Origin of the sequence: Moorena producens 3L (assembly GCF_000211815.1) — a bacterium.
Lineage (GTDB): Bacteria > Cyanobacteriota > Cyanobacteriia > Cyanobacteriales > Coleofasciculaceae > Moorena > Moorena producens.
On sequence record NZ_GL890944.1, the window covers coordinates 1 to 57,671 of the forward strand.

Below are 57,671 nucleotides of genomic sequence, written 5' to 3' on the forward strand. Positions count from 1 at the left end.
TTTGGGAAATTTTTGGACATCNCTAAAAACTGAACTCATTGTGATTATAGTGATTATTGGAATGATTATAATTAGTTTTTCAAGGGTTTTATAAAAGTTTTTTTGGGGATTTTAGGGGTAATTAATAATTAATAATTAAGAATGTAGAATTAAGAATGTAGAATTGAGAATGTAGAATTAAGAATTGAGAATTAAGAATTGAGAATTAAGAATTGAGAATTAAGAATTGAGAATTGAGAATTGAGAATTGAGAATTGAGAATTGAGAATTGAGAATTAAGAATTGAGAATTAAGAATTAAGAATTAAGAATTGAGAATTGAGAATGTAGAATTAAGAATTAAGAATTAAGAATTAAGAATTAACCATTCTGGCTTCTGGCTTCTGGCTTCTGGCTTCTGGCTTCTGGCTTCTGGCTTCTGCCTTCACCATTCTACATTCTTAATTCTACATTCTTAATTCTACATTCTTAATTATACATTCTACATTATACATTCTACATTCTACATTCTTAATTATACATTCTTAATTATACATTCTGCATTCTAAATTCTTAATTCTGCCTTATTTGACTAAAGCCCGGAAGCGAATAAATCCATAGGAATTGGGTGGGTTTCCGGGTGAATCAGCGTTTGGCACATCCCCAACTTCCACTACTACTACTCCATTTTGATTGAAGGTGACATTACATCCCGATGGCACTGAGGTTCCTGGCCCGTAATACCGACCGCGATCGCTATCGGGAATATTAGTAAGATAGATGTTCGGTTCAGCTGGACCACCTGAGGCTAGGGCAGTAGTGCTCTGGAACATGGCAATCCCGACATCACTACTTGGGAAGCCAGCTGTGGCATTAAAGGAATCGGTAATAAAGGTAGTTTCCCCAGGCACTCGGTCACAGATGCGCAGGTTTTTAGCATCGTTGCTGCCATTGGAGAGGAAATATACAGTATACTCTAACTCATCCCCTGGCATCACTTGCCCAGAGTTAATTAATCCCCGCAGATACACATCAGGATTCGGCCAGTTGGGGTCATTGTCATCAGCAGCACGGTCGGAACCAACGTTATTCTCAGAACTGCCACCATCAATGCCATCGATAAAGGGTGAGCCGGATTGCGGTAGCTCTATCCACTGGTTGGTATCTTTGGGTTTAATAGCAGTAATCCGCTTGACCAGGATGACATTGGGCAAGATATTGTTATAAACTCCAACACTAGTTTGGCGTACACTCACCGTATCTGTATCCCTGGTTTCCAGGAATTCAGGACAACGGCCATTGGCATCATTACTAAGGGTATGCTCCCAGCAAGCACTAGTATTTCCGTCTTCTCCATTGGGGGTGAGACTAATCGATTGACCAGTGCTTGCCCCATCTAAGTCTCGTTGGTAGGTGTCATCCCACAGATTCAATTCAGCTGAGGGTGGAGTATTGATGGCGTTATTGGAGCCATAAGCAATGTAGTCTACAATCTTGAATTCCTCGTCATACAGCCAGATATCTTCTCCAGCATTGTTAAGTTTGGCTGCCTTTCCTAACCAATCCTGGAATGCAGCATCGGGAGCTTGATGGTCTGATGTATTGTTGCCAATCCAAATAACAGCGTATTCCCCTGGTTGGAGAGTGGTGTTGTTGGGGAAGATATAGGCCGGATTAGCAGCATCACCAGTAATGTTGCCAGTATTATCAGTACTGTTAAAAATCAGGTTGCTATCGGCTAGCTTCCAGTTACTGATATCTACAGCATTATCGGAAGAGTTATAGAGTTCGATGAATTCATCATTAGCTTCAGCACTGCTGCCAGTTTGGGCGTAGAGGACTTCGTTGATAACGATATTTCCGGCTTCCGGTGAAGCTTCTTCCGGGACTATGCTGGCTGAAGGTTCTTTCGGGACTAAACTGTAGGTATAGGTGACACACAATCCGGCGGTTGCCTCGCTACTAGAGCCAGTGGAAGCGTTCTGAGAGTTAATGAAAGTAGCTGCAGAGGTAGTATTCACCGGGATACTGACGGTTTCCACTGGTGATGAGGAGCTAATGAAATCAGCTAGGTTAGTGTACTCCTCGGTATGGGTTTCATAGGCAAGAATCGTGGGAGTCCTGCCACCGGAAGTGCCGCTAAAGTCAGGAGGATCACTACCATCGAAGGCTGGTAGATTGAAGTCGGTGGATTGGTTGTAATTTCTGGTAATATTGGCGTTAGTATCAGGCAAGGAAACACTGACTTCTCCCTCCTGGTTCACGGTTATTGTTTTTGGCTGGTCTGCCGTATTCTCGTAGATTAACTCTTGTGCAATCAGGGTACTCAGGGTTAGGTCTACCCTGGCCAGGCTCCCTAGAGCAGAATCAAATTTCTCTACGTTCAGGGTTTCAGTCCAATTGGTAGCCTGGAGTGGTATGATATCGCAAGCGACAATAGTGTTGGCTTTAAGGGTAAGTCCAGCATCAATACTGGTATTGTTGTCTCCCGCAGCCAAGGTGAAGGTATCGGTGCGACCTGTGACTGGATCGGCATCACTGTCTAGGGTGTCATCCCCAGCATCTTGGCGAGTGAAGCTATAGCCCACAGCAGGGGAGGTGAATTCAATGATGTAATCCCCTGGGTCAAGGTCGCTGAAACTGTAGTTACCACTACTGTCGGTAAAAGTGGCATCAACTAAGGTGTTGTCAGATTTGTAGATATTGACTAGGGCGTTGGGAATTCCAGGCTCTCCAGGATCTTGGATGCCATCACCATCTAGGTCTTCCCAGACTTGATCCCCTACAGAGGCAGTCGTTGGTGTAGAGTTAGCGATCGCAATTTGATAATCCTCTACCTCACCATCACTAGCGGCACCAGTAGGAGTAAGGCCAGTATCAGAACTATACCGGAAACGTGCATAAGTATTACCAACGGTAGCTCCAGCTGGTACAGTTAGGTTTAATGCGATCGCATTTCCACTAGGACTAGCATTGGTAGCAATTTGCTCACCACTATCATCAAAGTCTCCATCTGCGTTCCAGTCAATCCAAGCATTCAGCACTCCAGACCCGGCTGTAGTGATATCTAATCTAACATTATCCGATATCGGTAGAGTTTGTCCTTGTAGGCTAGCGCTATTAATTTGAACCCCATCATCGGTATCATCGGTAGCGTTATTGTTATTATCGGTGCCATCTCCAAAGCCATCCGTATCAGCTGTTACTCCTGCCCCTAAATAGGTGCTATTGTCAATGGTATGGGTAGGACCACTATTAGCGGATAAGGTTTGGTAATCCCCATTACCGGTGCTGGCGGTAGTATCAGGAGCATCACCATAGTCAACAGTTGTTGTAGGAGGCGTTACTGTAATTTCAGTACAGTCACCAAATGTCGCTGTATTTGGGTCATCCGACGTCCCTGATGCCTGATTTCCACTGGCTTCCCCTTCATAGTCAATTGAAGCCTGGTTACAAACCTTTTCCCCAGGCGCAGCTGTAACAGTGACCTCAAAGGACATGGTCACCGTCTCGTTAACGTTTAACTGCCCCCCCTGGGTGGTGTTTGCCCCCGTACCTACACGAAAGATAACGTTGGTGCCATCAAACTCAGCTTCATCAGTAGCACCATCGGTTTTAGTCACTCCATTAATTTTCAACGATCCCGGTACAAAGGTTGTTCCTGTCGGAATGATATCCGTAATCACCGTGTTAACGGCGTTATCATTCCCTGTATTTGTAACACTAATGGTATAACCAATCGTATCCCCATTCTGATAAGTTGTTTGGGGGGTGGTCTTCTCAAACTCAGTGACCAGATTCGGTTCAAACACCTCCACCCCAAAGAAGTAAACCATAGGCCAGATGCCATCACCTGACGTGGATAGGTTCAAATCAATACTGGTTGCATTGGTCGGAATGACGTTGTTGGCTTCGTTCCAAGCCGTCAGATCTAGAAGATCAATATCCACAACCATATTGTAGGGATCATTAGGAGTACGACTTGTGACATGAGACCCATACTGAGAAATTGTGCTGTTATAAAAGTTATTTAATGGGTTCACGGGGTCGGACACCGGAGTATTATTAATCGACAGTGTATCGCCGCTTACATCCGGCTCGCCATCCCCCGCGAATGCACCCATAAAGACACTAAAGCCTGGTGTTGGTGGCGTCCTTAGCCCAGTTAAGGTTTGGGTATTGCCGGTATTGAACCCTGAGAAGTCGTACCCGTCGAAAACAGTCATATTCCGTCGGGGCTCACTTGGATCTTCGTACACCACGATTAATGACCAACCAGCATTGGGATAGGTAAATCCTGTGCCTGTACTTGCCTGTACATTCGCTAGAGTATAGGTACCACTCCCAGCCGCTTGCACCAAACTTGTCACATCCGCGAAGGAGCTGTATACATCCCAGCCGCTTGTTGCAGAGTTATCAATACTTGTGAACGTATCTGCCGTAACGGTCTGATAGCCTCCCTCTGGCGTAGCTAACAAGGCTTCATTTCGCTTACTGGCATCCGGTGCAGGCGTGGTGGCACCGTCAGAGGTGCCCCCCCAGTAAAGACCTGCAAACAACACATTGGCACCGACAGGCAGGGTTAAATCGGCAGAGCTAGAGTTAAAGGTACTTGGATCGCTATCGGAATCTAGCATCTGCATGGCCAGACCACCGCTGTTGTTGCCGACATTGCCAGTGGCTAGTCCGTTTAAGCAGGATGCATTGGTGCGATCGCAAATCAATGAGGCATTACCAATCGCCACCATATTACCGGGCACGTGGGCGCTGTAACGCAAACTAAATGGCCTTGGCCCTGTGGCGAGTGACGCATCAATACCAACCTGCCCTGCTACTTCAGTAGGAGTAGACACCAGCAAAGCAGAACCTGTCACCAGGATCGGGAAAGTAGCTTTAGCTAGGTTAGTTATGCCCATCAGGTTAAAGCCTAAAGGCTGCCAATCAGAATTTACCTCAGATGCCCGAGGAGAGTCTGAGGAATGGTTTGGGATTTTTTTGAGATAATTGAATAAAGATTTCATAACTGGCCGGAATGAATTAAAGAGAAAAGCTAATTGGTAACTGACCCAACTAGTCTTGATGTCAATCAATTATTTAGTTGAGCAACACCGAATAAATAACTAATCGTGGCTCTAGGAAAGTTGCTATGTAAAACGTTTATAAAATAATTATGATAATCATGATCTGGCAGGAGTTTTAGTTTTTGAAAGAATAATTTTTAATAAATTACCCGCCCGATCAGAATTAGTGGGCAATAAGCGCGGTTTTATGCATACAATCAGTTCGGTAGAGCCCTAATCATTAATAACAAATAACTCAGCTTTCAGTACTGAGCACTCAGATAAGCGATTGACCCTAGGTCACGCTACTTGAGGTGCATCCGATTTTCCTCCTAGTTAAACTACTCTTGTGATCTAGGATTGCTTGATTGATGTGGTTATTGCCTAGAGAGAATTACGGAATTTTGATCAGGTTACGGAGGAAATGATATCCGTGAATTCCACATCTCCCTGAGTTAGGTGTTAGGTTAATCCTTCTAGTGCCTAATAGCTATTTTAGTAATTGTTAATTGTTAATTGTTAATTGGTAAGCATTCAGATAATGCGCTACTTGAGGTGCTACTTGAGGTGCTATCAGCTATCATCTGATTCCCTATGGGCACTCTACTTGAGGTTAATTCAGCCATTGGCCTTTGGAAAACGGCTGAATGCTTATGTTAATTGGTAATTTTAAATTATAATTAATGTGCATGATTAAAGCAATCGACAAATAGCGTTACTAGTAGAGTTACTAGGGAAATCAATAACAGACCTGACGTTACCGGTAGAGTAAATTTACCCATGAGCAGTAGAGTGTATTATTAAACTAACCGACAGCTATACTTATTCCTAGAGTTACTGAGTAAATCAGCAATATACCTAAGGTTACCGGTAGAGTAAATTTACCCATGATCAGTAGATAAGATTATTAAACCAACCAGCAACTAGCGTTACCGGTAGAGTTACTGGGGAAATCAATAACAGAGCTGATCTGATCGGTAGAGTAAATTTACCCATGATCAGTAGATAAGATTATTAAACCAAGCAGCAACTAGCGTTACCGGTAGAGTTACTAGGAAAATCAATAAAGTAAATTCCACCTATAATAAAATCAATTAATTTTTGAGTTAACACTGCTTGTTAACTATACTAATCCCTACTCCCTACTCCCTACTCCCTACTCCCTACTAATCATGGCCAAGACACACATCCGCTTTGACTGGGCGATCAAAAAACTGCTGAGGGATAAAGCTAATTATGTTGTCCTAGAAGGCTTGATCACCGAATTACTAGGAGAAGAGATTACTATTGAATCTATTTTAGAAGGCGAAAGTAATCGGCTCACCGAAGACAATAAACTGAATCGGGTTGATATTCTAGCGCTCAATAGTGCTGGAGAGTTACTGCTAGTGGAAGTCCAAAATAGTTCCGAAAATGATTACTTTCACCGGATGCTATTTGGCGTCTCCACACTGCTCACGCAATATCTAGATAAAGGAGAGCCCTATAGTAAACTCAAAAAAGTCTACTCCATTAATATTGTTTACTTTACCCTGGGGCAAGGACAAGATTACATCTATGAAGGGAAACTAGATTTACGAGGTCGTCATCATCAAGACTCCTTAGGGTTATCCAGTCTCCAGAAAGAGTTGTTCAAACTAGAGAAAGTATACCAGATATTTCCCGAATATTATATCTTGAGAGTCAACCAGTTTGATAATGTAACTAGAAACAATTTAGATGAATGGATCTATTTCCTAAAGAATAGTGAAATCAAGGAAGAGTTCCAAGCCAGAGGATTAGCCGAGGCCAAGGATAAGCTCAGGATTGATAATTTACCATTACCAGAAAGGGTTGCTTATCAGAAATATCTGGAAAATAAACGGTATGAAATTAGCCTGTTGGCAGGAGCAGAAGCAGCTGGAAAATTACAGGGGAGAGCAGAGAAAGCTATAGAAATAGCCCAAGCTATGAAAGCAAGAGGGATTGATTTGGATTTAATCGTGGCAACAACTGGTTTAACTAAAGAAGACGTTGAAAATTTTTGAATGGTCGCTAAGGGATTAAACCTTGAGGTATAATAAATTAATTCTGAAAATTTTTCTGCCCTTTTTACTACTCCCTACTCCCTATTACCTATTCCCTGATTAAACCATTTTAATTATGTCACCAAATCAAAAAAAAGCATCTGAAACTAAACCTGAAAATAACCCTGAAAATAAACAGTATAGCCCTTCTGTATTTCGCATCTCTCCTATAATTCGGATTACCCTAATCACATTTTATTGGGCGCTGTTGATACCATTACCGTTTTTAGCTAAAGTATCATCGACTCCGGTATCGCCAATAATCCTGTGGATAGGAATTAGCTTAGGATTTATCGCCCTCTATGGTGCCTTAAGCGAACAGGTGATTGTAGATGACGAAAAAATTCAGGTAGCTTATCCCAATTGGGTGCCCCGATTCTTCCGCAAAGGTTGGCAATTACACTGGAAAGAGGTGAAAGACTTAAAAATGCGCACCACAGGTCAAGGAGGGCTTGTTTACTATTTCGTTAGCCAGTCTTATGACCAAGCTTACTTGCTGCCAATGCGAGTAGTGGGATTTAATCGCTTAGTTAAGTTAGTACAAAACTATACCGGGATAGATACTACCGATATTCGTCCCCTAGCCCAGCCTTGGATGTATCTAATTTTGTTCGGATTCACCCTCTTGCTATTACTTGTAGATGCCTGGACCATAACCACAGCTATCAATCAGGGTTTGATGTAAGCATTCAGCTATCAGCTCTCAGCTCTCAGCTAATGGGCTACGCGCACGGTACTTGAGGTACTATAGCACTACCCATTAAGATGTTTGACATTCCTAAACTCCGAAACGTAAGTAATCCCTTACTTTTGACTTCTGACGCAATAACCTTGCTGACTTGGGCGTAGCGCTATAAAAGCACTATCTGTAGCACCATCTGTAGCCCATTAGCTGAGAGCTCTCAGCTAAAACATTGATAATTTTTAATTGGAGCAAAGCGATTGACTAATCCCCTGTTGCAGCTAAAGCAGGTAAGCCTGACCCTCTCAACCAGGGCTAAAGCAGCTGGAATACCTATATTAACTGATATTTCTTTCGAGGTCAGCCCATGCGATCGCATCAGCGTGATTGGACCATCTGGTGCTGGTAAAACCTCTCTGTTGCGGCTGTTGAACCGATTAAGTGAGTCCACCCAGGGAACAATTTACCTAGATAATCAGAACATCCGGAATATCCCTGTCCTAGAATTGCGGCGACAGATCATGCTGGTTCCTCAAGAACCAAAATTGTTAGGAATGACCGTTCAGGAGGCTCTAGCTTATCCGTTGGTATTGCAACAGCTGCCAAAAAAAGCGATTGGCCGTAGGCCACGCTACGCGAACGCACAACGGACACAAGAGATTCGAGAGAGACTGCGCATCCCAGCGGAGTGGTTAGAGCGTACAGAGTTACAACTGTCTTTGGGACAACGGCAATTGGTTGCGATCGCACGAGCACTAGTTGTCCAACCAAGGATAGTGTTACTTGATGAGCCCACCTCAGCCTTAGATGCTGGTATAGCCTCTCAGGTGATCAGGGTATTTACCGATTTAGCCCGAAAGGAGCAGATCACAATTTTGATGGTCAATCACCAGCTAGATATGGCTGAGTTATTTTGTAATCGACTATTGTATTTGCAAGATACTCAGTTACTCCAAGACAGTCCAGCTGAGCAGATTAATTGGCAACAATTACGAGAGAGATTAGTACAAGCAGAAGCTAAAGCATCTCAAGAGTGGGCTTAATCATTTGTTGACAGTTGACGGTTATTTTAATTTTGCCTATTGCCTCTTGTCTATTGCCTATTGCCTCTTGTCTATTGCCTATTGCCTCTTGTCTATTGCCTATTGCCTCTTGCCTATCATGCGTCTAACCTCTCTTGATGTCTTTCGAGGTATTGCCATGGCTAGCATGATTCTAGTCAACAATCCCGGAAGTTGGTCTTATGTCTATCCCCCCTTACTTCACGCTAAGTGGCATGGTTTTACACCCACAGACTTAGTATTTCCTGCCTTTTTATTTATTGCTGGTGTAGCAATGGCTTTTTCCTTAGTCAAGTACACCAATAACAACCAATCCGTATCCCAGGGGTATTGGCGTATTGGCAGGCGATGTGCCATTCTATTTGCCCTAGGCTTACTGCTCAATGGTTTTCCGACTTACAACTGGGATACTATTCGGATTATGGGTGTCTTGCAGCGCATTAGTCTTGCCTATTTCCTTAGTGCTGTAGCAGTGCTAAATCTAAGACGACGGGGTTTGTGGGTACTGACCGGAATAGTTTTGCTAGGGTACTGGGCAGCGATGTCTTTAGTACCAGTTCCTGATTATGGTGCTGGTAATCTGACACCGGAAGGGAATTTTGCTGCCTATATCGACCGTATGGTATTGGGAACAAACCATTTGTATAAACAAGCTCAATTTGATCCAGAAGGACTGTTTAGCACCTTCCCAGCGGTAGTAACTGTCTTGGCTGGCTATTTCGTTGGGGACTGGCTACGCCATCAACCGATACCGTCCCGCACTAGTTTGGGATTAGTACTATTTGGTGTAGGTTGTCTTGGTTTAGGCTGGGTTTGGGATTTCTGGTTCCCAATTAACAAGCAGTTATGGACAAGTTCCTATGTAGTCTTTTCTGCTGGTTGGTCGATGCTGTTACTAGCTGCTTGTTATGAGTTAATTGAAGTGCGGGGATTTCGCAGATGGGGATGGCCGTTAGAAGTAATGGGGTTAAATGCGATTTTTCTGTTTGTCGCATCTGGTTTAGTAGTTCGCATCCTATATCGAACTAAGGTAGGGACAGGTGATAATGCTGTGAGTACCTATACTTGGATTTATGAAAATCTGTTTCGGTCGTGGGCTGGAGCCATGAATGGTTCTTTGATCTTTGCCATAGTCAATGTACTGTTGTGGTGGTTGATTCTCTATGGGATGTATCGGCGACGCTGGTTGATCAGGATTTAATGGTTAAGGGTTAAGGGTTAATGGTTAATGGTTAATTAACCATTAATAAATCTTTTGGGCTGCCAGTTCTGTCCCAAGTTTTGGATTATTCTCGTTTATGCCTTGATTAAACCGATAGCCAACATTGCGAACCGTTTGAATAATGTTGGGTTGTCGAGGATCAGTTTCTATTTTTTTGCGTAGGGCAAGGACGTGGGTATCGATGGTGCGCGGATTGTCAATAGCATTGGGCCAAGCGCGGCGCAATAATTCAGAGCGACTCAAAGGCATTCCCTCTGCTTGGGCGAGTACATAGAGCAAACTAAATTCTTGTGGAGTCAGGTCAATAAACTCTTCTTTGAAGCGGACACGACGCTGGACTAAATCAATTTTGAGATCACCGTAGTCCAGAGACAGGGGAGCTACCGTAATGCGGAGGCGACGAATTAGGGCTTCCACCCGTGCCATAAATTCCTGTATACCAAAGGGCTTGGTGAGGTAATCGTCTGCCCCAGCTTTAAGACCAGTGACGATATCTCTTTCACTATTACGAGCAGACAACATTAAAATTAGAGATTTTCGCTGCTGCTGAAGCCAGCAGCAAAATTCAACCCCATCGCTGTCTGGTAAATCAGAGTCTAGGATAACCAGAGTGGGTTGGCGATGGTGAAAGTCTTCCTTGGCTTGCTCAAGATTTTGTGATTGGTACACCCCATAACCGGATTTCTTCAGGTGCGACCCTAGAAGCGATCGCAAATGAGGGTTTCCTTCAATAATCTGAATTCTAACTGAGCCCACGGCACATTAAAGTCCTCTTAGCCTTAGCCGTTGGTATTTAATCATAGCAAAGGTCAGGTCAACATTCTGTAACAACTGCTACTTATGATCCCGATATTGGCTTGCGTTCTTCCAATACGACTTCCTAGTGGCAGCAAATGGACCAGGTCAGAGGGACAATAAGGACAATAGTAAAATTTCAATTTACCATTAATTTTAACTGACCATTTTAGATTATAGCATATAAGATGCAATTTAGTCTAGGTAACATAACAAATAATTGAGAAAAGTATTGAGGACTTGCTACTTTTGCTAAACTGAAGTTAAGTTGGCGTATCCGAGTTTCTACTGAGTGAGCCAATACCGCTACTGTTGATACTCAAAATTTCTTAAGACTATGCTGCAAGATCCTCAAGCTATACGCTGCTATCAAAAACTTACTGACTCCCTAGTCGATTTGTGGAATCGAGGTTATAGCTTCGATGAATTGCGGCTATATATCGATGGCTATCTTTCTGCCCTCAAACACACAAATACCCTTGAATCCTATATAACCTACCGCTTAGAAGAAGATGCCATTCGTTATCTTCGTGATCCATCCAACTTTGAGATGGTACCAATGCCGCAGCCAGAAACCGACTACTATTAAACCTTAAACACACAGAACCCCACTGAATCCGATCAAGTCCATGGGAGTACTCATCCTATCCGTTAGCTGGTAATAGGCAATTACCAATTATCCATTACCCATTACCCATTACCCATTACCAAAAAGCGATAGGCTATTCTCTTGAGTAATTAACTGGACTTGATATCAGTGGGTTTTCTTGGCAATCTGCTTTTCCCAAATACCAACTAAATTCTGAACCCTTTCATCCCAACCATACTGGGAAACACACTCCCTACCGTTGCGACCCATTTCCTGTCGCAACGCTGGGTTCTCAATTAATACTTTGAGCTTGTCGCAGAAATCTTCCTGATTCTGGGGAGTGAACAAAAAACCATTCCATCCGTCTTGGATATTCTCCACTACCCCACCTGCTTCAGGAGCGAGCACAGGAATTCCAGCTGCGAAGGCTTCTAATATAGTTAGCCCTCTAGTCTCCTTTTCTGATGCTGTGATATGAATATCACTGTTGACCAAAAGAGCTGGAACATTTTCCGGTGGCACTCTACCCAGTAAGTAACTATTAGGTGTTAACTTGCTTAAGCGGGTAGCAATCTCATCCCGCATCGAACCATCACCAGCAATGATCAGTGCGATTTTGTCACTGTTGACCTCTTGTACAACTCGTGAAAAGGCATTTAGGGTAAATTCCCACCCCTTATCTGGAGTTAACCGACCTAGAAAAATTAACTTAACTTTCCCCTCAACCTCTGGAATATCATAGTTCTTTTCGAAAAACTGTTCTTCCCGTAAACCAGGATAGAATTTACTAGCATCAAAGCCAACTAAATTGGCATGTAGGGTGTTTTTAATGCCCAGATTGATAATTTTTTTATGGGTAATCCGACTAGAAACTAGGGTGACATCATAAGAATTATACACTGAAATCAATATGGTTTTAAAAATAAATTTAATTCCAGCGACGACCAGAGACGGTAGAGAAAAGTAATCTTCGGCATAGTCAATAAAATTAGTCCTAAAAAAACTCACACAGGGAATACCAGCTTTTTTGGCAAAAGCCACCCCAGGCACTCGAAAAAATCCAAAAAACAGTCTTTCTGGTTCATCAACATGAATAATATCGGGCTGGAATTTTTTTAATTCCTGGAGGAGGATTGAATAGGAACTCCTGCGCACCTGACGCTCAAAGTCCAAGTCCATGAATGAGGTACTCGGTAAATTGATGATTCTCACTCCAGGCAGGATTTGACCAGTATAATCTCGCCAATTGGGATAGACATGTTCTAAAGCACTGTACTCAGGACAAAATAACAACACCTGGTGTCCCCACTGACTCAGTCGTTGTAGCCTAGATAATCCACTAACTGTTACGCCATCAATGACAGGCAAGAATCCAGAGGTGATAATAGCAATTTTCATAGGTGAATAGAATTATCCCACTCAGAGCGTGTTTAATTTTTAGGGGCAAAGCATTGACGATGCGTCCCAATTGTTGCATAAATCATGTCAGAACAGGTAAGGCAAATGTGATCAGGAGAGGGAATTGAGGAAGAGCACAACAATTCTATCTTCTCTATCTTCCCCATCTTCCCCTGAACCATGATCAGTATCTGTATGTAAATACTTCGCCCATCCCAGGAGTTAGGAAACGTTTCATACCAAATCCGGGTTAATTACCCCCTTTTTCAGCAAAAAGCATGAGGAGCTTCAGGAGCTTCAGGAGCTTCAGGAGAACAGGAGAAAGAATGCTGGAATCATAACGGGGGTTTTTGGAGCGAATTTGGTATCAAACACTAGTCGAAGTAGTTAAACCTAGGTTAGGGTGAATCGCATCCGGCAGTTCCTTTTCCACTCGCCGTATGGGTGGATATCGATAAGCGATAAAGCTTGCCAGGATGTTCAGAATTCCCATCAACAGCAACAGCAAGCCCATCCCACGCCCTGGACCAACTCCAATGATATGCCCAATACTACCTGCTAACAGTCCATCGGTAGCCATCATCGGTTCTAAAACATGATCGACTAACGGTCCGGTTAGCATGTGGGCAAGGATCAATAAGGAGTTTTCGATGGCCAGTTGTAAGGCGAAGACCCGTCCTTGCAGATTAGCTGGGACTTTGTTCTGCCAGATAGTTTGATTACAGCTAACGATAATGGGTTGAGCAAATAAAACACCAAACGCTCCAAGAGCAGCTAAGTTCACAGAAGCGCGGCACCCACCTAAAAGTAAGAACAAGCCTTGCAGGATTACAAAGCTAAAAATACCGTATATCCTGGGCTTGGGTCCTCCCCAGGTAGCCATGACCAAGCTACCAATCAGCATCCCACAACCACCAATAGATAAAATCACCCCAAGTTCAGCACTGGAGGCAAAACTTAACACCAGTGGCCAGAACAACACCTGAAGAATACCCATACTGAAGTAGACCACGGCAAAGAACATCAGCAACCCTCGTAGTCCTTGCCGTTTGGCAATGTAACGCCAGCCTGATACTAGATCTTGGCGCAGTTGGGAGAAGTGGGCTTGCTTTTGATGAGTGTGATGGCTAGACTGGAGATGGGGAATCTGAACCCTTAGCAATGTCACTAGGGCAAAGATGAATGTGATGAAGTCTATTAATAGAATTCCCTGCAAGTGGATGGTCTCCAGCAGCACACCCGCCAAGGTCGGTCCAAGAATCTTGGCAGTTGCCCTAGAGGCTTGCATCATGCCATTAGCACGGCTAAGATGTTCTTGAGGCATCAGCTGAGTCGTAGCTGCTGTATAGGCTGGCAACTGGAAAGCCTTAAACGTTGAACTGATTGCTACGACTAGGTAAATGTGCCAGATGTCTAACCTGCCCGAGAACACCAGAGCCATAACCACCAGTGTGCTAGCCCCTGCCACAGAGTCGCTGAGAATCATCGCCCAGCGTCTATTCCAGCGGTCTACGAATGTACCAGCTATGGGTGAGATGATAATATTGGGTAAGTGAATAAATAAAGAAATTAGGGCAAATTGGGTGATTGAACCAGTAGTCTGGTAAGCCCAAACACCCAGAGCAAATTCGGTAAGATTAGACCCCAGAAGGGATACTAGTTGTCCCAACCAGATCAGAAAGAAAATCTGCATTTATTGTGTCTTTTTCTACTTTACTCGTCGTTATACTCCGCCATCGGCGGGATTATTGTACCTTTTATACATGAATGACTGAACCCCTTGCCAGTTCCCGCTAAGCTTACACCTTGATGATTTAACAGTCTAGCTTGGGGAAAAAGACTGTTGTGGGTGGGCTTACTGATATATTTAGTATGCTGGCAAGTGTTGTTTTTGAGGGTACCCTTGATGAGTACTCTTTGTGACATTGTGGTGAAATTGTCTTGATGCAAACTGCGAGTGAGGAGACCACGGCAGTCGCTCATGGGGAGGGGCTGTGTGCGGAACCTGCGTCCGCACCTTGAAAGCCCCGTGGAGACCACGGCAGTCACTCATGGGGGAACCCCCAAGACCGCACTGCCTCCCCAAGACCGCACTGCCTCCCCAAGACCGCACTTGCTCCCCAATGGCTGCGCTGCATCGCTTTTGCCCGACAACCGCCTCTGTGGGTGACATGGTGCCGAATTTCCTGATCAGAATAATTCCGTAGTACCTATCTCAACAGGAAGGAAGACATGAGCAATTGTGGACACCTATCTTGAGAAGCTCCACAGCCGAGAGCTGACTGCTGACTCGTTACCAACTAGTTACGTTTAGTGGCAAGAAAAGAGCAGTTACTCTGGTTATTAAGAAGAGTTTCAACAGTTAGGATGAAAATTGATGTGATTTCCATTCACTATTATATACTTGATTGGCAAATAAAACAAGTCTCCTAAACCGTAGTTTTAAATCAATTGAGATATTGAGATATTGAATATGCTTAACTATATCTAGTTCCTTATCTAGTTCCGTTTTAGATTGTTTGAGGTCACTAGTTGAATTTTTTTGTTGAGCGTTTATCCCTGACACTCAAGCGTCAAGCGTCAACTGTAACCCTATTAAATTGATTTCAACCTATCGGTTATGAAATATACTTCGGTTTGAACCCCCAGAGTATCCCGAAAATCACTCCCAGCATTTGGAATCATAATGATTTACTTGAATTTCGGTCAGAGCTTGAGCTAAAAGACACCATTGGATTGACAAGACATGCTTTGATTGGACGCGATCGCATATTTTTGTAAAACTACTCAACGTTAAACCAGTAACTATAAATATTTTCATAGTATGATCAGTCGTTATCGTTTTATTCACCCTTACTGATCCACATATTGCTGGTCATCGGGATTTTCTCGCTCCTCCAGAATATCCGTTCGCTTAGGGTGACCTACGGTCAATCGCGTAGCGTGGCTCACGGCCTCTCCTTCCTCATAACCGAAAATTTTGCCAAAATGGCAACCAATTACTAACATGGATGAGTCAATATTGTATAGATACAGGTTTATTTACTCTTAAGTCAACTGCCATCTAAATCCATGTCGAAATGATTATATTCGGAAGAGGATTAACATAAAATCCAGGGTAAAGAATATCGCCAGAGTCTTATTGATTTTTATAATTTTAATGAAATTTAAATTAAGATTGCTTAAAATTGCTTTAATTAACTAAAATTCAATCAGGGTGCTTTACTACACTATAAGTAAGTCAGTAATATCTCTGTCGATATAACTACTTATAATTAGTGATATTACTACTGTGCAGTTTAATCAATATAGTTAACGAAAATACCTATGGTATTAAACGCAAATAAACTATCTGAAATAACTATTAAACTAACAGCTACCCTGACAGCAGAACCCTTCAATGAATCTGTTAATTTATGGATGGAAGATATAAATATTCCATCCCAAATAAACTTATCAAAATCTAATCAAGATGTTGAACAAATACTTGATAAGTCTAGTCTAATATCTACTCAAAAAAATGGCAGTCCTGTCATCTCCTCAAGTTTTGAAGATTGGATCAGGTCTCCTGCCAATCAGCCCTTATCAGCAAATCATCAGTATAACTTAACGTTAGCTACCAATTTTGATATTCTTAAAGCCGAAGCATTACTAGCTAATTATAACGATTACCAATTACCAAATAATTTAGTAATTGTTCATGAAAATGAACAAGAAACTGAGGAATTATATCAAGAAATATTTGAAAAACAAACCTATATTAAACATGGCATAACTATCCATGATGGGGATTGTATTTTTGATATAGGGGCAAACATCGGTATGTTCACCCTGTTTGCCCAGCAAATCTGTAAAAATGCCAGACTATTCTCCTTTGAAGCCTTACCAGATGTTTTTGAACTGTTGCAGATCAATGCATCACTGTATGGCTCCAATGCCAAAGTCTTCAATTTTGGACTTTCCAAGCACTCAAAGACTATATCTAGTTTTATTCATAAACAGAACATTGAAAAAATTGATTTACTCAAAATTAATGCTGATCAACCTCAGCTAGATATCTTGGCTGGCATCAAGGAGAAGGATTGGGAAAAAATTCAGCAAATTGTCATGGAGGTTGATCAGATTACAGCAGGGATAAAACTAAAGCAGATCACAAACTTACTCCAAAGGAAAGGCTACCAGTTAGTGATTGATCAAGAATTATTGCTGGCAGATACAGGGGTTTACCGTATCTACGCCAGACGTAACTATCGGCTAAATCAATTCTCCTAGTATCCAACAGGAATGAAAATCCCTGTTCTTCTACCAACACACTGATTACTCAGTTTACTCAGCACCCTTCACACTGAGGCACTCAGCCTTCCTGATAAGGAAGTGGATCGTCCAATCCCAACTCAGCAAAGGCAGCCAATCGCAACCGACAAGCATCACAAACACCACAAGCTAGATCGTTACCTGTGTAGCATGACCAGGTTTTTTCCCAAGGAACACCCAGCTGATTGCCTAATTGGATAATTTCGGTTTTTTTCAGGTCAATCAGAGGAGTGAAAATTTTAATTCCATTGCCCTCCCTACCTTGTTTTGTGCCCAAATCAAAAGCTGTCTGCATTGCTTTGATATAATCCGGACGGCAATCTGGATACCCAGAATAATCCAAGGCATTGACACCCACATAGACTCCCTCAGCACCAATTGCTTCTGCATAGGATAAGCCAAAGCTCAGAAAAATCGTGTTACGGGCTGGAACGTAGGTAATGGGGATTTCTTGAGACATCTGCTCTAGACTACGCTCCTTGGGTAGGTCAAGGTTATCATCGGTTAACGCTGAACCTCCCCACTGCCGTAAGTCAAACCTGACTACCTGATGTTCCTTAACACCTGCTGCAGTAGCAATTGCGTAGGCTGATTTGAGTTCTCGTCGATGTCGCTGCTGATAATCAAAGGAAAGGGCATAACACTCATAACCGTCTCCTACTGATTGATACAAAACTGTAGCAGAGTCTAAACCTCCAGATAACAACACAATTACTTTCTTAGACATGATCCAACCAGATATCACAAGTCTCATCAGGATAATGCCTAATCAAACGTTTTGCACTGTTACTACAACTACCAATTAATAATTTCATTGCTCTGTCAACAGACAACCCACAAACTGACACATAGGGTTAGTGTTCCATATTTCGTCAAACCACAATAAATATAGAACACATGTTTTAAAGGTTCTTTTAGCTTGAGTGGGATGGACAAAGCTTTGAAATTCTTCACATTTATAGTTGCTGTGGTACTATCTGGATGGTTTAAGGCGACTTAGATTAAGTAAATCGACTTATTACCAGTGGTGGAGGAGCAAAAAAGAGTGCAGAATAGTACTTATCAAAGACATCGAGATCATCAAGTCCAGCGCAACTTACCGCAGCCAATCAAAATCGGTGTGATTGGCGTTGGCAATATGGGACAACATCATGCCCGAGTTTTGAGTCTTCTCAAAGACGTTGAAATTGTGGGTGTGGCAGACATTAACGTCGAGCGTGGTTTAAATATTGCCAGTAAGTACCGTGTTCGCTTTTTTGAAGATTATCACGATCTTCTTCCCTATGTAGAGGCGGTTTGCATTGCAGTACCGACCCGTCTACATCATGACGTCGGGATGACTTGTCTACAAGCTGGAGTGCATATCTTAATTGAAAAACCGATTGCCGCTAGTATTGCTGAGGCAGAATCGTTAGTAAATGCAGCAGCAGAGTCCCAATGTATTCTCCAAGTTGGACATATTGAACGTTTTAACCCAGCTTTCCTTGAACTGAGCAAAGTTCTCAAGACAGAACAATTGCTGGCTGTGGAAGCTCATCGCATGAGTCCCTACTCTGACCGAGCCAATGATGTCTCGGTGGTTTTGGATCTCATGATTCATGATATAGATCTATTACTAGAATTGGTAGCCTCACCTGTGACAAGGTTAACCGCTAGTGGCAGCCGTGCTTCTGATTCCGGGTATTTAGATTACGTCACTGCTACCTTGGGGTTTGCCAATGGTATTGTTGGTACTGTCACGGCCAGTAAAGTGACACACCGAAAAATCCGTCGCATCGCTGCCCATTGCAAAAATTCTCTGACGGAAGCTGATTTCCTAAATAATGAGATTCTAATTCATCGGCAAACCACTGCCAATTATATGACCGACTATGGTCAAGTGCTTTACCGACAGGATGGTTTGATTGAGAAGGTTTATACCAGTAATATTGAACCACTCCATGCTGAGTTAGAACACTTTGTCAATTGTGTACGGGGTGGTAATCAACCTTCTGTCGGAGGTGAACAAGCTCTGAAAGCACTGCGCTTGGCCAGTTTGATTGAGCAGATGGCTCTTGATGGTCAAGTTTGGCACAACGTAGACAATGGGAATCATAAACTCCATACTTCCGTCATGACAGTTCCGTGTTAGTGACTTGTTGTTGATTTGTTGTTGATGATGTAGGGGTCAGTTGCACTTGTAACTGACCGACATTAGGGGGAGCCCAATAGGGTAAGGAACAAATAAGTACAAAGTCTGCCTGGACTGACTTCAACAGGGGGTCTTGAATTCGGATTTGCGATCAACCTTTTCCCCTGTGGCTTTGATCATTTACCTGACCAGTGTGATCACTGATGAAGCTACCAAGACACCCCGAAATGTGAGAGCCCTGCGTTTTTAGACCGGGTGTGAAACAGAGCGACTGGATTAATCCAGTCGTATCTCGAACCCATGAAACTATTTAATGGAACTATTTAATGAAACTATAGATATGTCACAATATTTGAAAGGAGGTGATGATCAAGATGTACAAAACAATTCCTGTAAAAGCAGTATTTAATGATGAAGAAAAAGCTTTTTGGCTGTTTCAATGTGAGAATGCTAACAGTCTATGGAATTGTGCGATTTATTACTCTAAACAAAAGCATTACAGTTGGCTAGAGCAACAAGTAGAGGCTTACACCACTTACTGGAAGGAAGATGTACTGCGGTATGGGTGGAGAACTTATAAGTGCGGGGTTAAATACGCAGAGCTTTGTAAAGAGCTGAAAGAAAACCCCCACTACAAAGCCATGGCCGCCCAATCAGCACAGCAAACTCTCAAGTCTGTGGCTGAATCAATTACAAGTTACAACCAATTAGTTGGACTTTACTATAAAGGCCAGGTAGACAGACCAAGGCTTCTTAGATACCGAAAGAAAGGGGGACTAGCAGCTGTTACTTTTCCCAGGCAAGCTCTTACTTACAAAGAAGGTTTATTTTATCCTTCTATAAGCAAAGAGAGTAAATCAGAATTACTTACTGAAATAGCCTTAGAAGCTCCGTATTTTTTTGACCCAGATTGGGTCAAAGAGGTGACTATTCGACCATATTTAGGGCAACTATGGATCCACTGGGTGATAGATGATGAAAAACAGCCGATAGAGGATAACCCAAATCTTGATTATTCTCAGGCATGGAGTTTCGATCATGGTGGCGATAATTGGTTGACCGGTGTATCGACTCATGGAAAGAGTCTAATCCTTGATGGTCGAAAGCTGAAGTCAATGAATCAGGGTTATGCTCGCCTGGTCGCAAAATACAAAACCGGGAAGCCTGAGTTTTATTGGGATACGAACTTAGATAGAGTTCAGCGGAATCGAAATAACCAAATGCGGGATGCAGTCAATAAAGCCGCCCGTTTCATTATTAATCGCTGCCTCAACGACCGCATTGGGAATATTGTAATCGGATGGAATGAACGACAAAAAGACTCAATTAATATAGGTCGAAGAGGTAATCAAAATTTTGTAGTAATTCCTACAAAAAGATTAATCAAAAGGCTGGAACAAATATGCCCTGAGTATGGCATTAAATTGACAGTAACTGAGGAATCTTACACAAGTAAAGCGTCGTACTTGGACGAAGACCCATTACCTAAGCACGGTGAAAAACCCAGTGGATGGCAACCTTCGGGAAAAAGAGTAAGGCGCGGGCTTTATAAGACCAAGGAAGGATACCTAGTTAATGCAGACTGTAATGGCGCGGGAAACATTACTAGGAAAGTAGCCAAACAGTTAGGTCTCGATCTAACCAAGATGGGTAGGGGAGCTTTGACACTCCCGCATAGGTATGACATTTTTAACTCTCTTAAAAAATCATATCGAATGAGCTGTGTTCGCGAAGCGTCGCACGGGAAAACCGCTGCGACTTCACATCCTCATAGAATCCCCCGTGTTTCAACCGGGGGAGATGTCAACTGAGCTGATATAACTTCACTGACTTTCTGATTTCCTTGGGGGCTAAGGTGAATGTGGTCACGGTAAAGTATTTCTGGTGTTTCGGTGTTATTGAACACTGGTAAAAAATCTAGATAAGTAATGTTGTGCTCGCCAGTAAAGTCACTCAAGCGTTTACGGGCTTTTAACTCATAGTCACGAGGTCCTTTGGTACCAATTTCCCGGAGTAGGGGGGTCATCCCTAGCACTAACTTGGCTCCAGCAGCATCAGTTAGGGTCTTAATTTCCCCAATGGCCTTGAGATTAAAGCCAACCCGGTCTCCTGGTTCTGCTCTGACTGCTTCCATTTCAGGAATAGCTGGTGCTCTCAGGAGATAGCGACTCCAGATCTCGGCTATGGCTAAGAGGGGTTTTTGGCTGGGATAATTGCGATCGCGTCCCACTTGTACAGAAGTCGGTGCTGTAGCAAACAAGTCATCGGTATTAATCAGTAATACCACTACATGGGCGTTGAAGGTGCCAAAGCGTCGTAGATAGGCTAACTCATTTCGTGGTCCCCAAGAATTAGCAGAAGCATTAAGGACTTCGACTGTTTCAAATGGTTTCTCCTTGGTTAGACTTGGTAAGACGTCTTTGGTCAGCCATAGTTCTAATTGAGATTGGAGCCGTGCTGATATGGTTTGGTCTTGGTCTGTCCACCAAGCCCCATTGGCAACAGAATCCCCCAGTAGGAACACCCGCAGCATCGATGGCGGTGGGCTAGGAGTAGTGGTGGGACTGCGCATGGAATATTCATTAATGACAATGCGGTTGCCAAACCGTCTGGTGCTTTGGTTAGGGGCTAGCAAGTAGCCAATTTCCTCATCTGCCACATAAATCAGGGGATTACCGAAGCCCAGCAGCCATCGTAAACCCACCTCTAGCGCTACCAAGGAACTGACTAGCACTGCCAAGGTTAATAGCAATACTTTCACAAGAAAATCCTATATATTTTATAAATTTTTCCTATACTTTTCTCTAGGTTTTCAGTACTGAGATCACTTTAAAAGCCGAGTATAACCGCTCAAAGCTGAGTATACCAAGGTTAATCGGTAAATTTCCCCCTGATTTAGCCCTGGCTATAATCGACTTGTTGGTTAGATCCCTGATAACTCAAACAGGAGCGACAAACTATGTCAGACCTCAATCGTGGCATCATGAAGTTTAAAGGAGCTGATAGCCCGAAAGCCGTTGTTATTTCAGCAATTCTGGTTTTGGGCAGTATCAGCGTTCTGATCTGGTGGGCATTGCACAACGCTTACAGCATTGGCTAATTCCGGTCGATTTCCTGAAAAAATTGACAATTCCTAAAAGCTGTGCTAACATTTATAAATGTGAGCTAAAAGGGTCGGTGCCCGAGTGGTTAATGGGGGCGGACTGTAAATCCGTTGGCTATGCCTACGCTGGTTCAAATCCAGCCCGGCCCACCACAATGGTTTGAGATATAACCTAAATATGCTTTTGATAAGTCAGCATAATATTTGCTGATTTTAACCGTTAACTAATTACCATGACTGGTTTGGCCTCGGTAAATCAAAAGCTGATTAATTGATACCTTGGCAGAGTAAATTTGGCCAAAGTACAATAGGCTAAATCAAACCAATAATGTAAATCTAATAATTTCAATCTAGCCCGTGTGGCTCAGTGGTAGAGCACACCCTTGGTAAGGGTGAGGTCACGAGTTCAATCCTCGTCACGGGCTTTTAAGCATAAATTTCCGAATATTTACTAAATTGTACAGTATTGTAGAGTGAGTAATTATTGGTCACAAAGGCAAATACAGCACAATACCCTTTCTAATGATTGTGCTGAGATAGCAAACGGGTACGAATTACGCTGAGATCAGGTTGGATACTAGACAAACGTTGCTGCACTGATTCAGCTAATTGCTCTCTCTGATTTAAGTATGTTTCTACCGCATTTTGGTGTCGAAGGTAGTAGCCAATTGTATTGTAAACATCGGACAAAGATAGAGTCGAGTATCGATGGACAATAGACTCAGGGGATGCACCATCTTGAAACGCTCGAATAACAGTCTCTAGCAAAACCCTTGAATTTCCAACTCGAATCGCTCCGGTTTCATCTTCTCGCAAAGGTGGTGTCTCACGTTCCAAAACGAGGCTCATAGATTAATTTTCCTAAATCCAGTATCAAACCATCGTAACTTACCTCACAGCGCAATTGCTCAGTGAACTTAAAAACACTGTCTCAAAATTGGGCGTTGCTGAATATCGAAATGATTTAACTATAAAGGGGAATTTTATGATAATTTAAATAATAAATAAGAAGCCTAATTGATAAATGCAAGATTTTATTGATGCAATGCGCGAGTGTGGAGAGACCCCCAAGACCTTGCTGCATCGCTTGTTCAGATTTAGAGTAGCACAGAGTGCGTCGATGTAGTCTTGCTAAATAATGTCTCAATCTTGTATTTTCATTTTCTATGAAAGTCATATAAATTTTATTAACCCAAGTTGCTAGTTATGCAGATGCGGTTTGACCGTAGGTCACGCTACGGGAACCCACGAGGGTGTTGAGCTTAACTAATGGTAACTAGAATTGATCATTGATAACTGGTTAAACCTATTACGACAGCAGCGAGTAATTGCTGTGATTCGAGCATCCTCGAAATCCCTAGGCGAGCAGATGGCTAAGACGGTAGCCACTGGGGGTATACGGTTAATTGAAATTACCTGGAATAGCGCTGATGCTCCTGAGCTGATTAGTCAGCTCCATAGAGAATTACCCAACTGTATCATCGGTACTGGCACGATCTTAAACCAATCTCAGTTACATCAGGCAATTGATGTTGGAGCGCAGTTTATCTTTAGTCCCCATGTAGATATACCAGTTATTAAAGCAGCAATAGCTGCTAAGGTGCCAGTGGTTCCCGGAGCACTTTCCCCCACAGAAATTGTGACAGCTTGGGATGCTGGTGCTAGCTGTGTTAAGGTATTTCCGATTCAGGCAGTCGGTGGTGCTAGTTACATCAAAGCCTTACTTGGACCACTCGGTCACATCCCTTTAATTCCTACTGGTGGTGTTACCATAGACAATGCTCAGGAATTGATTAATATCGGAGCGATCGCTGTGGGTCTTTCAGGGAATTTGTTTCCTCAATCCCTGATTGATGAGGGGAATTGGAATGCGATCGCAAAACGAGCAAAACAGCTAAAGCAACGATTAGCCCCTGATTCTCTAAGTTGAGGCTATGATATGGGTGATTTGTTTGATTGACTGCTAAGGTTATATGTTTTTCCACTGGCTAAATCCGTTAAGAAGCTTGTTTGCCAGTTTCCCACTGATGCTAATCGCCTTGGCTGTCTGGACAACACCAGCGTTGACCAATCCTGTAAGTGAGCAAATCGCTACCAGAGTGATGGAACTGCAAGATTCAGAGGAACGCTGGATTGAGATAGACCTAACCAATCAAAGGCTGATTGCTTGGGAAGGTAGACAACCGGTTTATGCAATAATTGTCTCCACTGTTGACACTCCCCGCCCTGGAAGGACGGGGATTCTTGCTTCAACGGGGTGACTTGTTTAACCAGGCCGGAGCCAGGAAAAATAGAGGTCTCCACTCCACAAGCGTATTTGGTCTATGACCTAGGTTTCGGTGTGCCCCACCGTACCTAATCTAGTTAACAAGTTAGATAAACTTTTTCTTGATCTTATGTTTTCGTAGATATCCAAATCGTTAGATTTGATTATGCAATAAGCTGATCTCTTAGCTTATTTTTTACATTATCTACTTATTTTAAGATCATGTTTATCTAGAACATTATTTTTTTTCGCTAGGCTTTTATTTTAACACGATGCGAAAAAAACGTCAAGTCTTAATTTCACAAAAAGCTGTCCTATAAGGACGGGGCGCGATTACCCAAATTTTTTGGTAAAGATTCAACACCTACCCATCCTGGTACATTCACTATTCAATCCAAGCGTCGCAAGGACAGAATGCGTGGTGCAGATTACGATCTGGCTAATGTACCTTATGCCATGTATTACCACCGGGGCTATGCTATCCATGGGGCATACTGGCATCGTAAGTTTGGTACTCCAGTAAGTCATGGCTGTGTCAATGTAGCTGTGGATCATGCTGAGTGGTTATTTGATTGGGCGTCTGTGGGAACACCAATCGTGATTCATCAGGGCGTTGAAGAATTGGCCAATGATGAATGATATCAAGTCTGTTGAATCATTTGAATCATTTCCAAGATCGTTCTTCTTTTTTTGTAATGGGTAATTGCTAAGGGAAATAACCAATTACCGTAAGCATTCAGGCTACCGCTGTCAGCATTCAGCTGACAGTCCTGTTAATTTTTTTAAGAATAGTTGACCAGCTTCTTCCAAATTCCCATCCAGGGAAAATGTCAAGCTGCGGACTCGAATATCACGAATTTTAACATCAAGGGGTTGAGTTAAAGGAGCTGGATATACTAAAACTGCCTCTTGGCAATCTTGTGTGATGGCATAGATTACTACTTGGTTAAAATCCTCACGAGATGGACTAATAGGGATTTTATACTTAGTATCGAGAATGCAGTATGTTTTCTCAGTCGCTACCTCGTAGAGTACTAAATCAATGTAAAAATATAATGTCTTGTCGATGTCTACTTTTTCGAGTATCTTAATCCCAAAGCCACTGGGTAAGTGCGATTTTAGCCATTCAGCCACAAAGCGTTCATAGAGTTTTGCCATGTTAACTAGAAAGGGCAACATGGTATTACTACCTGTTTGATGACTTGGTCCGCTGTGTTCGAGAAAAAAGCGGCAAAGAGCATGTAACCTTTGGTAATTCTGATTGAGCCGATTATAGTTTCGTCCGATACAATCCCTAGCACTATAAGGTTGTAGGGTGACAAGGTTTTGTAGGGCATGATAGGCTTGGCGCAACATTGGACTTACATTAGCGCTATATAAACTAGTGCGACAGATACAGTGGAGTGTCCAGGCGATAATCTGATTATCTTCGATGTCACTAGTGTGTTCGTCGTAATGGCAGTTAAGTTTGATATCCCATGGCTTCTGGATCGTTTGCTGTACATCCAAACGCCCCCGAAGGTATGCTAGTTGAGCAATTGTGGGGATGTAGGTGCGGTAGAGTCCTTGGCGAATGCGATCGCGTATGCCATTAATGAGGATACTGACCAGGTAATCGTAAAATTCTTCTAGAGATTGACAATCAATCAACCCCTCTAGAATGTGAAAGCTTCTAAGATTATAGGCATAGTCAAGCATTCCGAAAAGATTGTTTAGGGGGACTTTCGGCTGGAGTTGGATGCTCAGTTCATTGGTTAGGGGAATATAACCTACCCATCCTTGAGAGGTTAGTTGCCAGTAATCCCCGGTTTTGGAGTATTCAAGATTTACTGTTACCTGATTGCTGTATTTTTGCTGCAATTCATGGATTACCGATTCTGGAATCTGGTAGCGTGGAATCTTATCTGGCTGATATTCCGTTAGTTTAATTATTTTCATTTTTTAGTTTAAATTTTTAATATTAACTTTAATAGTGTCCCAGCGAAATTGGTCTAGTTTGTCCCGTTGATCGAAAAAGTATTCTTCTAGATATGGCTCAATTTCCCTTTGCCAGATATATTCAATTTCCTCAGCTATTGTTTCTACTAGAAAAAAAGAGATTCCGAGGGAGTAGTTAGGATCTGCGATCGCATTATTTATTTGTTCGAGTATCTTAATCAATCCATTAACTGGAAAATCCGTTGTTTCGTGATATCGTCTTAGGATTTCATAGTTGGGATAGAGCCGAATAAATGCAAAGCGACGGCGAAATGCCTGATCAACTAGAGCAATAGAACGGTCTGCCGTGTTCATAGTGCCGATGATCCGAACATTTTTCGGGATACTGAATAGTTGATTACTGCCAGCTAAGGGAATTTTTTGACCCCGGTACTCTAGTAGATACAATAATTCTCCAAACACACTAGCGAGGTTAGCACGATTAATTTCATCGATGATTATAACACAAATTCCTTGCCGAGATTCAGCTTTATTACAGAATTCTATAAATCTGCCTGGAACTAGAGGATATCTCAATTCCCCATTTTGACTTTGTGGACGGATACCTTGAATAAAGTCTTCATAGGAATAGGCAGGATGGAATTGGACAAGTTCTGTGAATCCATCACTTCCACTGATTAAATGGTTAGCAATTTTTTGAGCACTATAGGTTTTACCTGTACCTGGTGGACCGTAAAAAATTCCTTGTCCTTTGCGTTCAATAGCACGTATCCATGCCTCTAACTCTGCTATATCAAAACCAGTATCTTTAGCACATTCGCTTACCGTATACTCCCCTGGTAACGCCATCCTTGAACCATCAGAGGTAAATTCGATCGCCTCCTCTACTCTTCGGAGTTCCTTACCCGAAAAATTATACCCTTTAACCGCAACCAACCAGTAGCAAAACATATCGAATAAATCATTATCCCTGAGCACTGGTACACCAGGTTGATGCATAGTGTTATCTAATGCTTTAATCAGCTTCAATCCTGCAGCATTTGCCGCTGGATAATCTGTCAGTCTCTTTTCGTAGGATGTATTAACAAAATAATTTATAACCTGTCGAGAACTATCATTGATTAACAGAAACCTATCTGGTTGCAGCCCATTGAGGAGATTCGTCAGCATTTCCGTGGGAAAACCTTTAGAGTATTCCCCTGTAGAAAACTGATCACAAGCTGCTGATAACTGATTAGGATGCTTAGTGCAGCGACCAACAAATTCAAGAATGTCGTAACCAATCTGCTCTACTAACCTTTGTATCCATTTCTGCTGATATCTCAGTTTTAATGGCAATCGTAATTCTAAATAATTATCACGTTTTCTAGGAATAGTTAGTATCCATGAACCATCACCCTCACCATATGGACTATTCAAGGTAATCGCCAATTCTCTATCAGGGAATAGCTGAAACAGTATCGGTTCGGTTATAGCTTCTCCCGACTCTACCATAGCAAAGATTGCTTCAAAATTCCGACACCAAAGGCGACGCTGCTCTTTGTAGGTTGCCATGTGACTTAACCCAACCGGTGTGTAGGGATATGAACTGATAAATTCCTCAAATAGACTGACCAATTCAGCTTTCTTATCCCCTACCATACTATCCACCTAATTTTTTTTAGAACATGTTTGATAAATTCTAGACTGTTAGTTAGTTAGTCATTGATTATCATTCATGGGTTATTGCATTGCTATTATCCATTATCGATTCTCCATGACCCATTACCAAATCTATTCTTAGCAAAGATTTAGCTAATTGATATAATGCTCTGACCTAATTTCCATTTTATCCTCTACAATAGACTTAAGATACTCAAATTCCCTAGTCGTTAAGTAATGATAAGATTGTGGAGGTCTAAAGTTAGCCCATTTTGCTCTCAAATCTTGTAAGGTTACTGGTGGCTCAAAATGTTCTATGAGTTTTAAGCAGATCCCATAACCGACGGCGGCTTCCTCATAATACTCATTAAAATCTTTTTTTTCTATCCCAGCATTGTCTTTTACTTTATACCAAAGGTTATCCGGGCGGTCTTGAATAACGTCTTCCACTTCAAAAAAACCCGATAAAACCTTATCTGGAGCGGAGACATAAACCACAACAATATCCCCTGCTTCTAATCGAGGACGCACCCGACGAAGTTCAATTTTTTTGGTTCCATTGAATAATTGACTAGCATATTTAGGACGAATTGATAATAACAACACATTGGGCATTGTTAACACTACTTATTTGGGGTGCCTTCTCTATATATCATTGTAAATTGTTCCTGTTCAATCCGCAACGGTGATTGAACTGTTACACGCTTACCAAGTATTTCTTTAATTTCAGCCAAATTTATAGGATTTTTAAACAGTTCAGTATTACTAAATCGAAGGGCCATCAGCTTTTTATTAGGATCATTTTTGGTAAGCTTCATTAAATCTTCTAATTCATATACACCCAATCTGCGAAACTGTTGATGGAGATTTTTAGGTTTGTTGACGACTACTTCATCAAGTCTAGAGCAAGCTCTTACCTGTCCTGTGCCACAATAGTTTTTATTATAGCTTACATACCAAATAATTCTACCAACAACCCCTGGTTTTAAGCCACCATTACCTCTATGGCTTCGATAATAGACAAGTTCACGTTTTAGCGCCAGATCAGTTTCCGATCTCAATAGGAGCTGGTTAGCTAAGTCTTCATCGAATAATTCCTTTGCCCATTCTGCTTGAATAGGAATGATTATAGTAGGAAGGTCAGCATCAATAATTTTTGCTGGCCACAGTATGCGTTCAACGTCTATAGTTGTTTTTACCGCTTTGGTTAAATTATCAGTTTTGAGGGTTTCAGCAATTTTTAGACAAAAATTATAATCCGGACTTAGATTAGCTAAATTAGTGAGATAGTCGGATAATTCTGTCGCCGTAACCGCAACCGCAAGATTGGCATTTAAATAACCATCCTTAACTTTAAAAAAAGCATCATCTTGAATAGCGCTAAGAATAGTTTGATTCAAATAAGGTTCAGTAATTCGTGTAAATGGCAGATTTTTACTTACTGACAGGGATATAAACCAAAAAATTAAGTAACGCGCTATTGTTTCTTCAAGATGACCTGATCTAACCCGAAAAATTGGCACCTTTAACTCATGAGTTTTATCGGTATGATACGCAATTAAAGCTAGGGGAGTATTGTTTTTGGGAGTATTTTTTGACTGCAGAATAATATAACAATTAAATTTATCGGTATTAGCAATAATATAGCCCAGCCTTCCTTGAAAATCACTAAGTTTTTCTCCCTTAGCAGCAATCAAAAACCTTTGACTCAAGAAAGGTACCTGATCTAATTTATGAACAACTTGTCTAGTGATACCTGTGCCTGCTAAGCGTACAGGCTGATAGTTAATATATTCGTGAAGGTAATCTAGCTTAACAATTAAACTAGTAGGACTAAGGATTGATAAGTTAAATTCCTCATTGATAGCATCTGCGATCGCTAGTATTTGTGAATTACGAGTCAAAAAAAATGGTGCATCTGAAGCTATGGCTATAGCTAACTGACGCTGTTGAGATTCATTGATAGTTACCTGAGTTGATAACAAAACCTTGGTTAGAGCGCGACAAGCTGTTTCAAAGTCTTTCTGATTGTAGGGGAGTTGAGTAAAGGTATCGGCTAACTGGCGTTTACTATTCCTTTGTTTAGTATCATCAATAGTATTGATGACCTTAAATATTTCATTAGTTATACATAACTCCAAGTCAGGTTGTAACCAATCAGCTAGTAGAGAGTCAGATTCTGCCTTTGACCTAGCTTCATCTCCTTGCAAGTCAAAAAACACGCTGGTATCAATGACTGCACATAATTTAGACTCAAGTTTTTGGGTAGCAACCGTAGAAAATAGGGTAGGATGGTCGTGATCGCGCCACCAAACGGTAAGTAGTTTTCCATCCTTGCTCCTTCCGGGTTTTTCAGCCAAAGGAACAAAGTCTAAGTGAGACCACATTCTCTCTAATCCATAATCACGACGGCATTTGAGTTTAATGCCGTAAAAGTCCTGAGTATTCTGACTTAGATAATTAACTAGCTTTCTAGCAATACCGTTACCACGCCATGATGGCTCGATGCATAGATGAACAAGAACGATGATATTATGTCTACGCACCTTCCGGTATAACAAATAACCGGTACACTTTTTTTCAGGAGTCAGAGCCACAAGTATTTGACGACTGAGTGCGTGTTGATCAAAAGCTCCTTCAGGAAAATGACCAAGAGTGGTTGCGTGTGCTCGTCCCAAAGCCTTGACTGTCCTTAGGTGCAGGGATTTTTCATCAATTGTTTCAATTTGAAGCTGTATCTCTTGTGTCACTTTACCAATTACCAATTACCAATGGCCAATTACCAATTACTATGCATGCAATCGACCCTATTGTACGTGATTAAGCATACCTAATCTTACTGGTTAGAAGGAAACCACTTTTGCTCTAGGTTGGTGAGTTCTCCGTCTTCCTGTAATTGCAAAATAATTCGGTTGATTGGCTCACGATAATGACTACCTTGAGGCAAAACTATGCCGTAGTCTTGTTCAGCAAACAACTCACCCACAATCTGGTATTCTCGGTTTTGTGACGTTTGGTAAAGTAACCTTGGTGAATCATAAACTAAAGCCTGCACTTGCCCCGCTTTGAGAGCTTTGTATGCATCTTCCACCTGGTCAAATTCAATTAGCTTGACTGGCTGTTGATTCATATATCTGGCAGAGGTCGTGTCTGCGACAGTACCAACCTGTTTTCCGAATAGATCGATAAGATCAGAAATATTCGATTCAAGTAGTTATATACAATTAAACTTGACTGTTAAGATCAGGTATAGCGCTACGCGCAAGGCAAGAGACAAGAGGCAAGAGGAAAAAGTTGACTACAACAGCTTTTGCTGCTTGTATCAATATTCTAACTTTAATGCGTAGTGCTATATTAGACAAGGGTAAACGGTTCACATAAAGAGTTTTATCAACGTTAATAAACGTAACCAGTAACATAGTTACGTTTAATTATGTCTATAGGCATAAAAAAAATAGCTTAAATTTAACTGGTTTTATCCCTAGATAAAGGAGGCTAACAAAATACTTTGTTAGCCTCCTTTCTAAAAAAAATAACTTGTATAGATTAATGATTAATGGGTCATCGTAAACTAGCAATTACCAATTCAAAATTACCGATTCCCATTAGTCAAGATTCAAAGTAGACCAAGTTATAGAACCCACAATCCCATCAGCATATAATCCTTTCGCTTTCTGATAAGCAATCACCGCAGCTTTTGTCCGAGAGCCAAAATCCCCATCCGTTGCACCAGCATAAAATCCTTGGGTTTGGAGCCGCTGCTGTAGTTCCTCTACTTCTGAGCCAACTGCTCCTTCAATTAAAGGAAGATAGCCAGATGAGGGTTTATCACTACGCCATCTTTCTGAAAACTCTTCCAAGACTTCTTTTGGTAGTTGTTTTTGTAGCCACTCAATCGCTTGTTTTTGGTGAGGTAAGCCACGATAATACTTGTAGGTGTTCACGATAACCACAGGCTGGCGCTTCTTGTTACCTGGTTCAGAAGGAGATTTCTCTGATGGTTTAGAAGAACTTTTCAGTGCGTCCCAGGTCTTTGATCCCACTAATCCATTGGGATTGAGTCCCTCAAACTTCTGAAAGGAAATCACTGCTTTGGTGGTAGCAGGACCAAAAATGCCATCAACTGGACCGGGACTAAACCCTTGAGTTTGGAGGGATTGCTGTAGCTCTTTGACTTTCAGACCAGTGTCTCCTTCTCTGAGATAGTCTTCAACTGAGGAGCCAAGGCGCTGACGAACTTCTCGGCGCAACCGAGGCAATTGACTGTATAACCAATCCCCAGGACATTGGGTTGGTGAAAAGTCTCGATGTCCTTTAATATTATCTGGGCTAATCTTGGTAGTTTTGCAAATCGAAACACATAAATCTACCAAACTTTTCCATTGTTTGGCATTCATCCGGTAGCTGATAAAGGTGCCTTCATTTTCAATTCCCGGTGACTGGTTACCTAGGGTACTACCAGCATGAGCAGAGCTGACAGAACGTCCTTTTTTAATCGCTGATAAGGAACCCTGTCTACCTTCGAGTAAATATCCACCCGTGGTATTCAAAAAGTTGTGACCTGAGTCATCCCAGCCAAAGCCGTCCATGTGGGATTTTTGAATACTCCTAGCCAAACTTCTGGAGCCCCATAAGGTTCCTTTGGATAGATCATTCGGGGCATTGGGAGTAGCAGTATGGTGAATAATAATATATCGTGGTCTAGTAGTATCTGGCCATTTTTTTGGGGGTTTAGCTCCCCATTCTTTTGCTGAAATGACACTAGCAGTGAAAGACATATTGACTTGCGGTCTCCAGTTATAATAGTTTACTAGTGGGCTCCTCGGAATAGGATGCGAGCAATTAACCAAACTATGGATTTGGCTGAGGTGGATTGGCAACTATTCCTGACTGGATTCTAGCCTTCAATTGCGATTATCATCTATGGCAGGTCAGTGTTCAGCGATCAGCGATCAGCGATCAGCGATCAGCGATCAGCGATCAGCTGATGCGCACCCTACTTGAGGTGCTTTTGAATAAAAGAGGTAAGCTTTGGGCTTTGACGACGCTACTTAAGGTGCGAACAGCTTTTGAATAAAATAAGCTGACGGCTGACAGCACCTCAAGTAGCGTGAGCCTTGACCTATGGCCACGCTACGCGAATGGCTCACGGCTGAATGCTTACTATAGCAGTTCTCAATGCTTTTGAAGGTCACAGTTTAGGGTCAACGGTCAAGAAACACCATTTGCACTTCAATGCTGTTGACCTAGTCAACTTAGAAATAGTATTCAATTAAGTAGGTCAACCACAAGTAAGTAAACCATGCCAAAAGCAATCTGGAACGGAGCGTTACTAGCCGAGAGCGACGAATGTGTGGTGGTGGAAGGCAATCAATACTTTCCCCGCGACTCCATCAACAAGCAGTATTTCAAGGAAAGTAGTACCCACACAACCTGTTCTTGGAAAGGTCAAGCTAACTATTATACCATAGTTGTGAATGGTAAAGAAAATAAGGATGCAGCCTGGTATTACCCCAGTACCAAGGAGAAGGCGAAACCAATTGAAGGGTATGTTGCCTTCCGGGGCGGGGTGAAAGTTGAGGTGTAGATGATAAAGGGGGTTTTTAACCGGGATTTGGGAAAATTTTCCCCAGCAGTTGCTATAAAGGCTATAATTTATGCTATGATATAAATCGCAAGGTAAGCGGACGTGGCGGAATTGGTAGACGCGCTAGATTTAGGTTCTAGTGTCGCAAGACGTGAAGGTTCAAGTCCTTTCGTCCGCATCTAAAGGTGCGACCCGTGGCGAATTAAATTCGCCACGGGTCGCACCTCTTTTATGCATAGCTGACTAACCATAAAGGCTCCACTCTCCTTAGGTTTCGTCTCCAGGGATGAATTTCCCCTCAAGTATTTAAGGGAGTAAGCCAGTCTTCCCCAAAGCTTCCAAATACTCAGATAGTGTTAGACCTGCCCTGTCTGCCATCTCTTTTAGGCCGTCCCAGGCAGCATCTGTAGTTCTAACGGTATGTGATTTTTTCGCTTCTCCGTGTATTGGAGGGCGTCCAGTTCTTTTTCCCATGTTCAAGACATCAGCATTCCTAAAAGCTATAATTAATATAGCATGGATAAATAGGTCGAAACAATGCAGTTCGGGTACAGGTACAAACTCAAGCCAAGCCGACAACAAAAAGCCACAATGAATAGGTGGTTGGATATGTTGCGATCGCAGTATAATTACTTACTTAGAGATAGAATTGAATCTTTTGATCAAGCTAAAGCTCCTAGGTTAGGCAATTACTGTGATCTAAAAAGTAAGAGTGAAGTGTGCCCGTTGACCTGTTCGGTTAGCAAATCTCACTCTGTTGGTTACCCATGGAAGAGTAATAAAAAGAACCCTAGAAGAACTGCTTACGAAGCTCAAAGTTCAAATTTGCCAATCCTTAAAAAGGAGAGACCTTGGTACAAGACTATTAACTCAACTGTTTTGCAACAGGCGCTAAGACAGTTGGATGTGGCTTTTTCTAAGTTCTTCAAAGGCGAATCTGGATATCCTAAGCCTAAGAGAATATCTAGATTCAGAAGTTTTAAATATTCCCCTGGGCAGGTCAAGGTAGATGGGAATCGGATTTACTTGCCAGGTATCGGATGGATGGGTTTCTTTAATTATCGTCCAATTCCCGAAGGGTTTAATGTTAAATCTGTCACTGTTCGGCGTAAAGCTCGTGGATGGTTCGTAAGTCTTCAGATTGAAGACAATTCAATTCCAGTCCCTCCATTAAAAGCCAGGGATGAGATTAATCCTGAGCGAGTTAAAGGTTGTGACTTGGGGATTAAAAAGCTAATCAGCATTTCCACTGGGAAAATGATAGCTAACCCGGCACGGACAAAGTCTTTTAAGCGTAGAGAAAGGCGTCTGAAGCTAAGACAAAGAGCTGCCAGCAGAAAAAGAAAGGGTCTAAGAATAGAAGCAGGTCCTACTCCAAGGTGGCATCTCTCCATGAACGCATTACTAATAATCGTAATGCCTACCATTGGGAGACTGCCAATAAGTTAGTAGATGGTGCAGACGCTCTAATCTTTGAAGATTTAAACATCAGAGCGATGAAGTCTCGTTGCAAGCCTAAACCCAATGAAAATGGTGGGTACGATTCGGCAAAGCCGACGCTACGCGAACGCAATGGACAATCCGCAAAAAGAGGCTTAAATCGTTCAATATCTAATGCAGCTTGGGGAGAATTGGTCAATAAGATTGAGGCCGTGGCTGCAAAGTCAGGTATTCCAGTAATCAAAATAAATCCCAAGCATACGTCTCAAAGGTGTCCAAAATGTCACCACACGAGTAAAGAGAACAGAAAAAAAGAAAAATTCCTTTGCACTAACTGTGGTCATTACAACGACGCAGATGTAAATGGTGCAGTAAATATAAAAATTCGGGGTCTCAAAAAACTGGGAATTGACCCCACAAGACGCGCGCCTTAGAACAAGGCAGCCTTATTACAACAACCTAGAACCTTTTACCCATAACCCTTTAACTATAAAGGCTGCCTTGTTCTTACGGTAACTTCAAACTCAGCTACCTCCGGTGCGGGGGAAAGTTACGCCCATGGAGTTAACAGTGACTTAGTTGCTGTGCCTGGGAATCCCCATCCCTGAGGCGGGTGGGGAGGTTCAATGGATAATTAGTGCTACCTTACCTGTCATAGAACCGGCTTCGATAGCGTTGTGAGCAGCAGCAGCTTCTTTGAGGGGAAACCGTTGGCTGAGGTGAATTTTCAGTTTACCTTGATCAATCCAATTAGCACACTGCTGGAGAATCTCGGTTTGGTGCTGTTGAGCTGTAGTGAGCCCTTTCAAGGCTGGGGTGAGCATGAGTTCTAGACTGATGCGCAAATTATGCGATCGCGCTGTCTTCAAATTACCTTCGGCTGGGTCTGGTTGGAGGATAGTCACAATATCGCCATATACCCGCACTGCTTCACAGGTGTCATAAAAGGTTTTACCAAAAATTTTGGGTTTAAAGCCCCGTCCTTATAGGACGGCTTTCTTTTTAAGTTAAAACTTGACAGTTTTATCACTGCTTGTTATTATAAAATTATAAACAAAAAAAAATAGATAAATACTATCTAATGATAAGTAGACAACGTAAAAAATATGTATCAGATACATATTGCGTAATTTGGTCTAACGACTTAAGCGATGCAGCGCGGTCTTGGGGGTTTCCCCCATGAGCGACTGCATCAAGACAACGTCTATGAAAAAAAATTAGATAAAAAAAGTATCTATCTATATAAAAAAAGGTACGGTGGGGCACACCGAAACCTAAATCTTTGATTTAAACGCTTAGGTCGAATTGCCCTCTACTTTTTCTGGTTCCGACCTGATCAAGCAAGACAGCTCGTTGAAGTAAGAATCCCCGTCCTTAAAGGACGGGGAGTGTCAAAAAGCTAGTTTGTTTGTAAAGGATAGGATAGTCAGCACCTAACTGACGCACTAATCTAGCTTTTTCTTGAGAACCGACAGTAGTACAAACCTCAGCACCTTTGAGCTTAGCTAGCTGAATAGCAACGTGACCAACACCACCAGCACCTGCCTGAATCAGCACCTTTTGTCCTGCTTGCAACCGTCCTCGGTCATACAATGATTCCCAGGCAGTGATCAGTACTAGAGGAGCAGCAGCGGCTTCAGGGAAGGAGAGGGATTTAGGCTTGTGGGCAACTAAGGACTGATCAACAACAGCTAGTTCGGCATAGTTACCCGTACCAGATAATCCTAATCCCCCAGCACAGAAATATACCTCATCACCGACCTGGAATTTATCGACACCAGCACCAACAGCTTCTACCACACCAGCACCATCGCAGCCTAGGATAGCTGGCATTTGGTCACGGTAAAAGGTACCTCTACGCCGCAGTTTGGTGTCAATGGGATTAACACCAGCAGCGTGAAGACGCACCAGGATTTCTGTGTCGTTTTTAATTGTGGGGTCTGGTACATCCTGAAGTTGCAGCACTTCAGGTGTACCAGCAGCGGTCATTAAAATGGCTTTCATTGGTCATTTGTTAATTGTTAATTGTTAATTGTCAATGGTTAATGGTCAATGGTCAATGATCAATTTTCAATTAACTTTGCACAAATAACTTTGAACAAAATCGCCATTTGATGATTTGCCTTGATGATGTCCGATACTTTTTAGCTACCAGAATCTACCAAAGGTAAACTCTAGCTCGCCAATGCAAGATGCTCTCGCATCCAGGGGGTATCTCCCAAAGCCCTCAGGAATATCCCGCGAGCGCCATAAAAATGTCAAAAAAGTTCGTTCCACCGGGATTACAGCGCAACTATTAAACCCTTGGTTTTCGGCTTTAATTTAAGTTACATAATAATCCCTGTCGGTGTTACCCTAATTTAATTCTAACAAATAATAAGAGTTTTTGGTAGACTCTGCAACATTTTCTCTAGCTGTTTACTAACCCTTTTAGATCCATGCCTAATCATGCTGTACATAGTTGTGCTGTCGTTTGACTATAGCGACAGGGATGGCTGAAGAGTGCTTTAGGCTGGGATTGGTGTTCTGCTCGAAAGACATTGGCATCGAGATTAGCCAGGATTTGTTTACCAGAAAGGCTTCGCTCTAGGTAGGGCAATGCGGGTTTGATATAAGGATAGACAACATTCCAGTAAAAGTTTGGGTAGTTCCGGCGTAAATCACCGGGATTACGATAGCCTAAAATCTGATTTTTCCCGATTTCTTCAAACTCGTAGAACAAGGCACTAATTTTTTGTAAGTAGCGGGGATCAGCCAGCTGACCAATCAAATCTGCTGCTCTGACTAAACCAGGATAGTTAACCGTGTCTTGATGATCCTGATCAGCAGGTACTGGGAAACGGGTTAATTCAATATTGTGCTTAATCTGCTCAGTATCAATCAGCAGGTGATTACCAAAGTGTTCATCAATAAACTGCTTACCCCGGTCTACATGGTAGGGAGTAAGGCTGGCATCAGTTGCACCTGTAGGGAGAGTAATCATGAAATTGTCTATTCCTGTGGCATACAATCCTTGGTCTGGTTGGTCTTGACGACAGATGCCTTTGATATAGCCAATGTCATGGCACAACAAAGAGATAATCACGTGCAACCAGTCTTCACAGGAGACGCTCCCTTCGCAGATGTGCTTACCCCACAAGATTTCCTGTCCAACTAGGGTGACTAGGAAGGTGTGTTCAATGTTGTGATAGAGAGCGTCACTATTAGCAATATTTTCCAGAGCCATGTGGGTAGCCCAAGTAATCAGCTCACAGTAGTCTGATTTAAGGTTGCCGTAAGTGCTGTGGAAACCTGTCTCTAGATTTTTAACACAGGTATCAATGATTATCTCGGTAGGATTAAACATCATGGTAGGCATATCAGCAACTCCTGATTTAGATTTAAGCTCATCCCCACGGTCACATCCGGGGGATTTCAGGTTAGGGGTTAGGGGTTAGGGGTTAGTTAATTGGTCTGGCATTGCTTAATTATGCAATGATTTTAAGAATTTTTTGGAATGAGCATCAGGCGTGGAACGGGCATCTTGCCCGTTTCATTTCCCAGGCAGGATGCCCACCCCACTCATATTAATTCGAAGATTCAGCAATGCCATTGGTCTGACTAACTACTAACGACGTTTTGTTTGGCAGCTTTCAATCCCTATATCTAGATAAACGCTAGATCAAAGTTCTCACCATTCGCCCTGAGGCACTTAGCTTTGTTAGGTCCGGCACAAGGGGCGAGGTATTAACCTTATGTTTGTCAAGTTTTCACCCACTTCGGATCAGGTATCTACCAAGCTGATAGCTGATAGCTAAAAGCTGATCGCTTTATCAACACAACCCATCAAGCTCCCAATTTTGGGCAATACAAGTGCAACAGGGAGTGATATGATATGACCAGTACTCAGTGCCATCAGACGCAGGGTTTTAGCTTGAGGGAAAAGGCAAGAGATTACTGAGACATCTATAACCTCGTATAGGTTTGATTGCCATTAATCAAACTATAGCCTGTGTTTAAGACATCAGGGTAATTTGTGGAAAAAGGCTCACAAGCCACGTCTAATCCATAATTTGTGTGAAAATCTTCACAAACTCATGGCTAGCTCAGCTTTTCGATAAGCTAGTTAGGATGGGTTTAAAATTAGCAGAAATACTATCTTTTTTTGGTGCATCTTGATAACCACCTAAACGCTATGTCTAGGGGAAAAAACCGATTATTCAAAATCTCTATCGGCAAGACTGAGATGTTCTTAGAAAAATTGAATCAACTAGATTTGACTGTAGCATTTGATCAGCTAACACCTCGTAAACGAGAGGTCTTGAAGAAAATGTTAGCGGGCCAAAGCGATCAAGCGATCGCTAAGTCCCTACACATCACAGAAGCTACTGTCAGAAAACATGTGCAGCAGCTGTGCGAGAAATTTGAGCTGAGGAATGCACCAGGTGAACACTACTCACTCCGAAATCAGTTAATTGACTTATTTAGTGAATATCAGCCTAAGTTAGTCAATCCAGAGTTATTAAGTAAATATAAATCTTTCATCGTCCCACCGATGCCAGAGTCAGAAGGGCAACAAAAGCCAGTTCCTCTCTATGCTGACTTTTATGTCAAGCGCATTCCTTATGAAGATCAGTTGTTAGAGGCAATTGTCAAGCCTGGTGCTCTAATTCGGATCAAAGCACCCCAGCAGATGGGTAAAACCTCCCTGATTGAACGAGTTCTGGCTGAGCTCAGGCAGCAAGGTTATCAAGCTGTGACCTTAAGCTTTGAGTTAGCCGATAGTACCGTCTATAGGGACCTCGGCAAATTCTCACGGTGGTTCTGTGCCAGAGTTGGTCAGACTCTAGGGCTGTCAAATAAGTTGGATGAGTATTGGGATGATATTTTTGGATGTAATAGTAACACCACAGATTACTTTCAGGAGTATTTATTGGCAGAAATTGAAAGCCAGATAGTACTCGTTATAGATAAAGTTGATCTGGTGTTTGAACACCCCTTTATTGCTGATGATTTTTGTCGCCTTCTCCGTGGTTGGTATGACATCGCTAGGCGGGGCGATCGCAGTAGCGCTATCTGGAAAAAACTCCGGTTGGTGATAGTACATTCTACAGAAATTTATAGCTCCTTGGATATCAATCACTCACCACTGGCTAATGTCGGATTGGAAATTGAGTTGCCAGAGTTTAGCACAGAGCAAGTACAGGAGTTAGTCAGACGTTATGGACTGGATGGGAATCCCAGAGAAGTGGAGGAACTGATGGCGATGGTGGGAGGACATCCTTATCTGTTGCGCAAAGGTTTAGCTTATATTAAATATGATCAGATTACCCTAGCGCAACTGTTAGAGGTGGCACCCACAGAAGCCGGACCATTCAGTGACCATCTGCGACGCCACCTAGGAAATCTCAAACAGTCTCCAGAATTGGAAACTGCGTTGGAGAAAGTGGTTCAAGCACACAGCTGGGTAACTATCCCATCGGAGCAAGCCTTTAAGTTATATAGCATGGGGTTAGTAAAGTTGCAAGGGAATAGCGTCATGCCTCGCTGTGATTTATATCACAAGTATTTTTGCGATCGCCTTTGCCAGCGGCTTGAGCCTGAGTGCTGAGTGGGTCAGTTCAGAATCCATACTTCATATAACCTTAAACCTTAAACCTACCCTATACCGAATGCCTAGGGCGAACAACCTAACCGAAGGGAACGCCTAAGGCCAACAACCTTGGCCAATAGGCCACGCTACGCGAACAACCTTAAATTTTAAACCTTAAACCTTAAACCTTAAACCTACCCTAAACCGAACGCCAAAGGCGAACAACCTTGGCCTATTGGCCACGCTACGCGAACAACCTTGGCCTATTGGCCACGCTACGCGAACAACCTTGGCCAATAGGCCACGCTACGCGAACAACTGTCAACATTCAACTGTCAACCTACCCTAAACCGAACGCCAAAGGCGAACAACTGTCAACCTTGGCCAATAGGCCACGCTACGCGAACAAAAGTTAACAACTAAAATGACCTACGAATATATATACTCAGGGACTTTACCAGCCGATGCTCTTACCTATGTGAAGCGACAAGCAGATAATGATTTATATGAAGGATTGAAGGCTGGACAGTTTTGTTATGTATTGAACTCAAGACAGACTGGAAAATCTAGCTTACGAGTGCAAGTAATGCGTCGGCTTGAAGCAGATGGGGTTGCCTGTGCAGTAATTGATTTATCCATGGATGGTACTCAGCATGTCACTCTCGATCAATGGTATGCCAATATTGTCCGCTCTCTGGCTAGAGACTTCGACCTAGATATTAATTTACGCACTTGGTGGCGTGAGCGAGAAATGATATTTGCGGTGCGGCGATTGAGAGAATTTCTTGAAGAGGTTTTGCTCCAGCAAGTTACTCAAAATATTGTAATTTTTATTGATGAAATTGATAGCGTTCTTAGCCTCGATTTCCCCACTGATGATTTTTTCGCTTTTATTCGTGCCTGCTATAACCAACGTGTGGATAAGTCAGACTACCAACGCCTTACGTTTGCGCTACTTGGAGTAGCAACACCATCAGATTTAATTCAAGATAAAAAACGCACACCCTTTAATATTGGTCAGGCGATTCAGCTATATGGCTTTCAGTTGCACGAAGCACAGGGATTAGCGCAAGGATTACAAGGAAAAATTAGTAATCCCCAAGATGTCCTGAAACAGGTCTTGTACTGGAGTGGAGGTCAACCTTTTCTGACCCAAAAGCTTTGTAAACTCTTGTTGGATTCTGTATCTACTATCCCAACAGGTGGTGAGGCAGAGTGGGTTGACCAATTAGTGCGATCGCAAGTGATTGATGATTGGAAATCCCATGATAATCCGGAGCATCTTAAAACTATTCGCGATCGTCTTATTAAGAATGAGCAACGGGCTGGGCGATTACTGGGATTGTATCAGCAAATTCTGCAACGGGGAGAAATTGCTTCTGATGACAGTTATGAACAAATAGAATTGCGGCTATCGGGATTAGTGGTTGAGCAGCAAGGAAAATTAAGGATTTATAACCGTATTTATCAAGCTGTTTTTAACCAAAATTGGGTAGATAAAGAATTAGCAAATTTGCGACCGTATAGTAATGAAATTGCTGCTTGGTTAGACTCCGATTGTCAGGATACATCCTGTCTTCTGCGAGGACAACAGTTACAGGATGCATTAAGATGGGCCCTGGGTAAAAGCTTAAGCCATCAAGATTATCAGTTTTTGACCACTAGCCAAGAATGGGAAAAGCGAGAATTTAAAAAGGCGTTAGAAGAAATTCAACGGTATTCAGAAGCCAGACGACAAGGGAAACTTAATCCAGCCCTAGCGGCTACCACTAAGGAAACTATCTATGAGTCTCTTGAACACCTGACCCCAGAAAGTTTCAAATATATTGTTTCCAACCTTGAATTGGACTTAGGAGTTTTTAATCAAACCTTATCCATGATGGATACTCTGCTAGACCGAGAAGGGTTTGATTCCATTTTCAATGAAATGTTACGGTCTATCACCTTCAAAACTGGCGAGATACTACAGGCAGATCGCACGACTATTTTTTTATTAGATGAAGCCAAAAATGAACTCTGGTCAATTGTGGCAAAGGGTGAAGGAGGAGACTCAGAAGAGATTCGGATGCCTGCGGATAAAGGGATTGCTGGTTATGTTGCTCAAACTAAGAAAACTGTCAATATTCCTTACGATTTATATAACGATACCCGTTCTAATACTGCTAAGGAATGGGATACCAAAACTGGATACCGTACTTATACCATGCTGGCTTTACCCTTACTAGATGATAAAGGAGATTTAGTGGCTGTTGTCCAATTACTAAATAAGTTAAAACAACCGCCAGTTTTAGACGCGCCCTTAGCTGATAAAATTGATTTAAAAGGCTTTACACCAGAGGATGAAAAACTTTTTGCGCAATTCGCCCGCTCGATTCAAATGATTCTTAAATCCTCTCGGTTATTTTATAAAGCAGCTCAGAAACAACGAATAGCTTCAGCATTGATAAATGCGACACAATCTCTGGGTAAAAGTAGCTTGGATCTAGAAGAAACTTTGAATAAAGTAATGAATCAGGCTCAAGAGCTAATGTCTGCTGATCGCAGCACAGTCTGGATGTTAGATGAGGAACAGGATGAATTATGGACAAAAATTACGGTTGCTGATGGCACATTAAAAGAAATTCGGATTCCCAAAGGAGCTGGCTTTGCTGGTCAAGTTGTTACCACTAAACAGCCACTGATAATTCCGTTTGATCTCTATGACCATCCCAATTCAGAAACTGCCAAACAAACTGATAGTCAAACCGGTTATCGCACCTGTAGTTTGTTAGGGATGCCTGTGTTTAATGTTGATAATCAATTAATTGCTGTTACCCAATTAGTCAATAAAAAGAAACAGGGCAATTTTCCCCCATACAATCCCGCCGATTGGCCAAACCCTCCCGATTGCTGGAAGGCAAGTTTTGATCGCAGGGATCAAGACTTGATGGAAGCATTTAATATTCAAGCGGGTGTAGCGCTCCAAAATGCCAAGCTATTTAGTAAAGTCAAGCAACAACAGCTAGAGCAGCGAGATTTGGTCTTTAATGTATCCAGTGGTGTAATTTTTACCAATAAAACTGGTCAGATTATTCTTGCCAATGATCACGCTAAGGATTTCATTGGTTTGAAAGATATTGAGGAGAAGTCTTTACGGGACTTGCTCCACATTAAAGAGGGCAATTTTTCCCAATGGTTCGATGTAGCATTAGCTGCCAAGACTGAAGAAGAACGTCGGCAAGATTATTCAGCTCAAACCTTAGTATCCCATAATACTCAAGCAGAACACAGTGTAAATCTATGTATTATCTCTTGTCCTGATGCTTCTGATGTTAATCAGATTTCTACTATCCTAGTAATTATTAATGATAGTGGTGATGAGAAACAAAAACAGGATCAGCAAAAGCTAGTGCGTAGTGTGTCTAGGGTCAGCAATCTTTATGGTTGAAATTATTTCATAATTAGAAATGATGTGGGTTGAATTAAGTGATGACTTTGGACTAGGACCTAATGATTTAAGGTAAGGGTTATGTTCTATGATACAACTGTAGATGCAAAACTCCTGAATTAAAAATGTCCATATTTATTGATTCAAATATTGATGAAACTGTAGATGCAAAACTCCTGAAAAGACAAATTATGACCAATTTAAAATCAATATTATGAGATACTTAAGCGTTTTTCTTCTTTTTTTATAAACTCCTTGATTCCTTCTAATTTATAAAAATCCTTGACTTTTTTTCCGTCGTTATCAAGAACTTTATACCGATATAGACCTGGGGGGCCAATACAACCATCATTTTCCATAACTAAATCATAGCCAAGTTCTTTGAGTTTATCATAACAGCTGTTATGCTCTTCAACATCAATTTTGTTATAATCAACATTACACTTAAATTTTGGCTTGACCTCAGCCTCTACTTTATCAGCTTTCTGAGCAATTTTTTCCTCTAGAGATTTTACCCTTGATTTAATATCGTTTAAGTCTTCTTGCATGTACTTATTCCTCCGGAATTGAATTTCATTCATTCAATGTAAATAGAGTTTCAGTAAGTGTTTGTGATATAAATCAACTTTTGCTCTGATCTTTATCACTGGAGTTTAGACTAATTCTCGTTCACCAGAAACTTGGCTTCCCTGCATCTCATATTTGAAAATTTTGCGTAGCGATGCAGCGCGGTCTTGGGGGTTTCCCCCATGAGCGACTGCATCAAGACAGGGTGTGTTAGGGGAGCCTTCATTTTTCGCCTCGTAGTCAGGGTTTGGATAGCCCGCCCCGTAACGCACCACCGTGTCAAACAGCAAAAATGAGATGCACCCCTTGGCTTCCCTTGAGTAGTCACATTGACTTACTCAACTGAAACCCTTGATAAATAGTTATTACAACAATTTTTAAACCACTTGTGCTCAGGCAGTGCTATGATGGAATTTTGTGTACACAAGACGAGTTGAAAAGTTTCGATAACGCAGCCCTAATCCAAACTCGGCAAAAAAGACAAATAATTAAATCGCTCAAGACTATCTCAAACACTCTTTGGTGCTTGAGGCATTGGTTTCTATTCCTAATTACTTTTTATCAAGTTTCGTTAAAACCCAAAATTTACTCTAAAGTCCAGTGAATTAAAAATGTCCGTATTTCTTGATTAAACTCTTGATGAAACTGTAGATGCAAAACCCCTGAATCAAAAATGTCAGTATTTCTTGATTAAACTCTTGATGAAACTGTAGATGCAAAACTCCTGAAACGATAAATTATCACCAATTTAAAATCAAGATTATCCGATGCTTAAGCCTTTTTAGGTTGTTTCTCTAAATAGTCCTTGACTCCTTTTAATGTATAAAATTCAGCGACTTTATTTTCGTCGTTATCAAGAACTTTATACCGATATAGATTGGGGGCTCCAATACAACCATCATTTTCTACAATCAACTGCTTATAGCCAAGTTCTTTTACTTTGTCATAACAGCTGTTATGCTCTTTAACATTAATGTTGTTATGATCAACATTACACTTAAATTTTGGCTTTACCCCAGCCTCGACTTTATCAGCTATCTGATCAACTTTTTCACCTATATCTTTTAGAGTTGATTTAATCTCGTTTAACTTTTCTAGCACCTACTTATTCCTCCGGAATTTAATTTCATTCATTTCATTCAATGTAAATAGAGTTTCAGTAAGTTATTGTGATCTGAATCAACTTCTGGTCTGATTTTTATCACCGACATTCCATTAACACAAAAACCTTGTTACTCGCAAGATAAGCTATAGGATTTTTCTTTTTGTGAAAAAAATCTCTTAAGAAAAGGCAAGAGGCAAGACGCAATAGTTAATCAACTAGCTATGTATTACCACTACCTACTACCTACTGCCTACTGTCTACTGGCTAAAATTTACTTATAGTCAATACCTCAACGAATTTAAAACCGCTATAATGACTTGTCACTAACTTGAAACACCATCAAATGTTGGCTGGGTAAATCATTATTGGTTTCTTGCCAAATTAAATTAATGGATTCCATATCTTTTTTAACTTGCTTCTGAGTCATTTTATGCAAGCCCTTAATAGGAATAAGTGGGTTTTCCTTGCGATATTCTACTAGCACAACTCTTCCCTCTGTTTTAAGAGCTTTAACAATCGATTCCATCATTTCTCGGGGATATTCAAGCTCATGGTAAACATCTACCATTAAGGCTAAATCAATGCTATTTTCAGGAAGTTTAGGGTCAGTCAAACTTCCTAATATTGTCTCGACGTTATTAACATTGTTGTCTTCTGTTAAAAAGTCAATAACGTCGATCATTTCTGGCTGAATGTCTACTGCTAATACTTTTCCTTCAGGTACCAACGGAGCGATTCGAAAGCTAAAATAACCAGTGCCTGCTCCAATATCTGCAACAGTATCTGTAGGTCTTAAATTAAGAGCATCAATAACTACAGAAGGTTGCTCTTGGGATTCCCTGCTAGGGCGTTCCAGCCATAACATTTCCTGATGTCCCATTACTTTAGCAATTTCTCGACCCATATAGAATTTGCCAATGCCATCTTTGCTATGAAAAGAGCGGATTTTGTAAACTTCACTAGCATTGATGTTTGATTTTAGTTCCCCAGTATAGGTATAATTCGTTAGCACTAAAAATGGGATGAGTAAGACAGCGATCGCAACTGCCAAGATATATTTCGTGAAGTTTGCCATAGAAAATCGAACCAGTGAAAGTCCTGGGTATAACCGATGAATGCACGTAGATTATAAATTAACTATTTACAATTAACAAATCACTAAGGACCAGCAATAGAAAACCCCCGGCGAGTTGGTGGGTTTTCTGCTAACTGCACCTTGAAAGTGACGCGATCGCTAATGTCACCGCTTTTTACTTCCAATGTCCAATCCCCAGGACCGAGAGGCCAAAAGAAGGAATTGGATGAGTTGGTAGTTAGCTTTTCACCATTCAACCACCACTCGACCGACTCAGACTTTACCCCAGCCACCTTGAACTCTAGCCGTTGAACAGCACTATTGCTATCTTGATCCGATTCAGTAGGGTAGAGCATGTACAAATCCCCCTCCCGAGGAGACAAAATTTTCAGTTTTCCTGGCGCTAGATTTCCTTGGGGTTGTCTTGCTAACCACTCGTTGTATTCATCAGGTAAATTAACGATGTACTGGGGCGATTGCTGATTAGCTCCAACACTGGTCATCTGATAAAACGTATCGGATTGACGTTCGTAATCCTGGAGGTCGTCTGGATAGAAGTATTCCTGGACAACAGTTGGACAAGCAGGAGTGGGACGCAAACCGGAAAGGGCACACACTGGACGTTGGACTAAACCGGGAGGAGCTTGAAACGGAGCAGGTTCTTGAGATTGATGCAGGTGTAACATAATCCGATGCCAGAGGGGAGCAGCACCAATCACCCCAGACACTTGTTCCATGGGCTCACCATTAAAATTGCCTACCCAAGTGGCAACGGTATAGTTTTTCGTGAATCCCACAGTCCAAGTATCTCGGAAATTAGAAGAGGTGCCAGTTTTAACGGCAGCGGGAAAAGGTAAATTCAGTACTGAATCGACACCAAACCCCTGAGCACGAGCTTGAGGGTCACTCAGTATATCTGTGATTAATGCCCAGGTTGAAAGGGTTGAATGTTGTTCGCGTAGCGTGGCCTTTTGGCCAAGGTTAGGAGGTTGAAGGTTAGGAGGTTGAAGGTTAGGAGGTTGGAGGTTATTTGGTTTAAGGTTGAATAGTGGGCTTTGCGTACTTGGGGGATGATCTGACAATTGTTTGCTTCGCGCCATTCCTGCTCTTCCGTAAACCGACAAATCATCCCTATTTGGCGAGGGGCTAGATAGCTTAGTGACAAGGGATGTGGGTTTTCCAAGTCGTGCTAGGGTGAGGTTAGGCGCGAGCTAGTTCCCAAAGACTGACTTCGCCACTACCTAGGGTTAATCCTAATCCATAATGTTCTGGAGACTGGGTTAGGTGTTCAAAGCCTAGTTGATGTAAGTGCAACAGAAAGTTTGATACTCCAACTTTTTCCAATACCCTAACTGCTGGGATATTAAGGGAATTGGCTAGAGCAATACGAATGCGAACTGGTCCGAGGAAGGTTTCGCTGTAATCGGTGGGACTGTAGAGTCTAGCTCCGGGAATCGGGTAATAGGTGGGGATGTCAGCTAAGACGGTGTTAGGACGAATAATTCGTTGCTCTAGGGCTAATTGATATAAAAAAGGCTTGAGGGTGGAACCGGGTTGACGTAGGGCTTGGACTCCGTCATTGCGTCCTAATTCAGCTTCGGAAAAGTAATCGGGAGAGCCGACATAGGCGTATACTTCACCGGATTGATTCTCAATGACTATAGCAGCAGCGTGATGGACATTTTTATGGGCAAGGTCGCGAACTACTTGCTGCACTTGGGCTTCAACAAATTCCTGTAGGGGACGGTCGATAGTAGTACGAATTTGGGAGGGATGTTCTGATGGTAATTGGTTGGCAACCAAGAATAAAAAGTGTGGCGCGGCAATTATTCCTTGCTGTCGAGGTAGTAGGGAAATGGCTTCTTCATAGGCTTGGTCTGCTTGAGTAGCGGTGATATAGCCATCTTCTACCATGCGCTTGAGCACATAGATTTGCCGCCGTTTGGCAGCATCCCAGTAATAATAAGGATTGAGATAATTAGGATTATTGGGTAGACCAGCTAATAGGCTGGCTTGAGCAACATTGAGTTCACTGGCGGGCATGCCAAAATAAATCCGAGCAGCAGCTTCTAAGCCATAGATATTGCCACCCATGGGGAGTCGGTTGATATAGGCTGCCAAGATTTCATCTTTACTCATCCCTGCTGCTAATCGCCAGGATAGCCAAATTTCTTGGAATTTGGCAGGTAGAGTGCGGGGGTTGGGTTCCAGCATCCGTGCCAGTTGCATGGTGATGGTGGAAGCACCACTGACAATGCGTTTCGCCTCAATGGCTTCAATTAGCGATCGCATAATTGCCCGCATCTCTAATGCCCCATGGTGATAAAACTCTCCATCTTCTGCGGCGAGAATAGCATGGATAAAGTGCTGGGAAATTTGATCGAGAGGGACAACCGCAGTATGGTCTTGGTCTCGACTGAGGATAGTGCCTAGGGATAAACCATTGCGATCACGAAATTCTACCGCTAGGTCATCTTGAACTAAATCTTTAGCACGAATGGGAGCGAGATAGGGAAGCGTACGCACCGTGATGCCAAGCAGCGCCAAGCCAAGGAATAGTTTTACAGCACGCCGATGTTTGGGATTCAGCCTCAACCACATTTTCTGTTTGATGATGTTAATCGAATTTCTCATCAGGGAAACAATCTTGTGTAGCTCATTACTATGAGAACCGTTATAACTCAATGGTTAGAGGAAGGCTGAGGTGGAAACCTGAGGTGATTAGAGCTTTGATCAAATAGTTAAATCAAACAAAGCATCGGAGCAATTTTACTGTATGTTTAAAGAACTATTAAGAAAACCTTGAATTAAACATGGATTTAAGAGTACAATTGGCGGAATCTCTGGATGAGACAACCTGGGACTTACTGATTCCTCATGTGAAACGAGATGCAGTATTGGTGGTGAATGAGGGACTGGATTTGTTGGATGTTGGGGTAGCGATCGCAAATGATGATGTGCTATCTGTCCAACATTGGATCAGTGAGCAGCTAATGCACAAGCCTTTACTTGAGCAACTCTCTAATTGGAACAGCAACCAGAACAAGCGGTTTCAGGCTCTGATTGTACAACCCTACGTACTGGTGCAAGAACTCTCAACGGACTTTACCAAAAAATTTGGGTAATCGCGCCCCGTCCTTATAGGACGGCTTTTTTTTAAACAATGGCCTTGACAGTTTGTACTAGGTGTGCTATTTTAAAAGTCTATAACAATAAACTAAAAAACTAGATAGATACTATCTAACCATAAGTAGGCAACGTAAAAAATATGTCTGTGATACATATTGCGTAATTTGGTCTAACGACTTAAAGGTCTATGAAAAATTTAGATAAAAAAAAGTATCTATCTATCTATATATAAAAAAGGTACGGTGGGGCACACCGAAACCTAGATCCATGATCAAGCACGCTTAGGTCGAATTGTCCTCTACTTTTTTTGGTTCCGACCTGCTATACGCAAGACAGCTCGTTGTTCGCGTAGCGTGGCCTACGGCCAAGTAAGAATCCCCGTTATTCTAGGACGGGGAGTGTCAATTGATTAACCTTTTCGAGGCTTGGCCTAATTCAGCCCCTGTATGACCTGTCGTCAACCACAGCAACGCCCTAGCCCCATCTCGCAAAGCTTTTTCAAAGGGTTCAGGAGACTTTCCGGAAGGAACAGGTAACGGCTTGAGAACAATTCCTCTACTGCCAAGCACGATATCACCAATCAAGCGAGCACGGCGCATATGATAGTCAGAAGTAATCAAATAGACACTATCGATGTCCTGAGCTTCTAACTGATCCACTAACGTGGTAAAGTTAGTCACCGTATCCACCGCTTTGTAGTCTAGGTGGAGGCGACTGACCTCAATTCCTTCCCGGGTAAATAACCGTTTAGCATATCCCTTCGGGCTGCCGGAAGATACCCAAATGTTGAGGTCTGGGTGCTTTATGGCAAATTTGGCAGCATATCTCTCCCGCGATTCAGATCCCCCTAAAACTAAGGCAACTTTTGGTTGCACTAAATAGCTTTCAATCCTTTTGTAACCAAACATCAGAGTCATTGCTAAAACGAGTGTCACCCATGGTATTAATTTAGCTTTATAGTTAGGGGCTGATGAGTGGGAGTGAATCCTGAAAATCATAACTCGAATGGATGTCGAATAGATAGATGGCGTTGTTTAACTCAAAGCGCAAGGAAAGCAGCTTTCTTTAGGGATTAGTCATTACTTGCTACTTGCTACTTGTTACTTGCTACTTGTTACTTGCTACTTGTTACTTGTTGATTGTTACTTGCTACTTGTTACTTGCTACTTGTTAATCAACAAAAACTAAAAAATTTAGAAAGATTTACCAATCAAGCTTAGTCTTGGTCCTTGACCGGAAAAACTGATGAAGGAATTGTCAACGCTAGCTGATAGAGTTGACGTCGGGGGAGTTGAGTTAGCTTAGCTAACTGACGACTCGCTTGGGATCGCGATACTCCCTGAGCCATAATCTCTGTCAATTGAGCTTCTAGTTCAGCTTTTGATAACATAGGCTTTTGTTGGGAAGCTCCACCAATTACTAGGGTAAACTCTCCCTTGGGTTCTAGCTGAGTAAAATGAGCGATCGCCTCCCCAATAGTTCCCCGCCAAAACTCCTCATGCAGTTTGGTTAATTCCCTAGCTAATACAATTCTACGATTTTCTCCCAAACAGTTTGCCAAATCTCGCAACGTATTAAGCACACGGTGAGGCCCTTCATACAAAATCAACGTTCTTGGTTCCCCCTTGAGAGAGTCTAAACGTTTTTTTCGACTTTGACCCTTGGTGGGTAAAAAGCCTTCAAACACAAATCGGTCTGTCGGTAGTCCCGCAGCACTTAATGCCGTAATTCCAGCAGTAGCACCTGGTATTGGCACTACCGATATCCCCTCCTCAATAACAGCCTTCACCAATTTATAGCCAGGGTCAGAAATGCCTGGCATCCCAGCATCCGTCACCAACGCAATGGTATTTCCTTGACCCAGGCGATTCAACAACTCGGGTAAACGCTGGTCGTGATTGTGTTCGTGGTAACTCACTTGCGGCGTTTTAATTTGAAAATGCTGCAATAGCTTCCCGGTATGGCGCGTATCTTCCGCAGCAATCAAATCCACCGATTGCAGAATTTCCACTGCCCGAAACGTCATATCCTGCAAATTACCAATTGGTGTTCCCACCACATAAAGCATTCCCACTTGTCTTCTTCGCCATCCCTTACGTCTTTGCGGTTAATCAACAAATCACGGGCTCCTACCCCAAAAGATGAAACAAGTCAGCCAGAATGGTATTCGAGAACAAAAACCCTTCCGGGTCAGTTAATCTCAACCCTCCCGCCACTGGTAACCTCTGACCATAGGTTAAATTAACCCTTTCGCCATTATCTCCCACAACCTCTACCCAGTTACAACCGTAGTATGGCAGCAAACCCATCCAAATCTGTTCCAGAATTTTTTCCCCAAACCTCTGAGCTAGCATAGATAGACTCAACCCCTCTGCCAAGCGTAGACCTAGCATTAGGGTTTCTAACAACACATCCTCTGAAGTCGTGGGTGAGCCATCCCAAACCCCACCCGCTTCTAGTAACTGTTCCACCCAAGCATCATACTCCCGCCTCGTGCGTGGTCTAGTGAACCGATATCCTTGAGTATAGCTAGCCGCACCCATGCCAAAACCGTAATAAGGGCGGTTTTCCCAATAGACCCGATTGTGACGGCATTGATGACCAGGCAAGGCATAGTTAGAAATTTCATAATGTTCGTACCCCACACTAGTAAACACCTGCTGTGCTAAGCGGTACATCATGACAGTGGTTTCATCAGTCGGTAACGGCTTAGTTCCAGAGGTGTACTGGCGGCCAAAGGCAGTCACAGGCTCAAGGACTAGGTCATAGCTGGAAATGTGGGTAGGGGCAATCTTGACCGTTATTTCCAGAGACTCCTGCCATTGTTCTAGGGTTTGAGCCGGTAGACCAGAGATTAAATCAAGACTAAATTCGGGAACCTCTACTTGATGGATCAGTTCGATAGCAGTGACTATATCTTTAGAGTCATGGGTACGGCCACAATTGCTCAATAATTTATCTTGAAATGCCTGAACCCCTAAGCTGACTCGATTGACCCCCAAATCTCGGTATCCCGTTAACTGATCCTTGTTGAAGGTTCCTGGATCCATCTCCATGGAAATCTCGGCATCAGCTGCAATTCCAAAGCGCCTGTCCAAGGTGTCGAGGATTTTGGCTAGTTGTTCAACTGTCAGCAGAGAGGGGGTTCCACCTCCAAAGAAAACTGTGTCTAAACTGCTTGTGGTCGGTGGAGTGATATTAATTTCCTGACATAACACCTCGACATACTGGTCAATCATGCTAGAGGTACTCTGTGTGGCCTTATCCCCTACCACAGAGACTGGAAAATCACAGTAATAGCATCGGCGTCGGCAAAAGGGAATATGAACATAGGCGGCACTGACTCTTAAAGAATCGCAATCTTTCTCAGAATTATGTAATAAATTGACCACGGGCTTTTTACGGTAATACTTCAATCAGGTAAGCCAATCCGACCGTTGGGATGAACAGTTATTAATTAAATAAATTTTTTATTAGTTTTGTGATCATCTTTTGGCTAACCTCAATCTCCTCCGGAGCGAGATTCCCCCCTTAAGAAGAGTCAACAGTAGGAAACCTGTAACTCCCTTGAGCAGATAACTCCAGCGAATATAATTGCCCAAGCTATCCCTCGGTTAGCCTAGGCAATTCAACGGTTTAATGAAGCTAAGTCGGATCAGAGAATACAGCGATATAAAGGATATACTAAATAGTGTTGTTGACTATCACGTTGACGACAGTTTATGCAATCGTTTAAAAAGTTTTCCTAAAAAAACAACTACAAAACCAATTGGAAAGGAAGAATGCTTGACTTCGTCATTATACTTTTATTTATCATAGCAGCAGCAAGCATAGGCTTCGACAGTGTGGAATTGCTACCCGGTCATGTGCAAGATCAAGTCAGCAATTTGACAGCGTTACGCTCGACTACTGCATGCTTTGGTGCCATTATCGGACTAGCACTAGGGTTAATGGCCCAAGTAAGTTACCGTCGGGTAGAAGCCCAAGTGCGAAAAATGCCAATGGAGGTGATTTTAACCAGGTCTATTGGTCTGATCCTGGGACTGCTGTTAGCTAATTTGATGCTAGCGCCGATTTTCTTACTCCCCATCCCCTCGGAATTTTCCTTCATCAAACCCCTGACTGCCATTTTAGGAAGTGTGATGTTTTCGTTCTTGGGGGTTAGTCTAGCCGATACCCATGGTCGCACCTTCTTGCAGCTGATCAATCCTAACAGCCTGGAATCAGTTTTAGTGGCAGAAGGCACCCTCAAATCAGCCTCAAGTAAAATTATAGATACTAGCAGTATCATTGATGGTCGGATCGAAGCACTGCTTGAGACGGGTTTTATCGAAGGTCAAATTCTGGTTTCCCAGTTTGTCTTACTAGAATTGCAGCAACTTGCCGATGCTGCCAATGATCAGAAGCGCACTCGGGGACGACGGGGCCTAGATATCCTAAATCGGATGCAAGCCGTTTATCCAGAACGCTTGGTGATTCATTCGGCTGATTACGATGACCTACAAACTGTAGATACCAAATTGGTACGTTTTGCCCAGGAAATTAATGGCACTCTTTTAACCAATGATTACAACTTGAGTAAAGTGGCTAACCTCCAAAAGGTGCCAGTGTTGAATGTCAATGATTTAGCCCAAGCCGTGCGTCCTCTGTATCTACCAGGTGACATCCTAGAGCTGAAAATCCTTAAGGGGGGTAAAGAACCTACCCAGGGAGTTGGTTATCTAGATGATGGCACAATGGTAGTGGTGGAAGAAGGGTATAAACACATGGGTGTTGAACTGCCAGTGATTGTTACCTCAGCGTTGCAGACTTCAGCAGGTAGGATGATTTTTGCTCGACCTAAAGCTTCGGTTACGGTTTGATATTGGTGTTTTATAGGTTGGCAGGTTGGCAGGTTGGCAGGTTGGCAGGTTGAAGGTTGCAGGTTACAGGTTGCAGGTTGGCAGGTTGAAGGTTGCAGGTTGTTTGCCCTTGGCGTCCCTTGTAGCTTACCTTACAGCTTGAATGTTATAAATCCAGGTTTGCTCTTCTTAAGCCTCTAATCCTCAACAACCGTCTCACCATCAACCGTCTCACCATCGACCGTCTAACCGTCAATCATCAACCGCCTAACCTTCAACCTCCTAACCTTCAACTGGCTAACCTTAAACCTCCTAACCAATGACTAATGCCATGCTTAGCCTATGCATGATTGTTAAAGATGAGGAAGAATCATTACCACAATGTTTGAGTAGTGTCAAGGATGTAGTGGATGAGATGGTCGTCCTAGACACAGGTTCAACGGATCGAACGATTGAGGTGGCGCAAAGCTATGGTGCTAGAGTTTATCAGTTTGAATGGTGTAATGATTTTGCAGCTGCTCGCAATCAGGCATTGAAGTATGTGCAAGGGGAATGGGTGCTGGTGTTGGATGCTGATGAAGTGTTGAAACCGGAAGTTGTACCGGAAATTAAGCAGGCAATCCAAAATAGTTCCTATCTAGTTATTAATCTAGTCCGGCAAGAAGTGGGTGCAACTCAATCTCCCTATTCTCTGGTGTCCCGTTTGTTTCGCTATCACCCAGAGATTCGCTTTTCTCGCCCCTATCATGCTATGGTGGATGATACTGTAGCGCAAATGTTACAACGAGAACCCCAATGGCAGGTGGTGTCTCTATCCCAGGTGGCAATCTTACACTACGGTTATAGCGATGATGCGATCGCATCACGGGATAAGTTGACTAGAGCGCTTACGGCGATGGAAGGCTATCTGGCTAGTCATCCGTTTGATGCTTATGTGTGTAGTAAACTCGGGGCGCTTTATATTCAAAATAATCAAGTAGACCAGGGTCTGGAGTTACTCAAGCGTGGTTTAACTGGCACTGAGCTAGAGCCAGCGGTATTATTTGAACTGCACTACCATCTGGGGAATGCTTATACTCGCCAAGGAGAGCTTAATTCAGGAGCAATACATTACCAACAAGCGATCCAACAACCGATTTTGCCCCAGTTGAAATTAGGAGCTTACAATAACTTGGGCAGTTTGTTGTTACAAGCAGGGGAGTTGAATCACGCCAAAACCGCCTATGAAATGGCAGTGAAGATAGACCCAAGTTTTGCCCTTGGACATAATAATCTGGGCATGACTTGGAAGGCTTTGGGTCAGATGGAAAATGCGATCGCATCCTATCAGCAAGCGATTCAACTCAACCCAGAGTATGGAGAGGCTTATCAAAACTTGGGAGTGGTTTGGCTTAAACTGGGCAAGGTTGATCAGAGTTTATCAGCCTTTAAAAAAGCGATCGCACTTCACGAAACCGATAACCCAGCTGAAGCTCAGCGTCTTCGTCAGGGACTTCAGGCTATGGGATTTCAGGTTTAATCTTATTAAGTATTAGGGAACAGGGAACAGCGGATCACCGGAACAGGGAACAGAGAACAGTAGAAAAGAAATACGAGATTTTTTTGGTGTTATGCCAGGGCTGTTTCATTATTTGGAATAAATTGTCAGGTCAATCGGGTGAAAGGGAGGTGGGGTGCTGGGGAGAGGGTTTTTTTAATAAAAATACCTTTTTATTAAAAAAAATTCCCCGACGGTGCTTCGCACCGCTATCTCCCGTTTCTCCCGTTTCTCCCCACCTCCTATCCAAAGGTGCGACCCGAAGGCGCGACCCTAGGCCGGGTTCCCCGGCCTAGGAGGCGCGGGCCTTGAGGGAATTTAATTCTGAATGCGGGAACGAAGTTACCGCATTCAGAGGGTCGCCTTTATGGGTTACTGGCTATAGGTAAAAGGGTTAAAACTTTTGTAATAAGGCCTCAGATGAAACCTTAGACAGGCTCGCCAATGAGCGTCGGCAGGCTATGCATAAAAGGGTTAAAACTCGTGGAATAAAGCGAGCCTGTCTTACGGTAACTTCAAACCACTCTTCAAGGTTTTGTCTCCGGAAAGCGCACCTATCACATTTTAGTCGGACCCAAGAAACAGCCCTGGGGTTAGGGGGGATTCCTGTTCCCTAAAATCCCAAAATTGTGTACCTCACCAAATTGAAAACCGCTATACAAGTAATCAAACCTATTGTGAATGAATCGATGCTGCTGACTTTGGCAGTGTTACGATCCCTGAAATCTGTGAAGATTCCCCGGATAACTGATGGTATCTAGTTTATGGGCGTTACCTAGCTAACTGTGATTCCCTAATTTTAACTAAAACTTGAACAAGTTTAGTCTTAACTTTACGAATACTTTAAATAAAAGTATTTTTCTTTAAAAAAAGAATTGATAAATTGATAAATAGTCAAGTCAAGCAAAATATAAAAATTTTCAGGGTAAAAAAATAAGACACCTTAAGGTATTTGAATTTTTCATGAATACTCCAACATTTAAACGTTGATTTAAAGGGGAATCTACGAAAACTTTATCGGTTTTACGAGTCTGAATTAGGGTGTATCAACTGGTGTATCAACTGGTGTATCAACTGGTGTATCAACTTATGATGCCTTGAGGTGAGCTTAGTCAAAATTTGTTTGTCTGCAATGACCTTCTTGTGT

General features: G+C 42.4%; 43 protein-coding genes, 3 tRNA genes and 7 pseudogenes. 24 read left to right on the forward strand and 29 right to left on the reverse strand.

The window, feature by feature from the left end:
- Nucleotides 1-562 precede the first annotated feature (562 nt).
- Nucleotides 563-4,999 (reverse strand): choice-of-anchor E domain-containing protein, encoded by a 4,437-nt coding sequence (locus LYNGBM3L_RS21360; protein WP_131827229.1) that lies wholly within the window; start codon nucleotides 4,997-4,999, stop codon nucleotides 563-565.
- 1,211 nt (nucleotides 5,000-6,210) lie between these two features.
- On the opposite strand from LYNGBM3L_RS21360, the gene LYNGBM3L_RS21365 reads away from it, so the two are divergent.
- From LYNGBM3L_RS21365 to LYNGBM3L_RS21380, 4 genes are all read left to right on the forward strand, one after another.
- Nucleotides 6,211-7,065, forward strand: coding sequence for an Rpn family recombination-promoting nuclease/putative transposase (locus tag LYNGBM3L_RS21365; RefSeq protein ID WP_008187782.1), 855 nt, complete (start codon nucleotides 6,211-6,213; stop codon nucleotides 7,063-7,065).
- Nucleotides 7,066-7,180: 115 nt separating this feature from the next.
- On the forward strand, nucleotides 7,181-7,789 hold the full coding sequence (locus LYNGBM3L_RS21370) for a hypothetical protein (protein WP_008187783.1): 609 nt from the start codon (nucleotides 7,181-7,183) through the stop codon (nucleotides 7,787-7,789).
- A 257-nt stretch (nucleotides 7,790-8,046) separates the two neighbouring features.
- Nucleotides 8,047-8,829: an ABC transporter ATP-binding protein gene (locus LYNGBM3L_RS21375; RefSeq protein WP_008187784.1), complete on the forward strand. Its 783-nt coding sequence runs from the start codon at nucleotides 8,047-8,049 to the stop codon at nucleotides 8,827-8,829.
- A gap of 118 nt (nucleotides 8,830-8,947) precedes the next feature.
- The gene (locus LYNGBM3L_RS21380; RefSeq protein ID WP_008187785.1) at nucleotides 8,948-10,048 is read left to right on the forward strand and encodes an acyltransferase family protein; all 1,101 of its coding nucleotides are present in this window, start codon (nucleotides 8,948-8,950) and stop codon (nucleotides 10,046-10,048) included.
- Between the two features lie 42 nt (nucleotides 10,049-10,090).
- On the opposite strand, the gene LYNGBM3L_RS21385 is transcribed toward LYNGBM3L_RS21380, so the two are convergent.
- Nucleotides 10,091-10,825, reverse strand: a complete 735-nt coding sequence (locus LYNGBM3L_RS21385; protein ID WP_008187786.1) for a response regulator transcription factor — start codon at nucleotides 10,823-10,825, stop codon at nucleotides 10,091-10,093.
- A gap of 376 nt (nucleotides 10,826-11,201) precedes the next feature.
- On the opposite strand from LYNGBM3L_RS21385, the gene LYNGBM3L_RS21390 reads away from it, so the two are divergent.
- Complete coding sequence (locus LYNGBM3L_RS21390) at nucleotides 11,202-11,453, forward strand: DUF6761 family protein (protein ID WP_008187787.1); 252 nt, start codon at nucleotides 11,202-11,204, stop codon at nucleotides 11,451-11,453.
- 165 nt (nucleotides 11,454-11,618) lie between these two features.
- Here the strand turns inward: LYNGBM3L_RS21390 and LYNGBM3L_RS21395 are convergent, their stop codons facing one another.
- The 4 genes from LYNGBM3L_RS21395 to LYNGBM3L_RS44065 all read right to left on the reverse strand — a co-directional run bounded on the left by LYNGBM3L_RS21395 (nucleotide 11,619) and on the right by LYNGBM3L_RS44065 (nucleotide 15,860).
- Nucleotides 11,619-12,851, reverse strand: coding sequence for a glycosyltransferase (locus LYNGBM3L_RS21395; RefSeq protein WP_008187789.1), 1,233 nt, complete (start codon nucleotides 12,849-12,851; stop codon nucleotides 11,619-11,621).
- 367 nt (nucleotides 12,852-13,218) lie between these two features.
- Nucleotides 13,219-14,544 carry an MFS transporter gene (locus LYNGBM3L_RS21400; protein ID WP_008187791.1) on the reverse strand — a complete coding sequence of 442 codons (1,326 nt, stop codon included), beginning with the start codon at nucleotides 14,542-14,544 and terminating at the stop codon, nucleotides 13,219-13,221.
- A gap of 174 nt (nucleotides 14,545-14,718) precedes the next feature.
- A complete protein-coding gene (locus tag LYNGBM3L_RS41400; RefSeq protein WP_131827228.1) occupies nucleotides 14,719-15,024 on the reverse strand; it encodes a hypothetical protein in 306 nt (101 codons plus the stop codon).
- A 680-nt stretch (nucleotides 15,025-15,704) separates the two neighbouring features.
- Nucleotides 15,705-15,860: a hypothetical protein gene (locus LYNGBM3L_RS44065; protein ID WP_008187796.1), complete on the reverse strand. Its 156-nt coding sequence runs from the start codon at nucleotides 15,858-15,860 to the stop codon at nucleotides 15,705-15,707.
- 318 nt (nucleotides 15,861-16,178) lie between these two features.
- On the opposite strand from LYNGBM3L_RS44065, the gene LYNGBM3L_RS21405 reads away from it, so the two are divergent.
- Nucleotides 16,179-17,123, forward strand: a complete 945-nt coding sequence (locus tag LYNGBM3L_RS21405) for an FkbM family methyltransferase (RefSeq protein WP_008187797.1) — start codon at nucleotides 16,179-16,181, stop codon at nucleotides 17,121-17,123.
- An 82-nt stretch (nucleotides 17,124-17,205) separates the two neighbouring features.
- On the opposite strand, the gene queC is transcribed toward LYNGBM3L_RS21405, so the two are convergent.
- Nucleotides 17,206-17,892: a 7-cyano-7-deazaguanine synthase QueC gene (gene queC, locus LYNGBM3L_RS21410; RefSeq protein WP_008187799.1), complete on the reverse strand. Its 687-nt coding sequence runs from the start codon at nucleotides 17,890-17,892 to the stop codon at nucleotides 17,206-17,208.
- A 318-nt stretch (nucleotides 17,893-18,210) separates the two neighbouring features.
- Here queC and LYNGBM3L_RS21415 point away from each other — a divergent pair, with 318 nt between their 5' ends.
- Together LYNGBM3L_RS21415 and LYNGBM3L_RS21420 are read left to right on the forward strand one after the other, a co-directional pair.
- The gene (locus tag LYNGBM3L_RS21415) at nucleotides 18,211-19,296 is read left to right on the forward strand and encodes a Gfo/Idh/MocA family protein (protein ID WP_131827227.1); all 1,086 of its coding nucleotides are present in this window, start codon (nucleotides 18,211-18,213) and stop codon (nucleotides 19,294-19,296) included.
- Between the two features lie 374 nt (nucleotides 19,297-19,670).
- Entirely contained in the window at nucleotides 19,671-21,107 is a 1,437-nt protein-coding gene (locus tag LYNGBM3L_RS21420; protein ID WP_044494236.1) for an RNA-guided endonuclease InsQ/TnpB family protein, read from the forward strand.
- Here LYNGBM3L_RS21420 and LYNGBM3L_RS21425 read toward each other — a convergent pair.
- Nucleotides 21,065-22,057, reverse strand: coding sequence for an SGNH/GDSL hydrolase family protein (locus tag LYNGBM3L_RS21425; RefSeq protein ID WP_008187804.1), 993 nt, complete (start codon nucleotides 22,055-22,057; stop codon nucleotides 21,065-21,067). The genes LYNGBM3L_RS21420 and LYNGBM3L_RS21425 overlap by 43 nt on opposite strands.
- 198 nt (nucleotides 22,058-22,255) lie before the next feature.
- Here LYNGBM3L_RS21425 and LYNGBM3L_RS46010 point away from each other — a divergent pair, with 198 nt between their 5' ends.
- The 3 genes from LYNGBM3L_RS46010 (at nucleotide 22,256) to LYNGBM3L_RS21435 (ending at nucleotide 22,824) form a co-directional block, all read left to right on the forward strand.
- Nucleotides 22,256-22,396 carry a hypothetical protein gene (locus tag LYNGBM3L_RS46010; RefSeq protein WP_008187806.1) on the forward strand — a complete coding sequence of 47 codons (141 nt, stop codon included), beginning with the start codon at nucleotides 22,256-22,258 and terminating at the stop codon, nucleotides 22,394-22,396.
- Nucleotides 22,397-22,467: 71 nt separating this feature from the next.
- Nucleotides 22,468-22,552: transfer RNA gene (locus tag LYNGBM3L_RS21430), tRNA-Tyr, on the forward strand.
- Between the two features lie 200 nt (nucleotides 22,553-22,752).
- Nucleotides 22,753-22,824: transfer RNA gene (locus LYNGBM3L_RS21435), tRNA-Thr, on the forward strand.
- A gap of 94 nt (nucleotides 22,825-22,918) precedes the next feature.
- On the opposite strand, the gene LYNGBM3L_RS21440 is transcribed toward LYNGBM3L_RS21435, so the two are convergent.
- Both LYNGBM3L_RS21440 and LYNGBM3L_RS36935 read right to left on the reverse strand, forming a co-directional pair.
- Complete coding sequence (locus LYNGBM3L_RS21440; RefSeq protein WP_008187807.1) at nucleotides 22,919-23,248, reverse strand: DUF433 domain-containing protein; 330 nt, start codon at nucleotides 23,246-23,248, stop codon at nucleotides 22,919-22,921.
- Nucleotides 23,249-23,363: 115 nt separating this feature from the next.
- Nucleotides 23,364-23,591 (reverse strand): annotated as a pseudogene (locus tag LYNGBM3L_RS36935) (IS1 family transposase); the annotation flags it as partial.
- A gap of 90 nt (nucleotides 23,592-23,681) precedes the next feature.
- Here LYNGBM3L_RS36935 and LYNGBM3L_RS21445 point away from each other — a divergent pair.
- The 3 genes and pseudogenes from LYNGBM3L_RS21445 to LYNGBM3L_RS21455 all read left to right on the forward strand — a co-directional run.
- Nucleotides 23,682-24,329 (forward strand): bifunctional 4-hydroxy-2-oxoglutarate aldolase/2-dehydro-3-deoxy-phosphogluconate aldolase, encoded by a 648-nt coding sequence (locus LYNGBM3L_RS21445; RefSeq protein WP_008187810.1) that lies wholly within the window; start codon nucleotides 23,682-23,684, stop codon nucleotides 24,327-24,329.
- A gap of 97 nt (nucleotides 24,330-24,426) precedes the next feature.
- Entirely contained in the window at nucleotides 24,427-24,660 is a 234-nt protein-coding gene (locus LYNGBM3L_RS47710; protein WP_131827226.1) for a L,D-transpeptidase, read from the forward strand.
- A 353-nt stretch (nucleotides 24,661-25,013) separates the two neighbouring features.
- Nucleotides 25,014-25,304: pseudogene (locus LYNGBM3L_RS21455) on the forward strand (L,D-transpeptidase); the annotation flags it as partial.
- A 111-nt stretch (nucleotides 25,305-25,415) separates the two neighbouring features.
- On the opposite strand, the gene LYNGBM3L_RS21460 reads toward LYNGBM3L_RS21455, so the two are convergent.
- The 7 genes and pseudogenes from LYNGBM3L_RS21460 to LYNGBM3L_RS21485 form a co-directional block, all read right to left on the reverse strand.
- Nucleotides 25,416-26,603 carry an McrC family protein gene (locus LYNGBM3L_RS21460; RefSeq protein ID WP_008187816.1) on the reverse strand — a complete coding sequence of 396 codons (1,188 nt, stop codon included), beginning with the start codon at nucleotides 26,601-26,603 and terminating at the stop codon, nucleotides 25,416-25,418.
- 3 nt (nucleotides 26,604-26,606) lie between these two features.
- On the reverse strand, nucleotides 26,607-28,244 hold the full coding sequence (locus LYNGBM3L_RS21465; protein WP_008187818.1) for an McrB family protein: 1,638 nt from the start codon (nucleotides 28,242-28,244) through the stop codon (nucleotides 26,607-26,609).
- Nucleotides 28,245-28,397: 153 nt separating this feature from the next.
- Nucleotides 28,398-28,859 carry an ASCH domain-containing protein gene (locus LYNGBM3L_RS21470; RefSeq protein ID WP_008187820.1) on the reverse strand — a complete coding sequence of 154 codons (462 nt, stop codon included), beginning with the start codon at nucleotides 28,857-28,859 and terminating at the stop codon, nucleotides 28,398-28,400.
- 8 nt (nucleotides 28,860-28,867) lie between these two features.
- A complete protein-coding gene (locus LYNGBM3L_RS21475) occupies nucleotides 28,868-30,466 on the reverse strand; it encodes a PIN domain-containing protein (RefSeq protein WP_229414647.1) in 1,599 nt (532 codons plus the stop codon).
- Nucleotides 30,467-30,604: 138 nt separating this feature from the next.
- Nucleotides 30,605-30,994 (reverse strand): annotated as a pseudogene (locus LYNGBM3L_RS49475) (GNAT family N-acetyltransferase); the annotation flags it as partial.
- An 86-nt stretch (nucleotides 30,995-31,080) separates the two neighbouring features.
- Complete coding sequence (locus tag LYNGBM3L_RS21480; protein WP_008187824.1) at nucleotides 31,081-31,374, reverse strand: type 2 periplasmic-binding domain-containing protein; 294 nt, start codon at nucleotides 31,372-31,374, stop codon at nucleotides 31,081-31,083.
- Between the two features lie 475 nt (nucleotides 31,375-31,849).
- Nucleotides 31,850-33,022, reverse strand: a complete 1,173-nt coding sequence (locus LYNGBM3L_RS21485; protein WP_008187826.1) for a peptidoglycan recognition protein family protein — start codon at nucleotides 33,020-33,022, stop codon at nucleotides 31,850-31,852.
- Nucleotides 33,023-33,117: 95 nt separating this feature from the next.
- Between LYNGBM3L_RS21485 and LYNGBM3L_RS21490 the strand changes: the two genes are divergently transcribed.
- From LYNGBM3L_RS21490 to LYNGBM3L_RS21500, 3 genes are all read left to right on the forward strand, one after another.
- Nucleotides 33,118-33,321 (forward strand): hypothetical protein, encoded by a 204-nt coding sequence (locus LYNGBM3L_RS21490; protein WP_008187828.1) that lies wholly within the window; start codon nucleotides 33,118-33,120, stop codon nucleotides 33,319-33,321.
- A 225-nt stretch (nucleotides 33,322-33,546) separates the two neighbouring features.
- Nucleotides 33,547-33,831 carry a DUF427 domain-containing protein gene (locus tag LYNGBM3L_RS21495; protein WP_008187832.1) on the forward strand — a complete coding sequence of 95 codons (285 nt, stop codon included), beginning with the start codon at nucleotides 33,547-33,549 and terminating at the stop codon, nucleotides 33,829-33,831.
- Nucleotides 33,832-33,927: 96 nt separating this feature from the next.
- Nucleotides 33,928-34,009, forward strand: a tRNA-Leu gene (locus tag LYNGBM3L_RS21500).
- Nucleotides 34,010-34,137: 128 nt separating this feature from the next.
- Here LYNGBM3L_RS21500 and LYNGBM3L_RS46015 read toward each other — a convergent pair.
- Entirely contained in the window at nucleotides 34,138-34,305 is a 168-nt protein-coding gene (locus LYNGBM3L_RS46015) for a hypothetical protein (protein ID WP_165691862.1), read from the reverse strand.
- 117 nt (nucleotides 34,306-34,422) lie between these two features.
- On the opposite strand from LYNGBM3L_RS46015, the pseudogene LYNGBM3L_RS47720 reads away from it, so the two are divergent.
- A pseudogene (locus LYNGBM3L_RS47720) lies at nucleotides 34,423-35,705 on the forward strand (RNA-guided endonuclease InsQ/TnpB family protein).
- A gap of 189 nt (nucleotides 35,706-35,894) precedes the next feature.
- On the opposite strand, the pseudogene LYNGBM3L_RS21510 reads toward LYNGBM3L_RS47720, so the two are convergent.
- From LYNGBM3L_RS21510 to LYNGBM3L_RS21520, 3 genes and pseudogenes are all read right to left on the reverse strand, one after another.
- Nucleotides 35,895-36,227: pseudogene (locus tag LYNGBM3L_RS21510) on the reverse strand (zinc-binding dehydrogenase); the annotation flags it as partial.
- 436 nt (nucleotides 36,228-36,663) lie between these two features.
- Nucleotides 36,664-37,275: pseudogene (locus LYNGBM3L_RS21515) on the reverse strand (alcohol dehydrogenase catalytic domain-containing protein); the annotation flags it as partial.
- A 442-nt stretch (nucleotides 37,276-37,717) separates the two neighbouring features.
- A complete protein-coding gene (locus LYNGBM3L_RS21520; RefSeq protein WP_044494259.1) occupies nucleotides 37,718-38,617 on the reverse strand; it encodes an Npun_R2479 family HD domain-containing metalloprotein in 900 nt (299 codons plus the stop codon).
- An 828-nt stretch (nucleotides 38,618-39,445) separates the two neighbouring features.
- Between LYNGBM3L_RS21520 and LYNGBM3L_RS21525 the strand changes: the two genes are divergently transcribed.
- From LYNGBM3L_RS21525 to LYNGBM3L_RS47725, 3 genes are all read left to right on the forward strand, one after another.
- Nucleotides 39,446-40,861 carry an AAA-like domain-containing protein gene (locus tag LYNGBM3L_RS21525; protein ID WP_008187846.1) on the forward strand — a complete coding sequence of 472 codons (1,416 nt, stop codon included), beginning with the start codon at nucleotides 39,446-39,448 and terminating at the stop codon, nucleotides 40,859-40,861.
- Nucleotides 40,862-41,070: 209 nt separating this feature from the next.
- Complete coding sequence (locus LYNGBM3L_RS41410; RefSeq protein ID WP_131827224.1) at nucleotides 41,071-41,259, forward strand: hypothetical protein; 189 nt, start codon at nucleotides 41,071-41,073, stop codon at nucleotides 41,257-41,259.
- Nucleotides 41,260-41,267: 8 nt separating this feature from the next.
- A complete protein-coding gene (locus tag LYNGBM3L_RS47725; protein ID WP_008187848.1) occupies nucleotides 41,268-44,270 on the forward strand; it encodes an AAA-like domain-containing protein in 3,003 nt (1,000 codons plus the stop codon).
- Nucleotides 44,271-44,482: 212 nt separating this feature from the next.
- Here LYNGBM3L_RS47725 and LYNGBM3L_RS21535 read toward each other — a convergent pair whose 3' ends face one another.
- The 5 genes and pseudogenes from LYNGBM3L_RS21535 to LYNGBM3L_RS50500 all read right to left on the reverse strand — a co-directional run bounded on the left by LYNGBM3L_RS21535 (nucleotide 44,483) and on the right by LYNGBM3L_RS50500 (nucleotide 49,618).
- Nucleotides 44,483-44,818, reverse strand: coding sequence for a hypothetical protein (locus LYNGBM3L_RS21535; RefSeq protein WP_008187850.1), 336 nt, complete (start codon nucleotides 44,816-44,818; stop codon nucleotides 44,483-44,485).
- A gap of 105 nt (nucleotides 44,819-44,923) precedes the next feature.
- Nucleotides 44,924-45,112 (reverse strand): hypothetical protein, encoded by a 189-nt coding sequence (locus tag LYNGBM3L_RS21540; RefSeq protein WP_008187852.1) that lies wholly within the window; start codon nucleotides 45,110-45,112, stop codon nucleotides 44,924-44,926.
- 496 nt (nucleotides 45,113-45,608) lie between these two features.
- Entirely contained in the window at nucleotides 45,609-45,938 is a 330-nt protein-coding gene (locus tag LYNGBM3L_RS21545) for a hypothetical protein (protein WP_008187854.1), read from the reverse strand.
- 311 nt (nucleotides 45,939-46,249) lie between these two features.
- Nucleotides 46,250-47,017, reverse strand: a complete 768-nt coding sequence (locus LYNGBM3L_RS21550; RefSeq protein WP_008187856.1) for a class I SAM-dependent methyltransferase — start codon at nucleotides 47,015-47,017, stop codon at nucleotides 46,250-46,252.
- 83 nt (nucleotides 47,018-47,100) lie between these two features.
- A pseudogene (locus LYNGBM3L_RS50500) lies at nucleotides 47,101-49,618 on the reverse strand (penicillin-binding protein 1C).
- A 212-nt stretch (nucleotides 49,619-49,830) separates the two neighbouring features.
- Between LYNGBM3L_RS50500 and LYNGBM3L_RS21560 the strand changes: the two are divergent.
- The gene (locus tag LYNGBM3L_RS21560) at nucleotides 49,831-50,142 is read left to right on the forward strand and encodes a DUF2288 domain-containing protein (protein WP_008187864.1); all 312 of its coding nucleotides are present in this window, start codon (nucleotides 49,831-49,833) and stop codon (nucleotides 50,140-50,142) included.
- Nucleotides 50,143-50,547: 405 nt separating this feature from the next.
- Here LYNGBM3L_RS21560 and LYNGBM3L_RS21565 read toward each other — a convergent pair whose 3' ends face one another.
- The 3 genes from LYNGBM3L_RS21565 to hemW all read right to left on the reverse strand — a co-directional run bounded on the left by LYNGBM3L_RS21565 (nucleotide 50,548) and on the right by hemW (nucleotide 53,538).
- The gene (locus LYNGBM3L_RS21565; protein WP_008187866.1) at nucleotides 50,548-51,144 is read right to left on the reverse strand and encodes a YdcF family protein; all 597 of its coding nucleotides are present in this window, start codon (nucleotides 51,142-51,144) and stop codon (nucleotides 50,548-50,550) included.
- Nucleotides 51,145-51,362: 218 nt separating this feature from the next.
- Entirely contained in the window at nucleotides 51,363-52,214 is an 852-nt protein-coding gene (gene rsmI / locus LYNGBM3L_RS21570; RefSeq protein WP_008187868.1) for a 16S rRNA (cytidine(1402)-2'-O)-methyltransferase, read from the reverse strand.
- Between the two features lie 61 nt (nucleotides 52,215-52,275).
- Entirely contained in the window at nucleotides 52,276-53,538 is a 1,263-nt protein-coding gene (gene hemW / locus LYNGBM3L_RS21575; protein WP_044494242.1) for a radical SAM family heme chaperone HemW, read from the reverse strand.
- Nucleotides 53,539-53,928: 390 nt separating this feature from the next.
- Here hemW and LYNGBM3L_RS21580 point away from each other — a divergent pair, with 390 nt between their 5' ends.
- Nucleotides 53,929-55,008 (forward strand): PIN/TRAM domain-containing protein, encoded by a 1,080-nt coding sequence (locus tag LYNGBM3L_RS21580; RefSeq protein WP_044494244.1) that lies wholly within the window; start codon nucleotides 53,929-53,931, stop codon nucleotides 55,006-55,008.
- A gap of 325 nt (nucleotides 55,009-55,333) precedes the next feature.
- Nucleotides 55,334-56,506 (forward strand): tetratricopeptide repeat protein, encoded by a 1,173-nt coding sequence (locus LYNGBM3L_RS21585; protein ID WP_008187875.1) that lies wholly within the window; start codon nucleotides 55,334-55,336, stop codon nucleotides 56,504-56,506.
- Nucleotides 56,507-57,671 lie beyond the last annotated feature (1,165 nt).

Bases quoted from the DNA above. Each gene is read 5' to 3' on its own strand.
- LYNGBM3L_RS21360 (WP_131827229.1), bottom strand. From the start codon at position 4,999: ATGAAATCTTTATTCAATTATCTCAAAAAAATCCCAAACCATTCCTCA.
- LYNGBM3L_RS21365 (WP_008187782.1), top strand. From the start codon at position 6,211: ATGGCCAAGACACACATCCGCTTTGACTGGGCGATCAAAAAACTGCTG.
- LYNGBM3L_RS21370 (WP_008187783.1), top strand. From the start codon at position 7,181: ATGTCACCAAATCAAAAAAAAGCATCTGAAACTAAACCTGAAAATAAC.
- LYNGBM3L_RS21380 (WP_008187785.1), top strand. From the start codon at position 8,948: ATGCGTCTAACCTCTCTTGATGTCTTTCGAGGTATTGCCATGGCTAGC.
- LYNGBM3L_RS21390 (WP_008187787.1), top strand. From the start codon at position 11,202: ATGCTGCAAGATCCTCAAGCTATACGCTGCTATCAAAAACTTACTGAC.
- LYNGBM3L_RS21395 (WP_008187789.1), bottom strand. From the start codon at position 12,851: ATGAAAATTGCTATTATCACCTCTGGATTCTTGCCTGTCATTGATGGC.
- LYNGBM3L_RS21400 (WP_008187791.1), bottom strand. From the start codon at position 14,544: ATGCAGATTTTCTTTCTGATCTGGTTGGGACAACTAGTATCCCTTCTG.
- LYNGBM3L_RS41400 (WP_131827228.1), bottom strand. From the start codon at position 15,024: ATGTCACCCACAGAGGCGGTTGTCGGGCAAAAGCGATGCAGCGCAGCC.
- LYNGBM3L_RS44065 (WP_008187796.1), bottom strand. From the start codon at position 15,860: ATGTTAGTAATTGGTTGCCATTTTGGCAAAATTTTCGGTTATGAGGAA.
- LYNGBM3L_RS21405 (WP_008187797.1), top strand. From the start codon at position 16,179: ATGGTATTAAACGCAAATAAACTATCTGAAATAACTATTAAACTAACA.
- queC (WP_008187799.1), bottom strand. From the start codon at position 17,892: ATGTCTAAGAAAGTAATTGTGTTGTTATCTGGAGGTTTAGACTCTGCT.
- LYNGBM3L_RS21420 (WP_044494236.1), top strand. From the start codon at position 19,671: ATGTACAAAACAATTCCTGTAAAAGCAGTATTTAATGATGAAGAAAAA.
- LYNGBM3L_RS46010 (WP_008187806.1), top strand. From the start codon at position 22,256: ATGTCAGACCTCAATCGTGGCATCATGAAGTTTAAAGGAGCTGATAGC.
- LYNGBM3L_RS21440 (WP_008187807.1), bottom strand. From the start codon at position 23,248: ATGAGCCTCGTTTTGGAACGTGAGACACCACCTTTGCGAGAAGATGAA.
- LYNGBM3L_RS47710 (WP_131827226.1), top strand. From the start codon at position 24,427: ATGCTAATCGCCTTGGCTGTCTGGACAACACCAGCGTTGACCAATCCT.
- LYNGBM3L_RS21460 (WP_008187816.1), bottom strand. From the start codon at position 26,603: ATGAAAATAATTAAACTAACGGAATATCAGCCAGATAAGATTCCACGC.
- LYNGBM3L_RS21465 (WP_008187818.1), bottom strand. From the start codon at position 28,244: ATGGTAGGGGATAAGAAAGCTGAATTGGTCAGTCTATTTGAGGAATTT.
- LYNGBM3L_RS21470 (WP_008187820.1), bottom strand. From the start codon at position 28,859: ATGCCCAATGTGTTGTTATTATCAATTCGTCCTAAATATGCTAGTCAA.
- LYNGBM3L_RS21480 (WP_008187824.1), bottom strand. From the start codon at position 31,374: ATGAATCAACAGCCAGTCAAGCTAATTGAATTTGACCAGGTGGAAGAT.
- LYNGBM3L_RS21485 (WP_008187826.1), bottom strand. From the start codon at position 33,022: ATGTCTTTCACTGCTAGTGTCATTTCAGCAAAAGAATGGGGAGCTAAA.
- LYNGBM3L_RS21495 (WP_008187832.1), top strand. From the start codon at position 33,547: ATGCCAAAAGCAATCTGGAACGGAGCGTTACTAGCCGAGAGCGACGAA.
- LYNGBM3L_RS46015 (WP_165691862.1), bottom strand. From the start codon at position 34,305: ATGGGAAAAAGAACTGGACGCCCTCCAATACACGGAGAAGCGAAAAAA.
- LYNGBM3L_RS21520 (WP_044494259.1), bottom strand. From the start codon at position 38,617: ATGTTTAATCCTACCGAGATAATCATTGATACCTGTGTTAAAAATCTA.
- LYNGBM3L_RS21525 (WP_008187846.1), top strand. From the start codon at position 39,446: ATGTCTAGGGGAAAAAACCGATTATTCAAAATCTCTATCGGCAAGACT.
- LYNGBM3L_RS47725 (WP_008187848.1), top strand. From the start codon at position 41,268: ATGACCTACGAATATATATACTCAGGGACTTTACCAGCCGATGCTCTT.
- LYNGBM3L_RS21535 (WP_008187850.1), bottom strand. From the start codon at position 44,818: ATGCAAGAAGACTTAAACGATATTAAATCAAGGGTAAAATCTCTAGAG.
- LYNGBM3L_RS21550 (WP_008187856.1), bottom strand. From the start codon at position 47,017: ATGGCAAACTTCACGAAATATATCTTGGCAGTTGCGATCGCTGTCTTA.
- LYNGBM3L_RS21560 (WP_008187864.1), top strand. From the start codon at position 49,831: ATGGATTTAAGAGTACAATTGGCGGAATCTCTGGATGAGACAACCTGG.
- LYNGBM3L_RS21565 (WP_008187866.1), bottom strand. From the start codon at position 51,144: ATGATTTTCAGGATTCACTCCCACTCATCAGCCCCTAACTATAAAGCT.
- rsmI (WP_008187868.1), bottom strand. From the start codon at position 52,214: ATGCTTTATGTGGTGGGAACACCAATTGGTAATTTGCAGGATATGACG.
- LYNGBM3L_RS21580 (WP_044494244.1), top strand. From the start codon at position 53,929: ATGCTTGACTTCGTCATTATACTTTTATTTATCATAGCAGCAGCAAGC.
- LYNGBM3L_RS21585 (WP_008187875.1), top strand. From the start codon at position 55,334: ATGATTGTTAAAGATGAGGAAGAATCATTACCACAATGTTTGAGTAGT.